Source organism: Bradyrhizobium australiense (genome assembly GCF_013114825.1).
Lineage (GTDB): Bacteria > Pseudomonadota > Alphaproteobacteria > Rhizobiales > Xanthobacteraceae > Bradyrhizobium > Bradyrhizobium australiense.
Genome location: NZ_JAAVLX010000013.1, coordinates 1 through 54,966, shown reverse-complemented (window position 1 = coordinate 54,966; position 54,966 = coordinate 1). Strand labels below are relative to the sequence as shown.

Genomic DNA, 54,966 nt, shown 5'->3' with positions numbered 1-54,966 from the left:
CCTGGTGTATACGCACACCTCGATCGTTCGGGTGTTCTTCATCACCGCGGCCACCTTCGGTGCGCTCAGCCTTTATGGCTACACCACCAAGCGTGACATGAGCGGCATGGGATCGTTCCTGTTCATGGGTCTGATCGGCGTCATCATCGCGAGCCTGGTCAACCTGTTCCTGGCGAGCTCGATGCTGCAGTTCATCGTCTCGGTGGTCGGCGTGCTGGTGTTCGCGGGCCTCACCGCCTGGGATACCCAGCGGCTGAAGAACGAGTACATCTACGGCTACGCCTCGGGAGGTGCTGACGTTGAAGAGCGTGCGGCGATTACCGGCGCACTATCGCTCTACCTGAACTTTATCAACCTGTTCACGCTGCTCCTGCAGCTCCTCGGCCAGCGCGATTAGCACTGCCGATCAGGTTCAAGAGTTGAAGCCCCGGCCTCGCGCCGGGGCTTTTCTTTTGCTCAGTGATCGTCACGCCCGGGTTTGACCCGGGCATCCCGCCTTAACTATGCCGCGGCGACAAAGACGTGGGTGGCCGGGACCCGACTACGCCAAGGCTGCGCCGGGCACTTTAGTTATCAGGCCGGCGTAGCTTCACCGAAGCCGGCAAGCCCGGCCATGACGGAAAGAGCGTTGATCCAGATTTATCTGCTGATATCTTTTTGCCATGTCCGCTCCCGAAATCCGGCCCGCCACCGAGGCCGACCTCCCCGCCATCACCGAAATCTACGAGCACGCCGTGCGCTACGGTACCGCCACGTTCGAACTCGTCCCGCCCGACCTCGCTGAGATGACCCGGCGATTCAGGACGCTGTCGGATGGCGGCTTTCCCTATTTCGTCGCCGCAATCGAAGGCCGGGTGATCGGATACGCCTATGCCGGCCCCTACCGGCCACGGCCGGCCTATCGCTTCACGGTGGAGAATTCGGTCTATTTGAAGCCTTCGACCCACCGCCGCGGCATCGGCCTGCAGTTGATGCAGCGGCTGATCGCCGAGTGCGAGACGCGCGGCTACCGGCAAATGATCGCCGTGATCGGCGATTCCGCCAACGCCGGCTCGATCGGCGTTCACACCAAATGCGGTTTCCAGATGATCGGGACGCATCCCGGCGTCGGCTTCAAGTTCGGCCGCTGGCTCGACACGGTGATGATGCAGCGCGCGCTGGGTGAAGGCGCGACGACGTTGCCGAAGGATTGAAAAGTCTCGTAGCCGGATGGAGCGAAGCGCAATCCGGGACAGTTTCGCGGGCGATGTGGTGTTCCCCGGATTTCGCTTCGCTCCATCCCGGCTACAAGGGCTATACCACCGCCAGCTTGCGATCGATCACCAGCAGCACGCGCTCGAGCTCATGGCCGCGGCGTAGGATCAGTCCGGTCGCCGAGATCACGCTGTACATGCCCTGCTTGCGCGCGAGCCGCGGATCTTTCTCGATGCGATAGATCGGAACTTCGGAAGCGCGGCGAAAGACGGAGAACACCGCGCGGTCTTTCAGAAAGTCGATGGCATAGTCGCGCCACTCGCCGTCGGCGACCATGCGCCCATACAGATTGAGGATACGGTTGAGTTCGAGACGATTGAATGTGACGCGATTCGGCGGCGGGCTCGCAGTGGCGACGCGCGCCACTGCGCGGCTATCGCTTGGATCGGTGTCCTCCGATATCAGAGTCATGGAGCGCCTCCTGTCATCCAATTTACATGATCGCGCTAACCGCAGGACGCCGCAAGGGGGTTGTAAATACGAGGGAAACCGGGCGGATGGCCCGATATCCCGGAAACGTCGATTCACGGGATCGTTAGCGGAATCTTATTGCTGCCCTACTTCCGCCCATCGCCCGCCCCGCTAAATTGCGAAAAGAAAATCCTGCGTTGGCCCGGTCCTTTCGGTTCCGGATTCCTCAGCCCCCAGCCCCCCGGGGCCGTCGGGATCGGGCCTGTTCGCAGAGGGAGTTAATCCCGATACTGGGCCAACGAAAGTTGGTCCTTTTTCGTTTTGGGGACTGCTCTCGCAAATATCACGCGCGGCGCTGACTTCGCCGACTGTCCGACGCTTCAAGATGAGACAAAACTTAGACCTCGTAGCCCGGAGCTAATCAGCGCAGCGCGGTATAGGCGGCGCCGAGCATTGCGCCCGGCTTGTCGCGACTGCCGTCCTGGACATAGACGACTGCGGCGTCGACGCCGTCGCGGGAAATATTTTCAAGCGGAACGGTCCAGCTTCCCGAACCGCCGTTCCAGTCGCCGACCTTCACGAGATTGCGCACCACGTTGTAGTAGGTGATTTGTTGGCCGCGATTCTCGCCGCGCCCAATCGAGATCGGCACCGCCTTTGAGATCGAGCAGATCCAGACTTCGCCGCGGCCCGCCGTCGGCACCTTGCTCGCCTCTACCGAGACGTTGAGCAGCTTACCCGACAACGTCATCGTCACCGGCACCGACATCACACCTTCGGTCTTGCTGGTATTCTTGATGGCCCCTTCGATGGCGGCGCGATCACTGCCGATCACCTGCACCGAGCCATTGACGATCATCTGCGGCGTGTAGAGGTTACGATCGCCACGTACATGCGAGTAGGCCTTCTGACGCGCGCTGAACCGCGAGTCCGCCAGGGTGTCCTTCCAGCCAAGATAGTCCCAGTAGTCGATCGGCATGCTCAGCGCGATGACGGACGGATCCTTGGCGAGTTCGCCGACGATCTGGTCGGCCGGCGGACACGACGAACAGCCCTGCGAGGTGAACAGTTCGACTACGGCGCGGGGATCGGCATGAGCCGGGCGGATGATGGCGATGATCGCGCAGACGCCAAGCGCACCGGACCATCGCGATATGCAATTGTAGGCCATCATCGCTGTCATCGTGCGAACCGGGCGTAGCGTTTTCCATCCGTATTTGTACGGGGCATGATTTGATATCCCAAAGGCGTGCCCCAGACGCGCGAAAGCGGCCTTGTCATAGGCCGCCTTCCTCCTGCTCGCTACTCACTTCGAAGTGAGGCACCGATCACAAATCCGCGTTAAGCCGCGAGTTTGCGCAGCACATAATGCAGAATGCCGCCGTTTCGGTAGTACTCAAGCTCATCGAGGGTATCGATGCGGCAGAGCAGCGGCACGCGCTGCAGCGAACCATCACCGGATACGATCTCTGCCGTCAGGGTCTGGCGCGGCTTCAGATCGCCTTGGAGCCCCCGGATCGTCACCGTCTCGTCACCCTTGAGGCCGAGCGACGTCCAAGACGTGCCATCTTCGAAGGTGAGCGGCAACACGCCCATGCCGACCAGGTTAGAGCGATGAATGCGCTCAAAGCTCTGGCAGATCACGGCGCGAACGCCGAGCAGGCGGGTGCCCTTTGCTGCCCAGTCGCGCGAGGAGCCGTTGCCGTATTCGGCGCCGGCGAACACCACCAGCGGCACGCTCTCCGCCTGGTACTTCATTGCCGCGTCGTAGATCGACATCTGCTCGCCGTCGGGCCAGTGCTTGGTTAGTCCGCCTTCCGGAATATTGCCATCGGCGCCCTTCAGCATGAAGTTCTTGATGCGGATGTTGGCGAAGGTGCCGCGCATCATGATCTCGTGATTGCCGCGCCGCGTGCCGTACTGGTTGAAGTCGGCTGGGCGCACCTGGTGCTCGCTGAGGAATTTACCGGCCGGCGAAGTCAGCTTGATCGAACCGGCCGGCGAGATGTGGTCGGTGGTGATCTTGTCGCCGAACAGTGCCAGAATCCGCGCATCGACGACGTCCGAGATCGGGTCCGGCTGCTTCTTCATGCCTTCGAAATAGGGCGGGTTCTGCACATAGGTCGAGCTCATATTCCAGCGGTAGGTCTCGCTCTCGACCGTTTTGATCTTGCGCCAGTTGGTATCGCCCTTGAAGACGTCGGCGTAGCGCTTCTTGAAGATCGTCGCGGTGACGAACTTCTTCATGAAGGCGTTGATCTCCTTCGTGGTCGGCCAGATGTCCTTCAGGTACACCGGCTTGCCGTCCTTGCCGGCGCCGATCGGATCGACCGCGAGATCCTTGGTCACGGTGCCGGCCAGCGCGTACGCCACGACCAGCGGCGGCGAGGCCAGATAGTTCGCCTGCACGTCCGGCGAGACGCGGCCTTCAAAATTGCGGTTACCCGAGAGCACGGCGGCGGCGACGATGCCGTTGTCGTTGATCGACTTCGAAATGTCCTCCGGCAGCGGGCCGGAGTTGCCGATGCAGGTGGTGCAGCCGAAGCCGACCAGGTTGAAGCCGACTTTGTCGAGATCCTTCTGCAGGCCGGAATTGGCCAGATATTCCGCAACCACCTGACTTCCCGGCGCGAGCGAGGTCTTCACCCACGGCTTGGCCGTCAGGCCCTTGGCAGCGGCGTTGCGCGCCAAGAGGCCCGCGCCGATTAAAACGCTCGGGTTCGAAGTGTTGGTGCAGGAGGTGATCGCAGCGATCACCACGTCGCCATGGCCGAGATCAAAGTCGCGGCCCTCGACCGGATAGCGCGTCGAAGCGGCTTCCGGCTTCTTGTATTCGCTGGCGAGCGCGGCCGCAAAGCCGGTGGAAACGGCAGGCAGTGCGACTCGGCCCTCGGGACGTTTCGGGCCGGCCATCGACGGCACGACATCCTTGAGGTCGAGCGTCAGCGTTTCCGTGAACACCGGGTCAGTTGATTTCGCCGTGCGGAACAGGCCCTGCGCCTTGGCGTAGGCCGCGACGAGCGCGACGCGGTCGGCCTTGCGGCCTGAGGTCTTGAGATAATCGATGGTTGCGGCGTCGACCGGGAAGAAGCCGCACGTTGCGCCGTATTCCGGCGCCATATTGCCGATGGTCGCCTTGTCCGCCACCGAGAGGTAATCGAGACCGGGGCCGAAGAACTCGACGAACTTGCCGACCACGCCCTGCTTGCGCAGCATCTGCGTCACGGTCAGCACCAGGTCAGTCGCGGTGACGCCTTCCTTCAGCTGGCCTTTGAGCTTGAAGCCGACGACTTCCGGCAACAGCATCGACAGCGGTTGGCCGAGCATGCAGGCTTCCGCCTCGATGCCGCCGACGCCCCAGCCGAGCACGGCAAGGCCGTTGACCATGGTGGTGTGCGAGTCAGTACCGACCAGCGAATCCGGATAGGCGACCTCGAAGGTGCCGGTCTTCTTGCCGACCGTCATCTTCTCCTTCTTGGTCCACACCGTCTGCGCGAGGTATTCGAGATTGACCTGATGGCAGATGCCGGTGCCGGGCGGCACCACGGAAAAATTCGAGAACGCCTTCTGGCCCCACTTCAGGAATTCGTAGCGTTCCTGGTTCTGCTTGTATTCCTCGACGACGTTCTTGCCGAACGCCTTGTTGTCACCGAAAAAGTTGACGATGACCGAGTGGTCGATGACGAGATCGACCGGCACCAGCGGGTTGATCTTCTCGGCATCGCCGCCGAGCGCCTGCATCGCGTTGCGCATCGCAGCGAGATCGACCACCGCCGGCACGCCAGTGAAGTCCTGCATCAGGACGCGCGCCGGGCGGAACGCCACTTCATGCTCAAGCTTGCGCTTGCGGAGCCACTTTGACACCGCGACGATGTCCTCTTTCTTGACCGTGCGGCCGTCCTCGTTGCGCAGCAGGTTTTCCAACAGCACCTTCATCGAATAGGGCAGCTTGGCAATTCCCTTCAGACCGTTCTTCTCGGCGGCGGGCAGGCTGTAATACACATAGGTCTTGCTGCCGACCTTGAGGGTCTTGCGGCATTTGAAGCTGTCGAGCGAGGTCATGTCAGGAAATCCCAAATTCTAGTTATACCCGGCAAGGGTATTTTAACACCGTCAGCGGAAGGCTGGCTTCTTGGCTTGCAGCCGCCGATTGTGTGCTGCATCAAGTTCCGGGCTTATAGAATCTTTCTAGAAGCGCCGCCACAGCGACAAACGTGCTGCAGCAATGCGGTACCCACAAATTCTGACACGGTACCCACCAATTTCAGAGGGCTGTTACGAAGCAAAATGCGGCTCTCGGGGCGCCAAATCAGTTGTGTGAGAGGCGGCCGAGCGGTGTTCTCGGGCCTCGATTTCGAGACCGCTTCCGGCGAAGTGCTGGCCGTGGTCGGCCCGAACGGCTCGGGCAAGACCTCGCTGTTGCGCCTGGTCGCGGGTCTGCTGGTGCCGGCGGGCGGATCGATCGGCCTGGAAGGCGGCGAGACCGAGCTGACCTTGCCGGAGCAATCCCACTATCTCGGCCATCGCGATGCGCTGAAACCTGCGCTAAGCGTTGCGGAAAACCTGTCGTTCTGGCGGGATTTTCTGGGCGGTGAGACCGGCGACGTCGGCCCATGCCTCACCGCCGTGGGCCTCGGCCACGCTACCTATCTGCCGGCGGCCTACCTCTCGGCCGGCCAGCGGCGCCGGCTTTCAATCGCGCGGTTGCTGGTGGTGCGACGGCCGGTCTGGCTATTGGACGAGCCGACCTCGGCGCTCGACGCCGCCGGACAGGAGCTATGCGTGGGCGTAATGCGCGACCATCTCGCAAGCGGCGGGATCATTGTTGCTGCGACGCATGCCCCACTCGGGATCGAAGCGAGGGAACTGCGGATGGGAGGTGGGAAGTGAACTTGCTGAATTTCTTACCTCCGAGCGCAGCTCCTTCCGTTCCCTCCCCCCTTGCGGGGTCCGAGGCGAGCGAAGCTCGCTCTCGAGGTCAGGGAGAGGGGTGCCACACGACCTGCTCTCTCCGTTGGGCCACTCGCAACAAGCGCAGCCCTCAAATACCTTTTCCGGGGCTGCCCCTCTCCCCCGCCCTCACTCGCAAGGAGGGAGGGAGGGCACCGTCTGCGCGGCAATGGCCATGGGCTCCAACCGACTGTTCAGAGGGGCGCCTCGCATGACCGCCATCACCGCGCTGATTCGCCGGGACATCAAAATCGCGCTCCGCGTCGGCGGCGGGGCGCTGATCGGAGTGCTGTTTTTCCTTACGGTCACGGTGCTGATGCCGTTCGCGATCGGGCCGGACCTGGCGCTGTTGACCCGATTGGGGCCTGCGATCCTCTGGCTCGGCGCGCTCTTGGCGAGCCTGCTCACGCTCGACCGCCTGTTTACGGCTGACCACGAGGACGGCTCGCTCGACCTGATCGTGATGGGCCAGACGCCGCTGGAGCTTGCCTGTGCGGCGAAGGCGCTGGCCCACTGGCTCGCTGCCGGTGTGCCGCTGATCGTGGCGACGCCCATGCTCGGGCTGTTGCTCAACCTCGACGGCGAGGCGACATCGGCGGTGGCGCTGACGCTCCTGGTGGGAACGCCGGCGCTGACGTTCACGGGCATGATCGGTGCGGCCCTCGCCGTGACCTTGCACCGCGGCGGCCTCCTGCTCGCGGTGCTGGTGCTGCCGCTATCGATCCCCGTGCTGATCTTCGGCGTTTCGGCGTCGCAGGCGGCTATCACGGGTCCGCTGGCGTTTGGAACACCGTTTTCGATCCTCTGCGCGCTGTCGCTGGTCAGTCTGGTGGTTGGACCGTTCGCCGCCGCGGCGAGCCTGCGGCATGGGCTCGACTGACAATGACGTGACGCCGATCAACTCTCGCGGAGGCAATATGAAACAAACTAAGCCGCATTGCCTGCCCCGCCGCTGACGACTATCAGGATGCTATGACGCTGATCGACCTCGCCAATCCCACCAAATTCCTGTCACTGACGGGGCGCGTGCTGCCATGGTTGGCAGGTGCGACCGCAATCCTGCTGCTGGTGGGCCTCTATCAGGCGGCGATAGCGCCCGACGACTACCAGCAAGGCGCCACCGTCAAGATCATGTTCATCCACGTGCCGAATGCGTGGCTTTCGATGTTTGTATGGGGCGTCATGAGCATCGCCGCGCTGGGCACGCTGGTATGGCGGCATCCGCTCGCCGACGTCGCCGCCAAGGCCGCCGCGCCGATCGGCGCCGCCTTCACGTTTCTCGCGCTGGTCACCGGCTCGCTGTGGGGGCGGCCGATGTGGGGCACTTATTGGGAATGGGACGCACGGCTCACCTCGGTGCTGGTCCTGTTCCTGATGTATCTCGGCCTGATGGCGCTATGGCGCGCGGTGGACGATCCGTCGCGGGCGGCGCGGGCCGCCGCCGTCCTGACGCTGGTCGGCGCAATCAATCTGCCGATCATCAAATTCTCGGTCGACTGGTGGAACACACTGCATCAGCCGGCCTCGGTGATGCGGATGGGCGGTCCGTCGCTCGACAAGGCATTCCTGATTCCGCTGCTCGTGATGGCGATCGGATTTTCGCTTTTGTTCGTTACGCTGCACTTGGCGGCGATGCGCAACGAAATCCTGCGCCGGCGCGTGCGCAGCTTGCAGATGATGCAAGCCAGCCAGCAGGCAGCGTGACGCGATGTCGCTCGGACCCTACGCTTCCTATATCGTGACGTCCTACTCGCTGGTGGCGGCGATCGTGTTGATTCTCATTGTCTGGATCGCCATCGACTATCGGCTCCAGAAGGAGCGCCTGCGCGAGTTCGAGGCCGGCGGCGTGACCCGGCGGTCCGGCCGCCAGGCGACGGACGTTTGATGAGCGCGCCCATAACATCCGATCAACCTCGCAGCCGGCGCTGGCTGGTGGCGCTGCCGCTGATCGGCTTCATCGCTATCGCCGGCCTGTTGCTGCTGCGGCTCTACGGCGGCGATCCGTCGAGGATTCCATCCGCCCTGATTGGCCGGCCCGCGCCTCAAACCACGCTGCCGGCGCTGGACGGCCTCGTCCATAACGGAATCCCCGTGCCCGGGCTCGACCCCGCCGTGTTCAAGGGCAAGGTCTCGGTCGTCAATGTCTGGGCTTCATGGTGCGTGCCGTGCCACGACGAGGCGCCGCTGTTGACCGCGCTGGCCAGGGACACACGGCTGCAGATCATCGGCATCAACTACAAGGATTCACCCGACAACGCCCGCCGCTTTCTCGGCCGTTACGGCAATCCGTTTACCGTCGTTGGCGTCGACGGCAACGGCCGCGGCTCGATCGAATGGGGCGTCTACGGCGTACCCGAAACGTTCGTGGTCGGCCGCGACGGCACCATTCGCTACAAGTTGGTCGGGCCGGTGACGCCCGCCAATCTCGACAGCGTGCTGAAGGTCGAGATCGAGAAGGCGTTGCACGGATCGTAACACCGACCTCATCCCTGAGGAGCGGCCACTTGGCCGCGTCTCGAAGGATGTAGCACGGGCCTCATGGTTCGAGACGCGCGAAGACGCGCTCCTCACCACGAGGGTCAAATAATCTTCCGCTTTTATCTGCCGTTCATTTCGCAGCCATGGCGCCGCCACGAATTCGCAGCTAGTTTTGGGGTGTTACTTGAACCGTCCTTGGAGGGACACCCATATGCGTCATTTCACGCTCGCTTCTCTTCTCGCCACCGCGCTCACGCTCGGCATGCTGACGGCAACGCCGTCGATGGCCCAGGGCACGCAGCCCGCGGCCAAATCCGACAGCAAGATGGCGCCTGCGCCAAAGGGCTCAGAATCGAAGATGGCGCCCGCGCCGAAGGCCGAGTTGCTCGACATCAATTCCGCGACCGCCGAGCAGCTCGACGCGCTGCCGGGTGTCGGGAAAGCCTACTCGGCGAAGATCATTGCCGGCCGCCCCTACAAGGGCAAGGACGAGCTGGTGCAGAAGAGCATCGTCCCGCAGGCGACCTACGACAAGATCAAGGACAAGATCATCGCCAAGCAGAAGAGTTGAGGCCGTTTACTTAACCTCTCCCCGTTCTTTACGGGGAGAGGTCGAAATTCGCGCGAAGCGGGAATTTCGGGTGAGGGGCCGGGCAGGCTTTCACCATCACCGACAATCTTTGCGACGAGAGACCCCTCACCCCGACCCTCTCCCCACAAGAGCGGGGCGAGGGAGTAGAGCCACACAAGCGGCCCAATCACCCCTTGCTCACATCCCCCGCTTCCGCCTCGCTCGCCTCGAGCGTGGCCGGCTCCAGATGGTAGCGCTTGATCACCGGCATCTGGGCAATTGCAAAAATCATCGTCAGCGGGATCGCACCGAACGCCTTGAAGCCGACCCAGAAGTCGGTCGACTGCGTGCGCCAGATGATTTCGTTCAGAATCGCCATTCCCAGAAAAAACAGCGCCCAGCGCCTGGTCAGGATGCGCCAGCCTTTGGGGGTCAGGTTGAACATCTGGTCGAACAGGACCGCGATAAAGGAGCGGCCGAACAGAAGACCGCCGCCGAGGATCACCGCAAACAGGCCGTAGACAATGGTCGGCTTGACCTTGATGAAGGTCTCGTCGTGGAGCACCAGCGTCAGCGTACCGAACACCAGCACGATGACGGCGGTGACGATCGCCATCATGGGCACATGCCGCACCACCACATAGGACGCGATCATCGCAGCCACGATCGCCACCATGAAGGCGCCGGTCGCGACAAACAGATTGAACTTCGCATTGGCGACGAAGAACACGATCAGCGGACCGAGTTCGGTCGCAAGCTTGAACAGCGGATGCGGCTGGTTCTTGTCCATTTCATATCCTGTGTAGCCGTCATCACTTGCGAAGGCGGGTGATCCAGTACTCCGGGGCGTCTCGGTCCCGATCAGCGGCGCGGCGTACTGGATGCCCCGCCTTCGCGGGGCATGACAAAGAAAACCTAACTTTCAATTCCCGCAATCGCGTTAGCAAAATCCCGCGCGGTGAACGGCGCGAGATCCTCGATGCCTTCGCCGACACCGATGAAGTGCACCGGCAGTTTGAACTTCTCCGCCAGCGCCACCAGAATCCCGCCGCGCGCGGTGCCGTCGAGTTTCGTCATCACAAGCCCTGTGACGCCAGCGGTACGATGAAACGCCTCGACCTGCGACAACGCATTTTGTCCCACCGTCGCATCGAGCACGAGCAGCACCGCATGCGGGGCCGACGCATCGACCTTCTTGATGACGCGAACCACTTTTTCCAGCTCGTTCATCAACTCGGCCTTGTTTTGCAATCGCCCGGCGGTATCGACCAGCAGCACGTCGAGCTTTTGCTCTCTCGCCGCGCTCAGCGCGTTGAATGCAAGGCTCGCCGAATCCGAACCCTGCGCGCCCGCAACGACCGGCGATTTGGTGCGTTCGCCCCAGATCTTGAGCTGTTCGATTGCGGCGGCACGAAACGTATCGCCCGCCGCCAGCATCACCTTGCGGCCCTCGGCACTCAATTTCGCGGCAAGCTTGCCAATGGTCGTAGTCTTGCCGGAGCCGTTGACGCCGACCACAAGAATAACAAAAGGCTTCTGCCCCGCGTCGATCTCCAGCGGCATCGCCACCGGCGCCAGCACCTTTTCGACTTCGGTCGCGACGACCGTCTTCACCTCGTCGGCCGAGATCGCCTTGTCGTAGCGGCCGGCTCCGACGGCGTCCGCAATTCTGACCGCAACCGTGGTGCCGAGGTCGGCGCGCAGCAGCACATCCTCGATATCGTCGAGCATGGCGCGGTCGAGCTTGCGCTTGGTGACGAGGTCAGCGACGGCCGCGCCGAGCGAACTCGAAGTCCGCTTCAGGCCGCTCGACAGCCGCCGCCACCAGCTCAGTTTGGGGGTTCCAGGAGTGGTATCGCTCATGTCGGGGACGTGTTAGCGGTTTCGCGCCATGAGCGGAAGTCACAACAAATCCTTTGATGTTCCCGGGCCATCCCTTGATGTGCCCGGGACATCCTTTGATGTTCCAGGACTAACGGCAGACGAAATCCTGGCCCGCGTGCTCCATCGCGACGGGCTGATGCTGGTGATCGACAAGCCGGCCGGCCTGCCGGTGCATCGCGGCCCCAAGGGCGGCGCCAATCTGGAAGCTTCCTTCGATGCCTTGCGATTTGGCCTGCCGCGGCCGCCGGTGCTGGCCCACCGGCTCGACAAGGACACATCAGGCTGTCTCGTGCTGGGACGCCACCGCAAGGCCACTGCTTCGCTCGGCCTGTTGTTCAAGCACGGCAAGGTCGGAAAGACCTATTGGGCCGTGGTCGAGGCCGGACCTGCCGAGGATGAAGGCATCATCGATATGCCGCTGGGGCGGCTGAACGCCGAGCGCGGCTGGTGGCAAAAGCCGGACCCGGAGGGCCAGAAGGCCGTCACCACTTGGAAGGTCTGTGGTCGCGGCGACGGCCTAGCCTGGCTTGCGCTGGAACCGGTGACCGGCCGCACCCACCAATTGCGCGTGCACATGTCAGCGATGGGCTGGCCCATCGTCGGCGACAACATCTACGGCAACGGCCCGCGGTTCGGCGAGCCGATCCTGCATCTGCACTCCCGCGAGATCGTGGTTCCGATCTCGAAGAACAAGGAGCCGGTGCGCGTGGTGGCACCGGCGCCGACGCATATGCGCGAGCGGTTGCGGAAGTGTGGGTGGAATGGGAAGTAGTGGTTCGTGGCGCGACTGGCGCCCCAACCACTGCTGTCATCATCCGAAGGCGGATGATCCAGTATTCCAGAGAAGCCAGAGATCAACCGAGGAGCCGCGGCGTTCTGGGTCGCCCGGCCAAGCCGGACGACCACAGCGGAGCTTGCGGCTCACACTATTAGCCGCGCACCATCGTGGCCCTTTATTGTCAGCGTCATCACGGCACCCGGCGTCTCGCCACTGATATCAACCGGCAGGAAATGCTCGGTGCGCCCCTGCGTCGCGCTTTCGATCAAAACCTGACGCGTCGCGCCGACCTCCGACGCCAACCGCCGCTGCAATCCGGCTTCACCCACGGCGCGCAACCGCTTCGCTCGCGCTCTAATGGTTTCGCCCGGGACTTGCGGCATCCGCGCAGCCGGGGTCCGCGGTCGCTTCGAGTAAGGAAACACGTGCAGGAAAGTGAGGTCGCATTCCCCCACCAGATCCTCCGAACGCGCGAACATTTCCTCGGTCTCGGTCGGAAAGCCCGCGATGATATCGGCGCCGAGCGTGATGCCCGGGCGCAGCCGCCGCACCTGGGCGCAAAATTCGATCGCGTCTCGTCGCGAATGCCTGCGCTTCATCCGCTTCAGGATCATGTCGTCGCCGGATTGCAGCGACAGGTGTAGATGCGGCATAAGCCGTTCATCGTCCGCAATGACATCGATCAGATCGCGATCAGCCTCGATAGAATCGATTGACGAAATCCGCAACCGCTTCAGTTCCGGCACGTGGCGCAAAATCTGCTTTGTAAGTTGCCCCAGCTTCGGCGCACCCGGCAAATTGGCGCCGTAACTCGTCAGATCGACACCGGTCAGCACGATCTCGGCATGGCCGCGTTCGGTGAGCGCGCGGACCTGATCAACCACCGCGCCCATCGGCACCGAGCGCGAGTTGCCGCGGCCGTAGGGAATGATGCAGAAGGTGCAGCGGTGGTCGCAGCCGTTCTGCACCTGCACGAACACCCGCGGCAGGCCGGTTTTGAACCCGTCAAGCAGATGCGGCGCCATCTCGCGGACCGCCATGATGTCGGCGACCGCGATCTTTTCGCTTGTCCCGACGTCAAAGCCAAAATCGAACGCCGCGCGCGCATCGCGCCAGGCTTCGCCCCGCATCTTGTCTTCATTGCCAACGACGCGATCGACCTCGGCCATTTCGGCGAACATTTCTGCTTGCGTCTGTGCCGCGCAGCCGGTGACGACGATGCGCACATCCGGCCGCTCGCGCTTCAGCCGGCGGATCGATTGCCGCGCCTGCGCCACCGCCTCGTTGGTGACCGCGCAGCTATTGATGACGACGGTATCGCAAAGCCCGGCGCGTTCCGCCTCGCGGGCGATCACCTCGGATTCGAACGCGTTGAGACGGCAGCCGAAAGTAAGGACGTCGACGCTCATGGCTCTCAGGCAACGTTGGCGAACAGCGCGGGATCGAAGCGGTCTTCGTACTCGAAATCGGCCGTGCCGGTCATCAGCACATGGTCGTCGCGCTCGCGCCATTCGATTGCGAGCTTGCCGCCGGGCAGCGTGATCTCGACCGAGCGATTGGCGCGCTTCAGCCGGGCGGCGGCGACCGCGGTAGCGCAAGCGGCCGAGCCGCAGGCCTTGGTCAAGCCGGCGCCGCGCTCCCAGGTGCGGATCGTGATGTGATCGCGATCGACGATATGGGCGAGCGTGATGTTGGCGCGCTCGGGGAAGATCGGATGGTTTTCCAGAAGCGGACCGAAGCGTTCGAGGTCATGCGCATTCACATCGTCAACCCAGAAGATCGCGTGCGGATTGCCCATCGAGACCACCGACGGCGAATGCAGCACCGGCGCATCGATCGGCCCGACCTGCAGTTCGATATAGCGGGTGTCGCGAAATTCTTCGGCCAGCGGAATATCCTGCCAGTCGAACTTCGGCGCCCCCATGTCGACGGTGTAGAGGTCGGGCGCCGGGCCCTGCCAGCAATTCAACAGCCCGGCGCGGGTCTCGAACGTCACCGCGGTCTGGCCGGTCTGCTCGAACAGGCGGCGCACCACGCAGCGCATGCCGTTGCCACAGGCGCCGGCTTCCGAGCCGTCATTGTTGTAGATGCGAATGAAGGCTTCGGTGCCCTGTAGCCGCGGCGGCTGCAATACCATCAGCTGGTCATAGGGCACGCCAGCGGGGGAAGCCACGGCGCGGGCATCTTCCGGCGTCACGGCGGCCTTGGAATCGCGCAGGTCCACGACGACGATCTCGTTGCCGATGCCGTTCATTTTGGCAAATGCGTGGTTGGCCAGCGCGCTCATGGAATTTCCCAATTTATGCCTGCCTTATATGGCGGATGATGCCGCGTTGACCAGTGCGCAAGCACATATGACGCATCTGTCATGGGACGAAAGCGAGCCTTGCGTGTTAGGAATAACGCCATCGGGGCGGGCGCGAGGGGACACGCGGCGGCCACTCGGGGTGGATGGAGAATACCTGAAATGAACCGAATTAGCACTTTCCGCGCGGCAGTGTTCGCGCTGGCCCCGATGGTGGCAATCGCGTTGGGTGGGGCAGTGCTGGCGCAATCGCCGGCGCCCTCAGCCTCCCCGGCCGCGAGCCCGTCGGCAACGCCCAGCCCCGCACCATCGGCGGCGCCGGTCCCGCCGCCGGCCGAAACCAAGTCCCCGGCGGATGCCCCGACTGCGGAGAAAGCTCCGACGCCTGCGCCGCCGCCTCCCGCCGCTAGCGTCCAGAACGCCGACCCGTTCGGCGAGGAGTTCACGCTCGAGCCCAAGAAGGTCGTGGTGATGAAGGGCACCGCCAACTGGGATTCGGCGTTCGATACCCTGATCGATTCCTTCAAGGCGCTGACCGCGCTGCTTGACAAGCAGGGCATCAAGGCCACGGGCAATTCCATGATCGTCTACACCTCGACCGACGATACCGGCTTCACGTATCTCGCCCAGATTCCGGTCGATCAGGATGTGAAAAACCTGACCAAGGACATGAGCATGGGCAAATCGCCCGAGGGCAAGGCGCTAAAATTCGTCCATCGCGGCTCGTACGACAACATGGACAACACCTATGAGGCGATCACCAACCATCTCGACGACAAGAAACTGGAAGCCAAAGACACCTTCATCGAGGAATACATCACCGATCCCCTGAAGACGGCGGAGGACAAGCTGGTAATCAACGTTTATGTGCCGCTGAGGTGATCGGGATGAAACGTGCGCTTGCCCTTGCCGTCGTTACCGCTAAGTGGCTCGCCGCGCCGGCATTGGCAGAGACGATGCCGCCACCTGCGATCTCCGTGACCGGCGAGGCGAACGTATCGGTGGCGCCCGACCAGGCCCAGATCGACGGCGGCGTGACCTCGGACGCCAAGACCGCGCGCGAGGCGTCGGACGCCAACAATGCGGCGATGGGCAAGGTGCTGTTGGCGCTCAAGGGCGCTGGCATCGAAGAGAAGGATTACCAGACGTCGCGGCTATCGCTGCAGCCGCAATATGCGCCAAATCGCGCCGGTCCCTCGCCCGTCGCCGGCTATCGCGGCAGCAACCGCGTCACCGTCAAGGTCCGCGACGTGACCAAGGTGGCGAACGTGATCGATGTGCTGGTCGGCGCCGGCGCCACCGACATCGGCGGCATCCACTTCAGCGTGACGCAGGCGTCCAAGTACCTCGACGAGGCCCGCGAGAAGGCGATCGCAGATGCCCGCCGCAAGGCCGAGATTTACGCCAAGGCCGCCGGCGTGACGCTCGGCGAGGCCATCAGCATTACCGAGGAAGGTGCACCCACGCCGGTCTTCCGCGGCAAGATGGCAGCCCCGATGGCCACCGGCGCGCCGGTGGCGCAAGGCGAGGAAACGCTTTCGGTGACCGTCAGCGTATCGTGGGTGATCAAGGGCAAGGAATAAAGACGCTTGCGCTCGCCGCGTGTCCCGGACGCGGTGCGCGGCGTGCTCCCGGCGATGCGAAGCACCGTCCGGTACGCTGCTCCGCAGAGCGGGACCCATTCCTTTCGCGCCTTTTTGTGGCAAGAAAGGCCCAGGTTCTGCAGCGCATCGTCGACGCGCTGCGCTGGGTCGGGGCACGAAGGAGCGGCGCAGGCACGACGGGCGGTTAGATCTCGCAAACCTGCCCCGGCTTCAGCGCCGCGAACCGCTCCGGCGGAATGTTCGCTTCCTTGAGCGCTTCGGCCAATGCATTCACCGGCGCGTCGATCGCTTCATCGGTGAGCTGGAACGTGCCGTGGTGATGCGCCAGCGCCTCTTGCGCGCCGCAGTCGGTGAAAGCCCTCACCGCATCAGCCGGATTCATGTGCTGATCCTTCATGAACCAGCGCGGCTCATAGGCGCCGATCGGCAATATCGCCAGCCGCAGCGGGCCGTGCTGCTCGGCCACGCGTCGAAAATGCTTGCCCTCGCCGTAACCGGAATCGCAGACGATGTAGAGTTTGCCGGCCGGCGTCTCCAGCACAAAACTCGCCCACAGCGCCTTGTTGCGGTCGAACAGACCGCGCGCCGACCAGTGCCGAGTCGCCACCAGCGTCACCGCGATGCCGTTGCCGAGCTCGACGCGATCCTGCCAGTCGAACGCCTCGGCTTTGATCGCCGCATCCGCATCGCGCATGGTGACATCGTTGCCAAGCGGCGTGATCACGCGCGGCGAAAATTTTTCGGCGAGTTTTGACAGCGTTGCGGCGTCGAGGTGGTCGTAATGACCATGCGACACCAGCACGACATCGATCTTCGGCAGCGCGTCGAAGCCGATGCCGGGATCGTTGTGCCGCTTCGGCCCGGCGAAACTGACCGGCGATGCCCGCAGCGACCACACGGGATCGATGAGAATGTTGAGATCGCGCGTCTGGATCAGCCAGGAGACATGGCCGACAAAGGACAGCCGCACCTTGTCGCCGGAAACGCGCGGCGGCGGCGTGTCGCTGTGCGCGTTGGGTATCCAGTCCGGCCAGCTCGCGCGCTTGCGGTCGCTGCCGAACTGCCAGCGTAGCACCTCCGCCAATGATTTTGGCGGCACGCCGTCGGGATCGTAGAAGCGCATGCCATCGAAATGATCGGAGACGGGACCATCATAGGTTTTCATATTGCTGATCCAGACAGACGGCACGCCGATGGCCGTGGCGGCTCCGGCGAGCATTGCTAAGACGCGGCGGCGGGTGATGGGCACGGTGGATCACGAGGGCGGGAGAGAGCTGACGAACACGGGACGTTATATGGGTGTGCCGGCTCAACTTGGAACCTGCGGCACGATTGCAGTGTGGCGCTCTAAGCGGTCCCAAGAAATGGAACATTTCCAATGGCTTATGCGGATAACCGATTCATTTCGACCCAGTTTCTCCTTGACTTTCGTCCCTTCCAGGCGTTTAACCCCCGCACTTTCTCGGAAAGACGTTCTTTTCGACCCGCCGCCCGGCCCTTGAGACCGGAGGCCAACGCCCGACAGCGCGATGCGCCCTCGGGCGCGAAAGTGTTTGGAACATCGTCCTGGCGTTTGGTGCCGGGGCACTTAAGTGGTCGTCATCACCCGCCTTGTGCGCAACGCGCACTGGGGCGGGTGATCCAGTATCCCAGAGCAGCTCGTTTGAACCGAGAGGCTGCGGCGTGCTGGATCCCCCGCTTTCGCGGGCTATGACGGCGGTTAGATAGGGCAGCGGACCTGCAACCGCAGGACAGAGGACAAACGGCATTGTTCGACAATCTGTCGGAAAAGCTTGGTGGGATACTCGATCGGCTGACGGGCCGCGGTTCGCTGTCGGAAGCCGATGTCGACGCCGCGATGCGCGAGGTGCGCCGCGCGCTGCTCGAAGCCGACGTTGCGCTCGAGGTCGTCCGAAGCTTCACCGAGCGCGTCCGCGAGCAGGCGGTCGGCGCTACCGTCGTCAAGTCGGTCACCCCCGGCCAGATGGTGGTCAAGATCGTCCATGATGAACTGGTTGCGACCCTTGGCGCGGATGGCCAGACCATCGACCTCAACGCCGTGCCGCCGGTTCCGATCATGATGGTCGGCCTGCAGGGCTCCGGCAAAACCACCACCACCGCAAAGCTCGCCCGCCGGATGACCCAGCGCGACAAGCGCAAGGTGCTGATGGCCTCGCTCGACATCTATCGCCCGGCGGCAATGGAGCAACTGGCGGTGCTCGGTCGCGACCTCGACATCGCGACGCTGCCGATCGTCGCTGGCCAGAAGCCGGCGCAAATTGCAAAACGCGCCCTGGAAGCCGGCAAGCTCGGCGGCTACGACGTGGTGCTGCTCGACACTGCCGGCCGCACCACGCTCGACGAAGAGATGATGAACGAGGCGGCCGAGATCAAAACCGCGGCCAACCCGCATGAGGTATTGCTGGTCGCGGATTCGCTGACCGGCCAGGACGCGGTCAATCTCGCCCGCGCCTTCGACCAGCGCGTTGGCCTGACCGGCATCGTGCTGACGCGCGTCGACGGCGACGGCCGCGGCGGCGCGGCACTATCGATGCGCGCGGTGACGGGAAAGCCGATCAAGCTGATCGGCACCGGCGAAAAGACCGACGCGCTGGAAGATTTTCACCCGAGCCGTATCGCCGGCCGCATCCTCGGCATGGGCGACGTGGTGTCGCTGGTCGAACGGGCGGCGGCGAATATCGACGCCGAAAAGGCCGCGCGCACCGCGGAGCGGATGCGCAGGGGCCAGTTCGACCTGACCGACATGCGCGAGCAATTGCTGCAGATGGCGAACATGGGCGGCATCAGCGGCCTGATGGGCATGATGCCCGGCATCGCCAAGATGAAGAACCAGATCGCGGCAGCAGGGATCGACGACAAGATCATCAAGCGCCAGGTCGCGATCATCGATTCGATGACGCGGCAGGAGCGCAAGAACCCCGACATCCTCAAAGCCAGCCGCAAGAAGCGCATCGCCGCCGGCGCCGGCCAGAATGTCGAACAAGTCAACAAGCTCTTGAAGATGCACCGGAACATGGCCGACATGATGAAGGCCATGGGTTCGGGCAAGCGCGGCCCGCTGGCCGGCATCGCGCAGGCGATGGGCTTCGGCGGCGGCATGAAACCGCCCTCGCCGGACGAGATGAAGGCGCTGGCCGAAAAGATGCAGGGCGGCGCCGGCGGTCTGCCGAATTTGCCGAAGGATCTCCCCACCGGCCTGCGCCAGGGATTGCCCAATGTGCCGGGCCTTACGGGCCTCAGCGGCAAGCCGACGCTGCCGGGCCTCGGTGGCTTTCCGGGGAAGAAGAAGTGACGCCTCGCCAACACGCGCCGTCATCGTCCGCCTTGTGCGCAATTGTGCACTGGGGCGGACGATCCAGTACGCCGCGTTCTCTCGGTTCTATCGCTTATGCGAGCGATTACTGGATGCCCCGCCTTCGCGGGGCATGACAGGTGCAAGGGAAAAGCAGCTCGCAATGACTCGAATTCACATCGTTCCCATCACTGAGTTTCGTATTCAACAGGAGAACTAAATGTCAGTCGTTATCCGCCTCGCTCGCGCAGGCACCAAGAAGCGTCCCGTCTATCACGTCGTCGTCGCCGACTCGCGCTTTCCGCGCGATGGCCGCTTCATCGAGCGCCTCGGTTATTTCAATCCGCTGCTGCCGAAGGACAATGAGGCGCGGCTGAAGCTCGACATGGACAAGGTGAAGTCCTGGCTCGCCAAGGGCGCGCAGCCGTCCGATCGCGTCACCCGCTTCCTGGATGCCGCTGGTGTCGTCAAGCGTGCGCCGCGCAACAACCCGGAAAAGGCCGTGCCGCGCAAGGAGCGCAAGGCCGCCGAAGCCGCCGCGAAGGCGTAGACGATGATGCGGACCTCGTGCTTCGAGACGCATGGCTTTCGCCGTGCTCCTCAGCATGAGGAACTAGCTCCTCATCCTGAGGAGAGGCCACCGGGTCCGCGCGAAGCGCGGCCCGATGACAGGCTCCGCGCCGTCTCGAAGGATGAGGCCCGCTGATGGCCTCGACCATTTGCGTCGCCCGTATCGGCGCCGCGCATGGCGTGCGCGGCGCGGTGAAGCTGTGGACGTTCACCGAGGATCCGCTGGCCGTGAAGCACTATGGCCCGCTGACGACCAAAGACGGCGCGCGCCAGTTCGAGGTGACGCATGTCCGCGAGGCAAAGGACCATCTGGTGGCGACGCTGAAGGGCATTGCCACCCGCGAGGATGCCGAGCGGCTCAACGGGCTCGAGCTCTATGTCGCACGCGACAAATTACCTGGGACCGACGAGGACGAATATTACCACGCCGACCTGATCGGGCTTGCGGCTGTCAACGCTGCGAACGAGCCGCTCGGCCGCATCATCGCCATCCATAATTTCGGCGCCGGCGATATTATCGAGATCGCGCCGGCCAAAGGCGCCACTATGCTGCTGCCGTTCACCAATGCGGTCGTACCGACGGTCGACCTCGCCGGCGGTCGCGTGGTGATCGAACTGCCGCAGGAAATCGAAGGCGACGACGCCCCGACGCTCACGTGATGGGTTTTAGATGACCTGGCGCGCCACGGTTCTCACACTCTTCCCCGAGATGTTTCCCGGGCCGCTCGGCGTCAGCCTGGCAGGCAGGGCCCTGGCCTCCGGCCTGTGGGAGTTGGAGGCGCGCGATATCAGGAATTCCGCGACCGATCGCCACCGCAGCGTCGATGACACCCCCGCCGGTGGCGGTCCCGGCATGGTGCTGCGCGCCGATGTGCTGGCGGCTGCGATCGATGCCGCGGATGCAGACCAGGACCGACCGCGCCTTTTGATGAGCCCGCGGGGTCGGCCACTGACCCAGTCGCAGGTGGCGAACCTCGCCGCCGGACCGGGGCCCCTGATCGTTTGCGGCCGGTTCGAAGGGATCGATCAGCGGGTGATCGAGGCGCGGAACCTGGAAGAGGTCTCGGTCGGCGACTACGTGCTATCGGGGGGCGAAATCGCCGCGATGGCCCTGATGGATGCCTGCGTGCGTCTGTTGCCGGGGGTGATGGGCAAGCAGGCCTCCGGCGATGACGAAAGCTTTTCCGAGGGATTACTGGAATACCCCCAATACACCCGCCCGCAGGAGTTCGAGGGCCGCAGCATCCCGGAAGTCCTCATCTCCGGCGACCACGCCAGAGTGGCGGCCTGGCGAAAAGCCGAAGCCGAGGCCCTGACCCGGGCGCGGCGGCCGGATTTATGGGCCGCGAGGGGCGGCCAAAAAGGCACAAAAAGCACGACAGACGGGTGACAAGCGCGGTCCGATGCCTTATACGGGCGCCAAATCCGCACACGCGCAGGATAGATGGACGTTTGCGCAGCCCCCGAAAGGCTGGGCGCGCCGCCGATGGAGATTTCAATGAACCTCATTCAACAGCTCGAAAAAGAGCAATTCGAAAAACTGTCGGCGACCAAGTCGATCCCGGAATTCGGCCCCGGCGATACCGTGATCGTCAACGTCAAGGTGGTCGAAGGCGAGCGCACCCGCGTGCAGGCCTATGAAGGCGTCTGCATCGGCCGTTCCGGCGGCGGGCTCAACGAGAGCTTCACCGTCCGCAAGATTTCCTACGGCGAAGGCGTGGAGCGCGTGTTCCCGGTGATGTCGCCGATGATCGATTCGATTAAGGTGGTGCGCCGCGGCAAAGTGCGTCGCGCCAAGCTCTATTACCTGCGCAATCTGCGCGGCAAGTCGGCCCGCATCGTCGAGAAGCAGGACCGCGCCGCCGCCGTCGGCGAGTAACTTTTCCCAAAAGGGATCTGACGAAAAGCGCGGGGGTTTGTCCCGCGCTTTTTTGTTGCGCCTCCCCGTCATTGCGAGCGAAGCGAAGCAATCATCTATCCCCGGGCGGAGACGTGAATTGCTTCGCTTCGCTCGCAATGACGGTGGCAACAAACGCATATCGCGCTTAGATATCTCGTGTGCTATGAGGCTGGAATGGTTCTAGATCGGACGAATTCTGAGGGCTCGCGCGTCGCACCCATCGTCATCGACGATCGCTCGCGGCTGCCCGGCCGCTTCTTCGGACGGTTCGCGACCTCGGCAACGTCTGAGCTTACGCGCGCAGCTTGACGCTGCGCTGACGTCTCTTGCTTGCGCCTTCGCGCTCAACCGCTCACACAGAATTTCCTTTGGAGCTTACGCTCATGTCCAAACCGACCACGCTGTACGACAAGATCTGGAACGACCATCTGGTGCACGAAGCCGAGGACGGCACCTGCCTGCTCTATATCGACCGCCATCTGGTGCATGAAGTGACCTCGCCGCAGGCATTCGAAGGCCTGCGCGCGACGGGGCGCAAGGTGCGCGCGCCGGAGAAGACGCTCGCCGTCGTCGACCACAATGTTCCGACCACCGACCGTTCAAAACCCAATCCCGACCCTGAGAGCGCCGAGCAGATCAAGGCGCTGGCTGAAAACGCCAAGGAATTCGGCATCGAATATTACAACGAGTTCGACAAGCGCCAGGGCATCGTCCACGTGATCGGCCCCGAGCAGGGCTTTACCCTGCCGGGCACCACCATCGTCTGCGGCGACAGCCACACCTCTACCCATGGCGCGTTCGGTGCGCTGGCGCACGGCATCGGCACCTCCGAAGTCGAGCATGTGCTGGCGACGCAGACGCTGATCCAGAAGAAAGCGAAGAACATGCGCGCGGTGGTCGACGGCAAATTGCCCGACGGCGTCACCGGCAAGGACATCATCCTCGCGATCATCGGCGAGATCGGCACCGCCGGCGGCACCGGCTACGTGCTGGAATATGCCGGCGACGCGATCCGTGCGCTGACGATGGAAGGCCGCATGACCGTCTGCAACATGTCGATCGAAGGCGGCGCGCGCGCCGGTCTGGTCGCGCCCGACGAGAAGGCGTTCGAATTCCTCAAAGACCGCCCGAAATCGCCGAAGGGCGCCGACTGGGATGCCGCGATGCGCTACTGGGAAAAGCTGCGCTCCGACGAGGGCGCGCATTTCGATCACGAGATCCGGCTGGATGCAGCAAAGCTGCCGCCGATCGTGACCTGGGGCACCTCGCCCGAGGACGTGGTTTCGATCTCGGGCTTCGTGCCGGACCCCGACAAGATCGAGGACGAGGCCAAGCGGCTCTCAAAACATCGCGCGCTGAAATACATGGGCCTGACGGCGGGAACGAAGATCACCGAGATCAAGCTCGACCGCGTCTTCATCGGCTCCTGCACCAATGGCCGCATCGAGGATCTGCGTGCGGCGGCGAAGATCGCCGAGGGCAAGACGGTCAACGCCAACGTCAACGCGATGATTGTGCCGGGCTCGGGCATCGTGAAGGAGCAGGCGGAAGCCGAAGGCCTCGACAAGATCTTCATCAAGGCCGGATTCGAGTGGCGCGAGCCGGGCTGCTCGATGTGCCTTGCCATGAACCCCGACAAGCTGGCGCCGGAAGAGCGCTGCGCCTCGACCTCGAACCGCAATTTCGAGGGCCGGCAGGGCTTCAAGGGCCGCACCCACCTGGTGTCGCCGGCGATGGCCGCGGCCGCGGCAATCGCGGGGCATTTCGTCGATGTCCGGGAATGGCGTTAACGCTTCCTTTGTCTAGATAGCGAGACGTTCCGGAAACGGCCCGTTAACAGGCAAAGCGCACACTGGTCCCTTGCGAAGCGCTTTCGCGAGGGACTTTTGGCCGTGACCGACAAGTCTGAATTTGTCGATATGATCAGCGAGGCGACGCGGCAGGTGCGGCGCCGTACGACACCGCGCATCGTCGACCTCCAGCCCATCGCCACCAAGGAAGCCTCACGCCTCAGTCACTGGCCGCCGGAGCACTGGCAGCAGTGGCGGATGGAGACGCTGACACCTTGGAAGCTCAAGCCCTGGCGCGGCAAGGATTGGGATTGAGCAGCGAGGTTATCCGCCCCAGATGAAAACAGGCGCCCCTCCGGGCGCCTGTTTCGTTTCAACGCATCTCACCAGTAGCCGTACGGCAATCCGTAATAGTGGTGCCGCCACCACGGGCGATATCTGCAGATCTTGCGTGGCCCGTAATAGGTCCAGATCACGCGGCAGCGGCGCGGATAATAGTAGGCCGGGTACGTGTAGTAGGCCGGCGCGTAGTAGAATCTACGATGAAAGAAGCGCCGGTGGGCGAAGTGGGGCCGAAAGAAAAAGTGAGGCCGGTGGAACGCATGACGATGTACGAATCCGCCGCCATGGAAAACGGGCGCCGCACGAAAACCGCCGCCATGGAAGGCGGGGCCTGCGCGAAAGCCTCCACCGCGGTGAATTGCCATGCCGCCGCCTCTGAAACCGCCGCCGTGAAACGCCGCGCCGCCTCCACGGAAGCCGCCACCATGAAATGCCGCGCCGCCGCCGCGGAAGCCGCCGCCATGGAAACCGCCGCCTCCACCGCCGCGAAAGCCGCCGCCATGGAAACCGCCGCCTCCACCACCGCGAAAGCCGCCGCCGCCCATCCCACCGCGGTGTTGAACCTGGGTCGTTAGCCCGTCGGTTGCAAACTTCGCCGAGGGCGCGGTCGCGGGACTCCCAAGCGAGAGCGCCTCAGCTCGCTGGTGTGATGCGGCTGCGAGCGCAAATGCAGCCGCAGCCGTAACGCCCAGACAGCGGACAAGGCCGCGTCCAGGATTTGATATTGCCATGGATGAACCTCCCTAACCGGCGACGGCGCCTTGGGCCGCTTGCGGCTGGCCCGTCGCGTTCATTTGCGGTCGTCCCCAAACGTGACGTTAGAGACAACCACGTGAACGCCTCATGAATGCGCTGACCTCAAGGACAAACGCGCCGGCACAATCATCGCCCGGATTTGCGACCTAACGCCTCACCACCAGAACGGCCCAAACCCAACGCCGAATGTGAACGGCGCCGGCGCATCATAGGGATACGGCCGGTAGTAAGCGGGCCGTCCGTAATAATAATAATAAGACCCGTAGTAGGGACGATAATGCGGCCGATAGACATGGTGGCGATAATGGCGCCGCTGGTAACGGCGCGCGCTGAAATCGGTTGCTTCCGATGTGCCGACGGCTTGCGTCTTCGCCTGAGGCGCCGCGGCGGCCGGATGGATTGCTGCAGCGCCGGCGAACACAAGCGCAGTTCCGACAAAGGCTGGCCCGATCAAGGTCTTCATGACGGATTCCTTCTCCTGATCCAGTTGATCAGATACGCGCAGCAATCTCGCCGGTTCATGGCGCGGCTCAAACGAACCAGGCCCGCAATGAACGGGCCTGTCGGATATCTGCGCTAACCTGTCGCACTCACCAGCGGTGCCAGTGACGATGATGGTGATGGTGGCGGTGCCAGCGATGCCAACGATGGTGGTGGTAGCGGTGGTATCGCCAGTGCACTTCGGTCGTCGCCAGCCGGGCATCCTCCTGAACCGCCGCGGCAGCGCCGGGGTTGCTGAGCGACAGCGCATTGGCTGGCGCGGCGAGAGCGAGCAATGCGCCAACGGCTGCAAGCCCCAGAACCTTTGTCATCTGCATATCCAGTCTCCTTAGGTGGTCGGATGCGCGTCTGCGCCGAATGGCTTGCATCAACTGAACGGCATACCGCGACACGCGTACAGACTGAAGCAAGTGACTTGAATGAGGTGTGAATGAATGCGCCACGAACATGAACCGGTCACGGCCGTTGTCCGCCGCAATGTTCGCGCAGGCAAATCGGCGCCGACCGTCGTCGCAACTCTAGCGCGGCATCTGCCGCAGAGTCGGGCCCCGTTGCGTCGACGAAATTGGATGCGGCGAATCTAGCCCGGCCGCCACCAGCAGTTCATGCGCGGGGTAATCACCGTGCCGCTCGGCCGGTACTCCTGCACGTAATGCGCGGTGCAATCGCGCACGGCATTGGGGCCGGGGTTGTAGCGCGGGTAGACATCAGGCGCCCATTCCTGCCGATAGATCGGCACACGCCGCAACGGACGCCGGCGTTGGGCGGACAGATCCGTGACGACCGGCTTCGACGACGTCGCGACCCGCAGTTCCGGTGATGCCATCTGTGCGTGCGCCATCGTACTGGGGACCAAGAACCCGGCAAAAGCAGCCCAAATGGCGACCGTCACAATCTGCTTCATCTTAAGTCCACCCACGCCTGATAGCGCCCGTACGGTCTCCGATTGGAACGCCGAGGTCAACTCGCAAAACCAGTATGCGCCCAGGCACAACACACGCTAAATACGTCCTGATGTGGACCGAAGCAAAAGCCCCCTCGCTCGCCGAAATGGAAGCCATGGCGCATGAGGTGTTCGAGCGCCTGCCAAAGACGTTTCGAACCCTGTGCCAGGGAGTCATCATCCGCGTCGACGACTTTCCGACCGACGAAGTGCTCGACGAAATGCAGGCGCAAAGCGAATTCGACCTGCTCGGCCTGTTCCAGGGCGTCGGCCTGCCGCACCAGAGCCATGACGACATCGCCCGCCTGCCCAACATGATCTGGCTCTACCGCCGGCCGATCCTCGATTACTGGGCCGAGCATGACGAGACGCTCGGCCACATCGTCCGCCACGTCCTGATTCATGAGATCGGGCATCATTTCGGGCTGTCGGATGCCGATATGGAGGCGATCGAGGCTGCCGCAGACTAGGCCGGTTCGCGCCAAAACAGGCGGCCTATGCGCAAATTGGCCTTTTACCGCGACCATATTCGCGATAAATCAGCGGCCCGTCCTACCTTTCAACCGGGAAGTGCGATCGATGGAAAAGTTCACCACACTGGAAGGCGTAGCTGCCCCCCTGAAGATCATCAATGTCGACACCGACATGATCATCCCGAAGCAGTACCTGAAGACCATCAAACGCACCGGCCTTGGCAAGGGCCTTTTCTCGGAACAGCGCTACAAGGATGACGGCAGCGAGAATCCGGACTTCGTCCTCAACCAGCCGGCCTATCGCAACGCCAAGGTGCTGGTCGCCGGCGATAATTTCGGCTGCGGCTCGAGCCGCGAGCACGCGCCGTGGGCGCTGCTCGACTTCGGCATCCGCTGCGTGATCTCGACCTCGTTCGGCGACATCTTCTACAACAACTGCTTCAAGAACGGCATTCTGCCGATCCGCGTCTCTCAGGAAGACCTCGACAAATTGTTCGACGACGCCGAACGCGGCGCCAACGCCACGCTGACCATCGATCTTCCCAACCAGGAAATCCGCGGCCCCGACGGGGGCAAGGTGAAGTTCGAGATCGACCCGTTCCGCAAGCATTGCCTGATGAACGGCCTCGACGACATCGGGCTGACCATGGAAAAGAAATCCTCGATCGACGATTACGAGGCGAAGCTGAAGAAAGAGCGCGCCTGGGCCTGATTGTGCTACGAGAGCCCCGACGAAAATCGGGGCTCTTTTGTTAAGGAGGCGGCGCGGATGCGGCCTGACGTCGTCACCTTCTGGCACGGCCCGCTCGACGGGCTGCGGCTGACCTGCCTCAGGTCGCAGGTTGCCGCCGGCCACAAGGTCACCGTCTACAGTTTCGATCCATTGCCCGGCCTGCCCGACGGCGTCGGCAACGCCGAAGCCGAAGCGATCCTGCCGCATTCCTTTTCCGAACGGCTGCGCGCACCCGAGCCGGATGGCAGCTGGCGCGACTGGACCATTTTGCAGTTCAGCGATTTCTTCCGCATGCGACTGATGGCAGAAAACGCCGGATTGTGGCTCGACGCCGACGTTCTCCTGCTGAAGCCGGTCGAGATCGATCCGGCAAAGCCTTACTTCGCGTGGGAGCGTCGGCGCCAGCTCGGCAACTCGGTTTTGTATTTGTCTGCGAACGATCCGATCGTGCAGGCGTTCGAGGAACTGATGGAGCAGGAGGATCTGACGCCGGACTGGCTGGCGCTGCGCCATCGCCTCAGCTTCATGCTGCGCCAGCTGCGCCGCCGATCGAGCCGCCTCTCCGATATCCGCGTCGCCATCTACGGCCCCGCCGCGCTCACCGCACTCGCGCGCCGCGCGAACGAATTGCATCACGCGCTGCCGAAGCAGTCGTTCTACGCGGTCCATGCCGAACCAAAGCTGTTCTTTGAGCCGATGGATTTTTCGGCCCTGCTCGACGATCCCCAGACCATCGGCCTGCACATCTCGCCAAAGGGCCGCGGCGGTGAAAAGCCAATTCCAGGCAGCCTGTATGCCTGGGCGGCGGAGAAGTTTGGTGCTCGTTAACGAACAGCTCCGCCCGTAATCATCCGCGAAAGCGGATGATCCGGTACGCCGCACTGCTTGCATGAAGATCGGCTGTCACGGAATACTGGATGCCCCGCCTCGCGGGGCATGACGAAAATGGATCACGCTGAAGTGATTCAATGCCCCATGGCCGCGATTGCGTCCGCAATCGCAATCGTCCGCCGCGCCATGTCGGCGTGCAGCCGCTCCACCATTCGCCCATCGAGCTGGATTGCGCCGCGCGAGGCGTTTTCCGGCTTTTCGAACGCCGCGATGATCTTGCGGGCCTGTTCGACCTCCTCGGCCGGCGGCGTGAAGATGGCGTTGCAAGCCTCGATGTGGCTCGGATGGATTAGCGTCTTGCCGTCGAAGCCGAGGTCGCGGCCTTGCGCGCATTCAGTCGCAAAGCCGTCAATGTTGCTGATGTCGCTGTAGGGGCCGTCGAGAATTTCCAGCCCGTGCGCGCGCGTCGCCAGGATGCAATGCGTGATCATTGGGATCATCGCCGCGCGGCCCGGCTGCATGCGGATCCGCGTTTCCCGCGAAATGTCATTCGGGCCGAACACAAATCCCGCAAGCCTCGTTTCCGAATCCCTCGCCGCCGCGGCGAGCTTGTCGGCATCGAGCACCGCACGAGCGGTTTCGATCATCGCCCAGACCCGGATGGACATATCGGCGTTGATGTCGCTCAGGCGGTTGGCGATGGCGTTGAGATCGGCGACGGTGGAAACCTTGGGAACCAAGATGCCGTCGGGCCGGGCCTTGCCGGCCATGGTGACGTCCTCGACCCACCATGACGTATCGAGGCTGTTGACCCGGATCAGCACCTCCCGCTTACCGAACCCGCCGGCCGCAATTGCCTTGGCGATCTGGTCACGGGCCATCGCCTTGGCATCCGGCGCCACCGAATCCTCGAGGTCGAGAATGATGCCGTCGGCCGGCAGATTGCGCGCCTTTTCCAGCGCCCGCGCGTTCGATCCCGGCATGAACAACAGGCTGCGGCGCGGACGGATCATGGCAAATTTCCTCGGAGGTCCTCGTGAACCCACGCGATATCACCTCGCGCGGCCGCCTGAAAGCCTTGTTCCTGCCGCCGGCTTATGGTTAGGCATGGCCGAGGACCGGCACGGAAACATGGCATCGTCATTCCCACAACATCTGCTCGACGGCTACCGGGCGTTTGCCTCGCAGCGGCTGCCGACCGAACAGACGCGCTACCGGGAACTCTCCGAGCGCGGCCAGTCGCCCGCCGTGATGGTGATCGGCTGCTGCGATTCCCGCGTCTCGCCCGAGGTGATTTTCGACGCCGGCCCCGGCGAGCTGTTCGTGGTGCGCAACGTCGCCAACCTGGTGCCGGTCTATCAGCCCGACGGCGGCGCCCATGGCGTCTCCGCGGCACTGGAATATGCCGTCAGCGTGCTCCGCATCAAACATATCGTGGTGCTCGGCCATGCCCAGTGTGGCGGCATCCGCGCCTTCATCGACAAGATCGACCCGTTGTCGCCGGGCGATTTCATCGGCCGCTGGATGGCGATGTTCATCAAGCCGGGCGAAGTGGTCGAACAGCGCGAGCGCGAGACCATGCAGGAGTTCACGATCAGGATCGAGAAAGCTGCGATCTTCCGCTCCCTGGAAAACCTGATGACGTTCCCGTTCGTGCGCGCCCGCGTCGAGCGCGGCGAAATGGAATTGCACGGCGCCTATTTCGGCGTTGCCGAAGGCTCGCTGTTCGTGCTCGATCAAGCTGCGAAGGAATTTCGCAGCGTCAGGGAAACATTGCCCTCGTCCTGACGCGACCGGCTCAGCGCCCCGGGCCGCCATGATCGCCGCCGCTCCAGCGGTCCGACAGGGCGAGAAGCAAGGTCGAGAGCACGAATACCAGGTGAATGCCGACCAGCCAGCCCAGCTTCTGGGCATCGAACACAACGTCAATGTTCATAAAGGCCTTCAACACCTGGATCGCCGAAATCGCAACGATCGAAGAGAGCAGCTTTTGCTTCAGTCCGCCGAAGTCAACCTTGGTCATCCATTCCGGCCAGTCCGGATGGCCGGCAGGATCGATCCGCGAGACGAAGTTTTCGTAGCCTGAAAACACCACGATCAGGATCAGGTTGCCGGTGAGACAGACGTCGATCAGGCTGAGCACGCCCAGGATGATGTCCGCCTCTTTCGCATGTGGCACATGCAGGACGAATTCGGCGAGCAGCACAACGAACTTGTAGAGCAGCACGGCGAGGCTGACGACCAGGCCGAAATAGAACGGCGCCATCAGCCAACGGCTGTTGAAGATAAGGCCTTCGAAGCCTCTCTCAACCCGCTTCAGGTTCGGATCGGGACGACCGGGAGCCGGCTGTTCAGTCATGTGATCCAGCTCCTCCGATACTAGGGTCGTGTAGGGGCAAAGCGAAGCGTGCCCACCATCTCTCCAAGAGCTATGCAGGGATTTGGTGGGCACGGCGCAAGCGCGCCTGCCGACCCTACGAATTGTTCGCTACGCCGCCTTTTTCTTTGCGGTGATCAGCTTTCGGTTGATCAGGCATTCGGCGATCTGGACGGCGTTCAGGGCTGCGCCCTTGCGCAGATTATCCGACACGCACCACAGCACGAGACCGTTCTCTACCGTCGCGTCCTCGCGGATGCGGCTGATATAGGTGGCGTCCTCGCCGGCCGCCTCGTAGGGCGTGACATAGCCGCCGGGCTCCTGCTTGTCGATCACGAGGCAACCCGGCGCGTTGCGCAGGATGTTGCGCGCCTCGTCGGCCGAGATCGGGTTTTCGAACTCGATGTTGACGGCCTCCGAATGACCGACGAACACCGGCACGCGCACGCAGGTGGCGGTCAGCCTGATCTTGGGATCAAGAATCTTCTTGGTCTCCGCCATCATCTTCCACTCTTCCTTGGTGTAGCCGTCCTCCATGAACACGTCGATCTCGGGGATGACGTTAAAGGCGATACGCTTGGGGAATTTCTTGTTGATCAGCTCGTCATTGGTGTAGACGGCCTTGGTCTGCGAGAACAATTCGTCCATCGCATCCTTGCCGGCGCCCGAGACCGATTGATAGGTCGAGACCACCACGCGCTTGATGGTGGCCTTGTCATGCAGCGGCTTCAGCGCCACCACGAGTTGCGCGGTCGAGCAGTTCGGGTTGGCGATGATGTTCTTCTTGGCAAAACCGGCGGCCGCATCGGCGTTCACTTCCGGCACGATCAGCGGCACGTCCGGGTCCATCCGCCAGGCCGACGAATTGTCGATCACGACCGCACCGGCGGCGCCGATCTTGGGCGACCATTCCTTCGATACCGAGCCGCCTGCCGACATCAGGCAGATATCGACATCGGAGAAGTCATAGTGCTCGAGCGCTTTCACCTTCAGGATGCGGTCACCATAGGACACCTCGACGCCGACGCTGCGGCGCGAGGCCAGCACCACGACCTCGTCGGCGGGGAATTTGCGCTCGTCGAGAATGTTGAGCATTTCGCGCCCGACATTGCCGGTCGCACCGACGACAGCGACTTTGTAACCCATCGTTCACTCTCCGAGGAAAAATGCCGCCCCGCCGCCTCAAGCGGAAAGGGAGAAGGCAGCGCTTCTATGCGAGAAACGGCGATATGACAACGTTTGGCGGTTGCGTTTGGGCGTTTGATGCATTCGTTTCCGGCCAGTTCGGCCGATTCCCATAATAGGACGAGAATTCATCCGGTGCTGGCAAGCTTCGTGGACGAGGTCTGCGGCACACTGGCCCGGCTCTGCGCCTATCTGATGACGCTGGCGCTGATGGCCCTTGGCGGTATCGCGCTATGGCAGCACTTGCCCGATGTCACGACGATGGAGACGTCTCCCAAAGCCTGGAGCGAGGCAGCACGCACGGTGCCCGCGTTCGCCGTAAGCCAGCTCATTTTTCCAGGTAAGACAGAGACTTACGAGATTTTTCGGCATTCCGAGGGCGGCCGCAAGGACGTGTTCCACTGGAGCGGCACCGGAGGTGTGCCGGTCGCGCAGCTTGAAATCTATCGTCCAGGCGAAGAGGTCGATCAGGTCGGCTCGGCGGCCGGCTACCTCGCCGCACGGATGGATCCGGCTGGCGCACGCGAGCTGGAGGCTGCAGGGATCATCGACAGCAAATTCGGGACCGTGATCCTGTTTCGCCGGATCGGCATTACGGAGGCCGCCCACGCGTGCCTGCGATTTTTCAAGCACGTCGATGAGCCGAAATTCCGGCTCTCCGGCTGGTCATGCCTGGGCGAGGATATGCCAGCCCGCCGCGCCGCGATCGGGTGCATACTGAATCGGCCGGTCCTGCTTTCAGCCGGCAACGATACCAAATTTACGGAATTGTTCGCCCGTACCGAAGTCAGGCGCAGCAATTGCGCGATAGCCGGCACACCGGCCTTATCAGCGGATTGGGTGATGGGCGCAGATAATCCGCGGCTGCGCGGCACTTTTTGAGCCCGGCGGCGGCGCGGTCGTTTTCGCCGCCCCTCACAATTGTGGCAACAAGCGGCCAAGACACTGGTTTTCATGAAACTTTTTCGCTTCGCACCGCATTATTGCGGCACGGTGTGGCTCAATTGACCTAGCGACGGCGATCCCACCCTGGCTAGAATGCGCGCAACCAGCTTTGGCGATCCGCCAGCCCGTCACGGGCGGACAATGACGAGGATGCAATGACCCGAAAATTCCCTGCTGCGAGCAAGCTCGCGATGTTGCTTGCCGCGGCCGCCCTCGTCGCCGTTGGCACGACCTCCGCCGGCGCTCAGTCCCGGCAGCAACATGATCGCGACGGCCGCCCCTATTACGGCCCGAACGGTCCCAACCGGTCCTACCAGCAGGGCCCGCGCACTCGCGTCTACGTCACCACGCGCTCCTGGCTCGATGCCGGCACGGAAGTGCTGCCGGGCGACCGCAAGTTCCAGGATTACGCCTTCCCGCCGGATCTGGGATATCCGTCGTTCGGACGCGAAAACCTCAACCGCCCGATCGACCGCCAGCCGCTCAACCCACCTTCGGACATGGGTGGCTATCCGCAGCGCTTCCCGCTGTATTGATTGCGATTGCATAAACGCACGGCGTCGTCCTGCGAAAGCAGGGTTACGCGTGCGCGCGTAGCCCGGATGGAGCGCAAGCGCGATCCGGGCTCTCTCTCGCAAGTGGCTGGATCCCCGGATTTCGCTTTCGCTCCATCCGGGCTACGAGCCTATCGCTTACGCGTGCAGCTTCTGCAATTCCTTCAGAATCGCCTCGCCCATTTGCGTGGTTGAGGCAGCCGTCGTGTCCTCGGACTTGATGTCCGCCGTGCGCAAGCCGCTGGCCAGCACCGCCGCGATCGCCGCATCGACCTTGTCGGCCAGCGCGCCCATGTCGAAGGAATAGCGCAGCGCCATTCCGAACGAGGAGATCATCGCGATTGGATTGGCGAGGCCCTTGCCCGCGATGTCGGGCGCGGAGCCATGCACCGGCTCGAACAACGAGCGGCGCTTCTTGGTCTTGGAGTCGATCTCGCCGAGGGAAGCCGAAGGCAGCATGCCGAGCGATCCGGTCAGCATCGCCGCGATATCGGACAGCATGTCGCCGAACAGATTGTCGGTCACGATGACGTCGAACTGTTTCGGCGCCTTCACCAGCATCATGCCGCCGGAATCGGCGAGCTGGTGCTCCAGCGTCACGTCCTTGTATTCGCGCGCGTGCACCTGAGTCATGACCTCGTTCCAGAGCACGCCCGACTTCATGACGTTGCGCTTCTCCATCGACGTCACCTTGTTGCGACGCTTGCGCGCCAGATCGAAGGCGACGCGGCCGATGCGCTCGATCTCATAGGTGTCGTAGACTTGCGTATCGATGGCGCGCTTCTGGCCATTGCCGAGATCGGTAATGGTCTTCGGCTCGCCGAAATAGACGCCGCCGGTGAGTTCGCGCACGATCATGATGTCGAGGCCTTCGACCGCCTCGCGCTTCAGGCTGGAGGCATCGGCGAGCGCCGGGTAGCACACGGCGGGGCGCAGATTGGCGAACAGACCGAGATCCTTGCGCAGGCGCAGGAGACCTGCCTCGGGGCGCACCTCGTAGGGCACGCTGTCCCACTTCGGGCCGCCGACCGCACCGAAGATGATGGCGTCCGCAGCCGTTGCCTTGGCCATGTCGCCTTCGCTGATAGAGACCTTGTGCGCGTCATAGGCCGACCCGCCGACCAGGCCCTGCTCGGTCTCGAATGACGCGATTCCTTGCGCGTTCAGCCAATCGATCAGGCGCTGCACCTCGCCCATCACTTCGGGGCCGATACCGTCGCCGGGAAGAAGCAGCAATTTATGGGTCGCCATGGTTCGTTTACCTCGAGATTACGTTTTGTTCGTCATTGCCGGGCTTGACCCGGCAATCCATCCCGCTTCGCAATATCTTCTGAAGTTGGATGGATGCCCGGGCCCGGACATGACAAGCGAAGGAAATTCCGCGGGAGTGCTAGAGCGGCATTGCACGATTGGCAAGACACCATTGCGGTCTCACCGCCTGTGCAATCCTCCGCTGGCCTGCCACAATAGCGGCGCGCCGGAGAAATTCCTTGCACGCCCCCGACCGTCCCGCGAGTTACGCGCATCCCGCGCGGCTGATCCTGATCCTGTCGCTGGCACCGACCGTCGGTCTCGGCATCGGCCGCTTTGCCTATGCGCTGGTGCTGCCTGATATGCGCGACACGCTGGCCTGGAGCTATTCCGCGGCCGGTTTCATGAACACCATCAACGCGGCCGGCTATCTCGCGGGCGCCCTGTTCGCTTCGCGCATGATCCGCCGGTTCGGACTGGCGGCTTCGGTGCGATGGGGAACGCTGGCCTGCGTGCTATCGCTGGCGCTCTGCGCCATCACAGGCAATTTTTACGTTCTAAGTTTTGCGCGGCTTCTGGCGGGCGTCGGCGCCGCGGCCGGATTCATCGGCGGCGGCGCGCTGGCGGCAACGATCGCGCAGTCGCGCCCTGAACGGGCGAACTTTTTGCTGAGCCTGTTCTATGCCGGCCCCGGAATCGGCATCCTGGCGTCGGGACTGGTGGCGCCCTTCGTGCTGCAGGGTTTTGGGCCGGGATCATGGTGGATTGTCTGGTGGGCGATGACGGCGCTCGCGCTGGTCATGGCCATCCCGGTCCTGCTCGCACCGTTTCATGCCGGTGCAGCGCTGGCGGAAACGACGGCCGCCAAATTCTCCGTCGGACCGGTCGTAATCTACCTCGCCGGCTACTTCCTGTTCGGCGCCGGCTACATCTCCTACATGACCTTCATGATCGCCTATGTGCGCGACGCCGGCGGCGGGGCTGTGGCACAGAGCGCGTTCTGGAGCCTAATCGGCCTCAGCGCTTTTATCACGCCCTGGGTATGGCGACGCGTGCTGGCGCTCGACCGCGGCGGCCTCGCCACCATGATCATTCTCGGCGTCAACGCGATCGGCGCGGCGATGCCGATCTTCGGGCATTCGGTGTGGCTGCTCGCAACATCGGCGCTGGTGTTCGGCGTGGCGTTCTTCGCCGTAGTCGGCTCCACCACTGCCTTCGTGCGCTTCAACTACCCGCCACAGGCCTGGCCAACCGCGATTGCGGCGATGACGATTTCATTCGGCATCGGCCAAACGCTGGGCCCGATCGTGGTCGGCGCAATTACGGATGCGCTGGGCAGCCTGTCGTTTGCGCTGAACGTTTCCGCGGCGATGCTGGCGATAGGTGCGGTGCTGTCGGCGTTTCAGAAGAGGCTGGTGCAGAAATCTTTGCCGTGACGCATTATCTATCCGCATCGTCGTCCATGCGAACGCAGGGACCCATAACCACAGGCTTCAGTTGGAGAGCAGCAGCTAGCTCCAGCATGAAATAGCGAGATCACGCGGTATGGGTTCCTGCGTTCGCATGGACGACGAGGCGGATCAACTCCCACTGAACGAATTGTATCCCTGATCTTCCCAGAAGCCGCCCTTGTATTCGTTGGTGACTTCCATCGACATCACGTATTTCGGATTCTTGAAGCCGAGTTTTGTAGGCACCCTGATCTTCATCGGAAAACCATAGGCGCGCGGCAGGATCTCGTCGCCGAATTTGAACGTCATCTGGGTCTGTGCATGCAGCGCGGTCGCCATGTCGAGCGGCGAATTGTAGCCGTCCTTGTCGGCGCACTGGAACCAGACATATTTCGCGCGCGTATCCGCGCCGACCAGTTTGAGGAAATCGCGCAACGGCGTGCCGGTCCAACTTCCGATCGCGCTCCAGCCCTCGACGCAGATGTGGCGTGTAACCTGCTTGACCTGCGGCAATTGGTAGAGCTCGTCCAGCGTCCAGGACTTCTTGTTTTCAACGAGGCCACGCACCTCGAGTTTCCAGGTCTTGCCGTCGACTTCGGGCGCCTCATCGAGATCGTAATAGGCATTGAACGGGAACGGCTTTGTAATGGCGCTTTCCGGGAAGGTCGGCGCCATCGCGTTTGGATTAAATATCAATGCCTGCACGCCATCATTGAATTTCGAGACCTGCTTCAGCATCTCTTCGGCCGAAAAGCTGTCGGTCACATCACAGCCGGTCAGAAGGGTCAGCGCGCCAAGGCTGGCGCCGCCCGAGATGAAGCGCCGGCGGGTGAGATCCGGCATGGTCTTGACGGCGTCTCTGACCAGAAGCGCCTTGTCGACGCCGGGGATCAGAAGCTTGCGCATGCGGCCCATGGTGGAGCTCCCTTGAATTAGCGGCCGATGATCATGGCGCGCAGGCTCTTCGGCACCAGAAGCGCGAGCGCGACATGAACCACCATGAAGGCGACAATCGCCGCCATGCAGAAAAAATGGACGTAACGGGCGGCATCGTAGCCGCCAAATAACGCGGTCAGGTATTGTAGTTGCACCGGTTTCCAGATCGCCAGACCTGACAGCACGATCAGGATGCCGACGACGATGATGCCGGCGTAGAGCAGCTTCTGCACGTAATTGTACTTGGTGAGATCGTCATGCGACAGCTTGCCGGTCAGTGCCGCCTTGGTGTCTGAGATCACGCCCTCCGGCGTGATCGGCAGCAGCTTCTTGCGGAATCGGCCGGTGACAAAGCCCAGCACCAGGTAGATCAGGCCGTTGACCATCAACAGCCACATCGCGGCGAAATGCCAGAGCAACGCGCCGGCGAGCCAGCCGCCCAGCGTGATCGAGCGGGGGAACGCAAAGCCGAATAGCGGGGAGGCGTTGTAGATCTGCCATCCTGACATGATCATCAGGACCATCGCGACGGCATTGGTCCAATGCAGCGCCCGCACCCAGGCCGGCTGAAGGACCTTTGTCTTGTCTGACGCGGCGTGTTCGTCGCTGACTGTTACGGCCGACATGGCTCTCATCCTCGCTTGCAATTCGCTATCGAATATACGCCCGGAACTGGATTTTCGTTACTGCCATGACGCTATCAGATCGATGCCTGGCGCGTATCGAATTCACGAAAAAGCGAGCCGGGTTGCCCCGGCTCGCCCAATCCACGCGCCCTGTTGGGACCAGTCAGGGGCGCGCGGGAATTCAGGACGCCGGCATCAGCACGGTGTCGACCACATGGATCACGCCGTTCGACTGATTGACGTTCGAGATCGTGACCATCGAGGTTCCGCCCTTGGCGTCGACGATCCAGACCTTGCCATCCTGGTGCTTGACCGACAGCTGTTCGCCTTCGGCGGTCTTCAGCTTCATGCCGTCCTTCAGGTCGGACGCGGCGAGCTTGCCCGGCACGACGTGGTAGGTCAGGATCTTGGTCAGGGTCGCCTTGTTCTCAGGCTTCACCAGCGTCTCCACGGTGCCGGCCGGCAGCTTGCCGAAGGCGGTGTTGGTCGGCGCGAACACCGTGAACGGGCCCTTGCCTTCCAGCGTCTCGACCAGGCCGGCCGCCTTCACAGCGGCGACCAGCGTGGTGTGGTCCTTCGAATTGACGGCGTTCTGGATGATGTTCTTGGAGGGGAACATCGCCGCACCTCCGACCATCACGGTCTTTTCCTCCGCGCTCGCGGGCGCGGTGATGGTGGCGGTGAAAGCCAGCGCGCTGAACACGGCGGCGGACAGCAGTGCAGTACGTTTGGACATGGAATTTTCTCCCGAGGATTGCGATGGCCGGCGGGGCCTCCGCCGGTGATGAAAACAACGACGCTGGTCGAGGGACCGGTTGATTTCGTCGTCGTTGGGCCGAGCTACGGGAGGTTTTTGCGCCGGTTTCGGCGAATAATTTATCGTGATGGCTGAAACTTTTGGGGTGGCGAATCGTGTGGGCGGCCGACGCGTGGCCCGGATGGAGCGAAGTTCAATCCCTGCTGTGCAGCGTCTGGATGAGGCCGCGATTATGTGTCGGGCTGATCAGGATCTCGTTCGTACCCAGGTCGGCGAGGAAATCCAGTGCCTAAGACGTCTCGGTGATCTTTCTCTTGCGCCGGACGGGCCATTCTACGGGATTGCACATTCCGCCCAGTTGGCCCTGAAGATGCGATATCCAGCAGTGAATAATTGTATTGCATCGCGTGAGGAAGCTGACGGAGTTTCGCGACTGCTTCTTTCGTGGTCGAACACTGATCCAGGATCATCCGCACGATTAGATCGGCTGACAATCCGGGAGAGCGGGGGCTCTTCTTGACCTGATGCAGGCCAAGCGTCAGGCCGTGCTCATTCATTCCATCCAGCCGTCCTGTCAACTGATGACTGGAGCCGATGCTTGCATAGCATCCGCTGGCTTGCATGAGAACGAACTGGGCGCCGTAATATCGCGGCATGTAATCATAATTGCGACCGTAGATATCGGCAGTCATCACCGCGGAGCAGGCTCCGATCGGAGGTCGCATACCGTCATTACCGAACCAAAAAGCGGCTCGTTCCATTGAAATGCCGAGTTCATCGGCAAGTCCGGTAAGCTCTTCCCATAGCGCGGGTGCAAATTTGGCAAAGACCCTTTGCTCAGTGTGAAGATTGAACCACCATGGAAATCTGGTCGTCTTCTTGCGTAGAAAGGCTCGCCCTTTCAGGGTCGTAGCAAATAATCGCGCCTGCGCACGGCCGACCTGATATGGCGTACCCCTGCACTGAACAATACTAACGCGAAACAGCTTTACCGGCACCTTCATCAGCGCGCCCAATGCTAAGAGTGCGTTTGCTCAGCTTGACCCCTTCCGCCGTCGCTCAGCGAGCGAAGGCGTAACCCGCCACCACATGCAACGAAGAACGGCGGATTATGCTAACGCTAATCCGCCCTACACACTCAATCCCTGTTCGCCGGCGTCTGGATGAAGCCGCGATTATGCGTCGGGCTGATCAGGATCTCGTTGACGCAGACCCGCGGCGGCAGGCTGGCGACGAAGGCGATGGTGCGGCCGCAATCTTCCGGCTGCAGCATTTTCGCCTGCTCCTCCTCCGATGGCACCACCGGGCGCGATTTCAGGATCGGGGTTGCGACCTCGCCGGGCGAGAGGCAGCAGGCGCGAAGCCCGTTGACGCATTCGTCCATGTTGAAGGAATGGGTCAGCGCCAGCACCGCATGTTTTGTGGTGGTGTAGGCCGGGCCCGGCATTTTCGAGACGTGACGGCCGGCCCAGGACGCGACGTTGATGATGCAGCCGTCCTGCTGTTTGCGCATCGCCGGCAGCACAGCGCGCATGCAGTAGAGCACGCCATTGAGGTTGATATCGACGACCTTGTCCCAGCCTTCCAGTTCCATGTCGGCCCAGCTTCGCTTCGGCACGTTAATGCCGGCGCTGTTGACCAGAAGATCGATCCGGCCGTGCTTGGCGAGAATCTCGCCGGCCGCCTTATCCACGTCGGCCTTGCTGCTGACATCCAGTGCGATCGCCTCGGCCTTGCCGCCCTTTTTGCTGATGTTGGCGACGATCTTGTCCAGCGCGTCCTTCCGCCGTCCCGAAACCACCACGGTCCAGCCATCCGCCGCCAGGAATTCCGCCCCTGACGCCCCGATTCCGCTGCCGCCGCCCGTTACCCAGGCCACGCGTTTCCCGCTATTTGTCATGCAAACTGTCTCCGTTGCTTTTTGAAGGGCGTTCTTGCTATTCCAGCCGACGAAATTCCGCCCGGGCCAGCGCCCTTCAAGGAATGTTGCATGAACACGACCGCCAACGCCAACCTGTTTTCCCGCTTGTTCGATACGCTGGACGATCCAAACCGGCTCGCGATCGAGATGCTCGACGGCACGCGCATCAGCTATGGCGAGTTGATCGCCCGCACCGGCCAGATGGCGAACGTGCTGGTTGCGCGCGGCGTCAAGCCGGGCGACCGAGTCGCAGCCCAGACCGAAAAATCCGTGCCGGCGCTGGTGCTGTACCTTGCGACCGTGCGCGCAGGTGCGGTCTACCTGCCGCTCAATACCGCCTATACGCTCAACGAACTCGACTACTTCATCTCCGACGCCGAGCCGTCGCTGGTCGTCTGCGACCCCTCAAAGGCCGAAGGCATCGGCGCGATCGCGGCAAAGGTGAAGGCCAAGGTCGAAACGCTCGGCGCCGACGGCAAGGGATCGCTGACGGATGCCGCCGCCAAGGCGGATGCTGCGTTTGCGACGGTCGCCCGCGCCAATGACGACCTCGCCGCGATTCTCTACACCTCGGGCACCACCGGCCGCTCCAAGGGCGCGATGCTGACGCACGACAATCTGGCGTCAAACTCCTACAGTCTGGTCGATTACTGGCGCTTCACGGATAAGGACGTCCTGATCCACGCACTGCCGATCTATCACACCCACGGCCTGTTCGTGGCGAGCAACGTCACTTTGTTCGCCCGCGCCTCGATGATCTTCCTGCCAAAATTCGATCCCGAGCCGATCATCAAGCTGATGGCGCGCGCCACCGTGCTGATGGGCGTGCCGACCTTCTATACGCGGCTGCTGCAGAGCCCGGCGCTTTCGAAGGAAACGACCAGCCACATGCGGCTGTTCATTTCGGGCTCCGCGCCGCTGCTCGCTGACACCCATCGCGAATGGGCCGCGCGCACCGGCCATGCCGTGCTGGAGCGCTACGGCATGACCGAAACCAACATGAACACCTCCAACCCCTATGACGGCGAGCGCGTGCCCGGCGCGGTCGGCCATCCCCTGCCCGGCGTTTCCGTGCGCGTCACCGATCCCGAGACCGGCAAGGAGCTCGCGCGCGAGGAAATCGGGATGATCGAGGTCAAGGGCCCCAACGTGTTCAAGGGCTATTGGCGGATGCCGGAAAAAACAAAAGCCGAATTCCGCGACGACGGCTTCTTCATCACCGGCGACCTCGGCAAGATCGACGCCGAGGGCTATGTCCACATCCTCGGCCGCGGCAAGGATCTCGTGATCTCGGGTGGCTTCAACGTCTATCCCAAGGAAATCGAGAGCGAGATCGATGCCATGCCGGGCGTGATCGAGTCTGCCGTGATCGGCGTGCCGCATGCCGATTTCGGCGAAGGCGTCACCGCGGTCCTGGTCTGCAACAAAGGTGCAGACGTCACCGAAGTCGGCGTGCTGAAGGCGCTCGAAGGAAGGCTCGCCAAATTCAAGATGCCCAAGCGCGTCTTCGTCGTCGACGAACTGCCGCGCAACGCCATGGGCAAGGTGCAGAAGAACATTTTGCGGGATACGTACAAGGAAATCTATACGAAGAATTAGGAGCGCACGGCCGCTCGGGGGCAGAAGTCATGAACGGACACCAAGCGACCGAGATTCTTGATCACTTGCTCGAGGCAGCGCGCGAACTCGATGAAGCGAGGGCAACCGCGAATATTGTTGCAGACCATGACAAGTAGGCTGCATCGGTCAGGGACCTCGTCATCAAGCTTGATTCGGAGTTACTGGAGGCGATTTTTAAGCGATTTCCCGAGGCGCAGGTCGATCAGATCATCCTCTCGGTCGTTGCGCCTCGCTGGCATAAAATGGCGCGCATGATCTGCGATGCTGTACAACAAGGCCAAGAGCGCGGCTTCGGCGTTACCGACGAAATGTTCGCTGCCCGCATTCAGGCCTTGGTTGAAGCCGGACGCCTCGAACATCAGGCCGATGTCCGCAAATGGCGACATAGCGAGGTGCGATTAAAGGGCGGTGGGACGGCAACCCGACCCAACTGATCTGCAGCTGCTAGTGCCCATTCAGGAGGCTGATCACAAACCTCCCGCCGACGATGAATAGATACGCCCCGAACCCCATCTCCAGCGCACGCTTGGACATCGCATGCGCAACGCGAACACCGAGCGGCGCCGTAACAAGCGTGGTCGGCATCACCAGCAGCGCGCCGATCAACGACACGTAGCCGACCGCAAACGGTACCTGCAGCGCAGCGACATCGTGAAAGCGCGCCGCGGCGGGCCAGCCAGCATAGACATAGCCGAGCGCGCCGGGGATCGAGATCAACACCGCCAGCGCCGACGAGGTCGCGACCGCCTGGTGGATCGGCCGGCCGTAGAAGGTCATCAGCAAGTTCGCGAACAGGCCGCCGCCGATCCCCATCAAGGTCGACAATAGCCCAACGAAGAAGCCGTAGATGCGCATCAGAAAACCCTTCGGAACATCGTCGCCGAACTTCCAGGTTTCCCGCGCCAGCAACAGCCGTGTCGCCGCCGACCACGCCACTATCACGAACACGATCTTGAACAGACGCTCCGGTGCGAAACGCGCGGTGACGCTGCCGGCGATTACGCCGAGCACGATCGGCAGCCACCAGCGCTTGAGTATCTCCATGTCGACAGCACCCCTGTTGTAATGGGCGCGAAACGAGGAGAGCGAGGTCGGGATGATGATCGCAAGCGAGGTGCCGATACAGAGCGGCATCCGCACCTCAAGCGGCACGCCGGCCAGCCGGAAGCATTCGTAGAACACCGGCACCAGGATGGCGCCGCCGCCGATGCCGAACAGGCCGGCAAGAAAACCCGAGAGCGCCCCGACCGCGATCAGCAGCAGCGCGAGTTCGATGAGCTCTTTCGGATCGAGGCCGGCGAACATGTCTGGAGTATTCCCACGTTCAGAATCTGCGAGCCGCGCATCGGCACGGCCGCTGGCAGGCCGCGACGGCGGCCGCCAAAGAGACTTAGCTGCTTCTGAAATGCGGGAGTATCTATTATCTTTTGCAGGCACCCTTGCGAAATGCGGAAGAATCGATGGACCATTTGTCCGCCATGGCGACCTTCGTCCGGGCAGTCGATACCGGCAGCCTATCAGCGGCCGCGCGATCGCTGCCGAGTTCATTGACGTCGGTGAGCCGGCAGATCTCCGCGCTGGAGGAGCATTTCGGGACCCGCCTGCTTCTACGCACTACGCGCCAGCTCGCGCTCACCGACGATGGCCGGATTCTGTACGAGCGGGCGAAAGCGATCCTCAGCGAAGTGAAGGAGATCGAGGCGGCGCTGTCGCGCGACCGTCACCAGCCGTCGGGACGGATCCGGGTCAGCTCGCCGAGCCTGATGGGCCGGCTCGTGATCGCGCCGCTGCTCGCGGAATTCCTGCGCCGCTATCCCGCGCTGTCGGTCGATCTTCTCTTGGTCGACCGCGCCGTCGACATGGTGGAGGAAGACATCCATCTCGCCATTCGCGTCGGCCGGTTGCGCGATTCGCAGCTGGTCGCGCGCAAGCTTGCCGATTTGCGGATGATCATCTGCGCTTCGCCCGCCTATCTTGCCGAGCGCGGCGTGCCGCGGACGCCGGGTGATCTCGCGCACCATGACTGCCTGGCGTTCTCGGACGCGCCCGGCAGCGCCGAATGGCGCTTCGCCGACGGCAGCAAAGCAGGCCGCAAAATCCGCATATCCGGTCGGCTCTGGATGAATAGCCTTGATGCGCTGGCAGCCATCGCGAAGGAAGGCGCAGGCATTGTGCGCGTGCCGTCCTGGCAGGCCGAAGCCGATCTGGCCGCCGGCCATTTGGTGCGGCTGCTCGCCGAGTACGAACCGCCGCCGACGCCGCTGCATCTGGTGTTTCAGCCGTCGCGGCTCGCCTCTCCGAAGATCAGGGCTTTCGTCGACTATCTCGTCGAGCGATGGCGCGGCACCGATCCCTTCGGCACGCAGTGCTGAGCCGGTCGATGAACAGAATATATATTCAATTCTTCGTTCATACCAAATGCCCGTGGTATACCAAGCCACTGAACAAATCGCGTTTCGCAGCTCTCTAGCAATGAACAACGATTCTATCCCGAGCGATTTGATCGTTGCGCGGACTGTTTCGACTCCGTAAATAGAATTCGTCTACCGCGTTCCGCAACGGATCGGCCGCGGTCCCACACAACGTAAAGCCGCCGAATGACCGCCAGGATCGAACGACCGCTATCGCCCCATTTGCAGACCTATCGCGTCACCCTGACGATGGCGCTTTCCATCATCCACCGCGCCACCGGTATTGCGCTCTACTTCGGCACCTTGCTGCTGTCCTGGTGGCTGATCGCCGCCGCCTCCGGCCCCGGGGCCTATGCCAACGTCCAGGCCTTCACCGGCAGCATCATCGGCAAGCTGATCGTGTTCGGCTACACTTGGGCGCTGCTGCACCATCTGGTCAGCGGTATCCGCTACTTCTTTTGGGACCTCGGCTACGGCTTCAAGGCCAACGAGCGCGAAGCGCTCACTTGGGGCGCGCTGATCGCGGGCATTTCGCTGACCGTCCTGGTCTGGATCATCGCCTACACGGTCGGAGGCGGACGATGAGCCGTCCCTCCTCGATGCGCACGCCGCTCGGCCGCGTCCGCAATCTCGGTTCCTCGCATTCCGGCACCACCGATTTCTGGCGCCAGCGTCTGACAGCGGTGGCGATGACGCTGCTGATCGTGCCGGTCATAGTGATCGTCTTGATGCTGATCGGCCGCAACCAGGCGGGTGCGGCGCAGATCCTCGGCTCACTTCCGATCGCGATCATCCTGGCGCTCTTCATCATCGCCAGCGCCTGGCACATGAAGATCGGCATGCAGATCATCATCGAGGACTATATCCATAACGAGAAGCTCAAGCTCGCCAGCGTGATGGCGAACAACTTCTTCTGTATCGCGGTGGCGCTCGCCTCGATTTACGCGATCCTCAAATTGTCATCGGGAGTTTAACCCATGGCCGCTGAAGGTAACGGAAAGGCCACCAACGGTAGTGGCCCGGCCAGCAACGGCAAAGCCTATCCGATCGAGGACCACACCTACGACGTCGTGGTCGTCGGCGCCGGCGGCGCGGGCTTGCGCGCCGTAGTCGGCTGCAGCGAGGCTGGCCTGCGCACCGCCTGCATTACAAAAGTGTTCCCGACGCGCTCGCATACGGTCGCGGCCCAAGGCGGCATTTCGGCCTCGCTCGGCAACATGCATCCGGACGACTGGCGCTGGCACATGTACGACACCGTCAAGGGGTCGGACTGGCTCGGTGACCAGGACGCGATCGAATACATGGTGCGCAATGCGCCCGAAGCCGTCTACGAGCTGGAGCATTGGGGCGTGCCGTTCTCGCGCACCGAGGACGGCAAGATCTACCAGCGGCCTTTCGGCGGCATGACCATGGACTATGGCAAGGGCCAGGCGCAGCGCACCTGCGCCGCCGCCGACCGCACCGGGCATGCCATGCTGCACACGATGTATGGTCAGGCGCTGCGCCATTCGGCCGAATTCTACATCGAATTCTTTGCCATCGACCTGATCATGGACGATCAGGGCGTCTGCCGCGGCGTCATCGCGCTCAAGCTCGACGACGGCACGCTGCACCGCTTTCGCGCCCAGACCACGATTCTCGCCACCGGCGGTTATGGCCGCGCCTACGCCTCCTGCACCTCGGCGCATACCTGCACCGGCGACGGTGGCGGCATGGTGCTGCGCGCCGGCCTGCCGCTGCAGGACATGGAGTTCGTCCAGTTCCACCCGACCGGGATTTACGGCGCCGGCTGTCTCGTCACCGAGGGCGCGCGCGGCGAAGGCGGCTATCTCGTCAATTCCGAAGGCGAGCGCTTCATGGAGCGCTATGCGCCCTCCGCCAAGGACCTCGCCTCCCGTGACGTGGTCTCGCGCTCGATGACCATCGAGATCCGCGAAGGCCGCGGCGTCGGCAAGAAGAAAGACCACATCTACCTGCACCTCGATCATCTCGATCCGAAGGTGCTGCAGGAACGGCTGCCCGGCATTTCCGAATCGGCGAAGATCTTCGCCAATGTCGATGTCACCCGCGAGCCGATTCCGATCGTGCCGACCGTGCACTACAACATGGGCGGTATTCCCACCAATTATCATGCCGAAGTCCTGACCAAGAAGGACGGCGACGACAATGCCGTGGTGCCGGGCCTGATGGCGATCGGCGAAGCGGCCTGCGTGTCCGTGCACGGCGCCAACCGGCTCGGCTCCAACTCGCTGATCGACCTCGTGGTGTTCGGCCGCGCCGCCGCACTGCGGCTGGCGGAAAAGCTGACGCCGAACGGCAAGCAGCCCGAACTGCCAAAGGATTCCGCCGACATGGCGCTCGGACGGCTCGATCATTACCGCCATGCTTCCGGCGGCACGCCGACCGCGAAGCTGCGGGACAGCATGCAGCACGTGATGCAGAACAATTGCGCGGTGTTCCGCACCGGCGAAATCCTGCACGAAGGCCAGAACCTGATCCACAAGGTGCATGGCGGCATCGGCGACATCGCAACCACCGACCGCTCGCTGGTCTGGAATTCCGACCTGGTCGAGACGCTCGAGTTCGACAATCTGATCGTGCAGGCGGTGGTCACCATGGATTCGGCGGCAAACCGCACCGAAAGCCGCGGCGCCCATGCGCGCGAGGACTTTGCCGAACGCGACGACAAAAACTGGATGAAGCACACGCTGGCGTGGATCGATCCGAACGGCAAGACGACGATCGACTATCGCCCGGTGCACGACTACACGATGACGAACGACGTTCAGTACATCCCGCCGAAGGCGCGCGTGTATTGAGGAACAACACCGTCATTCCGGGGCGATGCGAAGCATCGAACTATGGTGCGCAATTGCGCACCTGAAAATCTCGAGATTCCGGGTCTTGTCCTTCGGACCATCCCGGAATGACGAAAGGTTAGAATAATGGCTGAATTCACGCTTCCGAAAAATTCGAAGATCACCGGTGGGAAGGCCTGGCCGAAGCCGGCCGGCGCGACGGAAACGCGCGAGTTCCGGGTGTATCGCTGGAATCCGGACGATGGCAAGAACCCGAGCGTCGACACCTATCATGTCGACATCAATGATTGTGGGCCGATGGTGCTGGATGGCCTGATCTGGATCAAGAACCACATTGACCCGACGCTGACCTTCCGCCGCTCCTGCCGCGAAGGCGTCTGCGGCTCCTGCGCCATGAACATCGACGGCCAGAACACGCTGGCTTGCACCAAGTCGATGCACGACGTGGCCTCGGGCGGCGCGGTGAAAGTCAATCCGCTGCCGCATCAGCCTGTCGTGAAGGACCTGGTGCCCGACCTCACGAACTTCTACGCACAATATGCCTCGATCGAACCCTGGCTGAAGACCACGACGCCGACGCCGCAGAAGGAATGGAAGCAGAGCCACGAAGACCGCGAAAAGCTCGACGGTCTTTATGAGTGCATCCTGTGCGCCTGCTGCTCGACTTCCTGCCCGAGCTACTGGTGGAACAGCGAACGCTTCCTCGGGCCCGCCGCGCTCTTGCAGGCGACGCGCTGGGTGAAGGATTCCCGCGATGAAGCCACCGGCGAACGCCTCGACGACCTCGAAGACCCGTTCCGGCTTTACCGCTGCCACACCATCATGAACTGCGCCAAGGCCTGCCCGAAGGGTCTGAACCCGTCGGAAGCCATCGCCGAGCTCAAGCTGAAGATGGTCGAGCGGCAGATATAGATGCTGGGCCGTAGCCCCGATGGAGCGAAGCGCAATCCGGGGTTTTTCCGGCTGTGAGAACCCCGGATTACGCTTCGCTCCATCCGGGCTACAAATCTACGGGGAACGCGAACGGCCGGATTTGAATCGATTATGATCGATCCGGCTTGACCGCCGGACGTGCAAGTTCCCTTCTCGCTCCGCTTTATTCCGTGCGCAACTTTGCGTTAAGCTCGGCGCGGAGCCGGAGCGAGCGTGCAGACCGCGCAACGTAATTCGCTGAGACTGCTGCAATGGATGATGGTCGCCTCATTGGCGCTTCCGTTGGCGCTCTTTGTATTTGCATCTGCCGTCTCCTGGGCCTCGATCCGCGAAACCGCCGACCGTGAAATCGAGCGCACGCTGGATGTCGCGCACGAGCATGCGCTGAAAGTATTCGAGACCATCGACCGCAGCCTGTCGGAGATCGCCGAGATCATCCGCAACGTTCCGGACGCCGACATCATTGCCCGCGAACAAACGCTGCATTTGCGGCTGAAGCAGCTCGTTGCTTCCCTGCCGCAGGTGAAGTCGGCCTGGATCTTCGACGCCAAGGGCCACGCGCTCGTCAACAGCCTGGTCGTCCCGGCGCCCGGGATTGATTTCTCCGACCGGGACTATTTCAAGGCTCACGTCGCCGGCGACATCGGAACCTACATTGGCGAGGAGCTCACGCCGCGGCCGCCCTACCAGGGCGCCGCGTTCTTCGGCGTCAGCCGACGGCGCCCGAGCGAGAACGGCGGCTTCGCCGGTGTGATCCAGGCCTCCGTGCTGCCGGAATATTTCGAAAACTACTACGCCCGCATCGGCCGCGAGCCGGGCAGCTTCTTCGCGGTCGGTCGCGCGGACGGCACCGTGCTGGCTCGTTTTCCCGCCGCAGGCCGTGACATTCGCCTCGACCGCAACAGCCCAATCGGAAAACTGATCGCGGCCGATCCCAAGACCGGGCTCATCACCGTGACCTCGCCGACCGACGGCATCGAACGGCGCCTCGGATACCAGCGGCTCACCGAATACCCGATCTATGTCAGCGCCGGCCTCGAGACGTCGGCGATCCGGGCGCGCTGGTTGTCCACCATGAGCCAGCACCTGATTTTCGGCGCGCCGGCCACCGCGCTGCTGTTTGCCCTGCTGGGGCTAGCCTTGCGCCGGACGCGCCATCTTTATTTCGAAGCCGAGAAGCGCGAAGTGGCCGAAGAAGCGCTGAAACACGGCCAGCGGCTGGAGGCGCTGGGCCAACTTACCGGGGGCGTTGCGCACGACTTCAACAATCTGCTGACGGTGATCCGCGCCTCCGTGGACCTGTTGCGGCGGCCCGACCTGCCGGAACCGCGGCGGCTGCGCTACATCGATGCGATCTCGGATACGGTGACGCGCGCCGCCAAGCTGACCGCCCAGTTGCTGGCTTTCGCGCGGCGGCAGACGTTGAAGCCGGAAGTATTCGACGTCGGGCGGACCGTGCAGATGCTGAGCGAAATGATCGGCACCCTGATCGGTTCGCGCATCGAGGTTGTCATTCTTGGGCCGGAAGAGCCGTGCTTCGTCAACGCCGACGCCGGCCAGTTCGAAACCGCCATCATCAACATGGCCGTGAACGCGCGGGACGCCATGGAGGCCCGCGGACGGCTGACGATTGCGGTCGGAATGGCTGCCAGCCTGCCCAACGCCGCCCCGCTGCCGCAGCATCCATATGGCTATGTGACCGTTTCCGTCGCCGATACCGGCAGCGGCATTCCGCCGGATCAGTTCGAACGTATTTTCGAACCCTTCTTCACGACCAAGCAGGCCGGCCATGGCACCGGGCTCGGCCTGTCGCAGGTATTCGGTTTCGCCAAGCAATCGGGCGGCGAGGTGACTGCGGCGAGCGAAGTGGGCAAGGGCAGCATTTTCACGCTGTATCTGCCGCGCACCGCCGGCAGCGGGAAATCGCGACAGACGCCATCAGCAGATGCCGCGGCGATCGACGGCAGCGGGATGTCGGTGCTCGTGGTCGAGGACAATGCCGAGGTCGGACACTTTGCCACCGATGCGCTGGCCGAACTCGGCTACGCCACCAGGCTCGTCGGCAACGCCGTGCATGCGCTCGAAGAACTCGCAAGCAGCGCCGAGCATTTCGATGCCGTGTTCACCGACGTCGTGATGCCCGGCATGACCGGCATTGAACTCGCCCAGGAAGTCCGCCGCCGGCATCCCGACCTGCCGGTCGTGCTGACCAGCGGCTACAGCCACATGCTGTCGGAACACGGCAGCTACGGTTTCGAGCTGCTGCAAAAGCCATACTCGATCGAGCAGCTTTCCCGTGTGCTGCACCGGGTTGGCCGGCGGCAGGTGGAGCGCGCCAACAAAGTAGGCTGACCGCTCGGTTCTTCCGTCGCGAAAGAAGCGATTTGCCCGCCGAAAATCGAAGAGCCAAGGCGGACAAATCGTCGCGAAGCCTGTCATCGGGCGCGCATTCGCGCGACCCGTTGGCCTCTCGGCAATGCCGAATGACGATGGAAGGATATGAAGCAGACGGAACGTTGCCCGGAACCATCTGATTTCCCTTGCGTTGTCGGCCATGGCCGGATCCGACACAAAGTCAAAGCCACCCCGCAAAAAATCCGGCGCGAAGAATCCCCCTGAATCCGAAGAAAAATCAGAGTTCATAGCCGTCACCTCAGAAGGCAGCGATCTCGTTGAACCGCCGCCGCCGGAAGTGGTCGAGCCCGATCCGCAGATGTCTCCGGAAGAGGCCGAGCAGGCTCGCAAGGATTATCTGCTGACGCGATTCTGGATCAGCGCCCGCGGCTATTGGGGCAGGAAAGGTGACCGGCTGGCGTGGCTGTTCTCGATCGGCCTGCTGCTCCTGATCGTCGGCCATGTCGCCTTTCAATACGGCATCAATGTCTGGAATCGCGCGATCTTCGACGCCATCGAGAAGCGCGACGCCGCCACCGTGTATTATCTCGCAGCAGTGTTCTTTCCGCTCGCCATCGGCAGCGTCTTGCTCGGCGTGGCGCAGGTGTTCGCCCGCATGGGCATTCAACGGCGCTGGCGCGCCTGGCTGACGAATGCGGTGATCTCGCGCTGGCTGGCCAATGGCCGCTACTACCAGCTCAACCTTGTCGGCGGCGATCATCAGAATCCGGAATATCGCATCGCCGAGGATTTGCGGATCGCGACCGACTCGCCGGTGGATTTCGTCGCTGGCGTCACATCGGCATTTCTGTCGGCCGCCACCTTCATCGTCGTGCTCTGGACCATCGGCGGCGCGCTGACGGTCACGCTGGCCGGATGGACGGTCACCATCCCCGGCTTCCTCGTGATCGCGGCGATCGTTTACGCTGCGGTTGCTTCGGGCTCGATCACGGCGATCGGACGAAGCTTCGTGCAGGTATCCGAAGACAAGAACCAGGCCGAGGCCGAATACCGCTACGTCCTGACCCGTGTGCGCGAGAACGGCGAGAGCATCGCCCTGCTCGGCGGCGAGCAGGAAGAGCGCGACGGCATCGACAAGACGTTTTCAAAAGTGCTGCGGCAATGGGCGCGGGTAGCGGGTCAGCATATGCGCACCACGCTGGTGTCGCAGGGATCGGGCCTGATCGCGCCGGTCGTTCCGCTATTGTTATGCGCACCAAAATTCCTCGACGGCAGCATGACGCTCGGACAGGTGATGCAGGCGGCGTCCGCCTTCACCATCGTGCAAACCGCGTTCGGCTGGCTGGTCGACAATTATCCGCGGCTGGCCGAATGGAACGCCGGAGCGCGCCGCATCGCTTCGCTGATGATGTCGCTCGACGGGCTCGAGCGCGCCGAGCAGGGCGACGGAATCGGCCGCATCAAGCGTGGCGAGACCGAAGGCGGCGCCATGCTGAGCCTGAACGATCTCTCGGTGACGCTGGACGACGGCACCGCCGTCGTCGGCGAGACCGAAGTCGTGATCGAACCCGGCGAGCGATTGCTGGTGGCCGGCGAGTCCGGCACCGGCAAGAGCACGCTGGTGCGCGCCCTCGCAGGCCTGTGGCCCTGGGGCGGCGGCAGCGTCAATTTCCATATTGACCGCCGGCTCTTCATGCTGCCGCAAAAGCCGTACATCCCCTCCGGCACGCTGCGGCGCGCGATCGCCTATCCCGGCGCGGCAGATGACTGGCTCGCCGAGCAGATCTGCGACGCGCTGCACAAGGTCGGCCTCGATCACCTCAGGGAGAAGATCGAGGAAGAGGGACCATGGGACCAGACGCTATCTGGCGGCGAGAAGCAGCGGCTCGCGTTTGCGCGGCTGCTGCTGCACAATCCCGACATCGTCGTGTTGGATGAAGCGACGTCGGCGCTCGACGAAAAGAGCCAAGATAAGATGATGGAGCTGGTCATCAGGGAATTGCCGAAGGCCACCATCGTCAGCGTTGCCCATCGCGCCGAGCTGGAGGCGTTCCACAGCCGCAAGATCGTGCTGGAACGACGCAAGGGCGGCGCCAAGCTCGTCAGCGACGTCGATCTGATTCCGCGCAAGAGTAGACAGCGCCTGCTCGGACGTTTCCTGCGCCATCGGAAGGGAACAAGGAAAGCGGCGTAGTCTCTCGGGCGCAGTGCGCCGCGAGAGCGCAAAGTCATGCTCCGTCGTCATCGTCCGCGAAGGCGGACGATCCAGTATTCCAGAGACGACAATGTTTCATATAGAGAGAGACCGCGGCGTACTGGATGCCCCGCCTTCGCAGGGCGTGACAGCCAAACGGGGCGACCGACCTATCCACGCCCAGAGCCTCGTTGGAGTCGGGTGCAAAACCGGTTATGCATGCGCCGCTTCTACCCGAGGACCACCGTTTGAGCCCCGACAACGATCCGTCACCCGCGCCGTTCGGCGCGTTCGCCCCGAATGCCGCACAGGCCGCCATTATCTCGCTGGCCCACCGCTCGCGGCTAAAGCGCGGCGCATTCCGGCCAATGCTGTCGCGGCTGGTGAACCTGTTGCGGACAGGGCCCGTCGACGTGCAATACCAGGGCGCCTCGTTCCGCTTCTATCATCAGGCCAGCGCCACCGAGCGCGGCGCGCTGTTCAATCCCGACTACAATCTCGAAGAGCTGAATTTTCTGCGGGCGCATGTGCCCGCCGGCGGCGTATTCGTCGATGTCGGCGCCAATGTCGGCACTTATGCGCTTGCGCTGGCGCGCCATGTCGGCGCCGGCGGCAAGGTGATCGCGATCGAGCCACATCCGGTCACCCATGCGCGGCTCGCCTTCAACAATGCCGCCTCCGGCTACAGGCAGGTGCGACTGGTCGCGGCCGCCGCCGGTCCCACTGACGGCGAATTGATGATCGAGACCGATGGCGACAATCTCGGCGCCAGTCACATCGTATCGGGCGAGGGCTCCGGCAAGGCGATCAAGGTGCCGTCGCTGCGGCTACAGCGGATCCTGGAGGAGGCCGGTGTCTCGCATATCGACGCGCTCAAGATCGACGTCGAAGGATTTGAGGATCGCGTGCTGACCGGCTTCTTCGCCGAGGCGCCGCGGACGCTGTGGCCGCGCGCGATCGTGATCGAGCACCTGTCTGCCAATGAATGGCTGGAAGATTGCATCGCCGACATGCGCGCGCGCGGTTATGCCGAGACCGGCAAGACTCGCAGCAATACGCTGTTGGTTCGCGGGTGACTTAAACGATGATTTCTCAAACCGCAGGAGAGCTTGATGATCGACCACATCGGATTTCCGGTTTCGGATTATGAACGCTCCAAGGCGTTCTATCTGAAGGCGCTGGCGCCGCTCGACTACGCGCTCGTGATGGAGGTGACGCAGGACCAAAACAGCCACGAACCCGCCGCAGGTTTCGGCGCCAATGGGAAGCCCGATTTCTGGATCGGCGGCGAAGGCGGATTGGACAAGCCGCTGCACGTCGCGATTCTGGCAAAGGACCGCGCCACCGTGGACGCCTTCTACAAGGCAGCGATGGCCGCCGGCGGGCGCGACAACGGCGCGCCGGGAATCCGCGCGCATTACCATCCGAACTATTACGGCGCGTTCGTGCTCGATCCCGATGGTCACAACATCGAGGCCGTCTCCCACGCGCCCGAGTAGCCCGGTTCCATTATTGCGTCGCGCGGGAACTTGCCGCCGACGTCGCCGTTGTTGTTCCCGGAACTTGGAGCCCGGGAGGTGTGATGCCGATTGAACCGCCGGAAGTACCACCGGCGACGCCGGGACAACCGACCGAGCCGCCGCGCGAGGAGCCGCCAGGCCGTCCTCGTCCGGAGGTGCCGCCACCGATGCGTGACCCGGGCCAGCCACCGCAGCCGCGGGAATTGCCGGGCAAGATGCCAGACGAGCTACCGGTGCGCGGGCCGAATGGCCCGCGAACGCCTAACCCAGCCACGGATCCGGGGACCGAATGAAACAAACTTTGAAAGCACCGTCTGAACGCGCAATGAACGAGGGTGCATGCAACCCTTTGCTTTTATGAAATAAAAAGCTACGGGGCGATTTGTAAGCCGCCACAATCCGGCCTAATGATTAGCGGCTGATCGACCAACTGATACCTCAATACGACACTTCCGTTACTGCCAGCCTTTTCCGGGGACCAAGGACATCATGACAAACCTTCGCATCGTGCTGCTTGCCACAACTGCTTTGACGGTGACGCAGCTCGCGATCTCCGCATCGCAGGCGCAGACCGCTCCGCTTGTCGTGGCGCAAGCCAAAGAAGAGGTTGGCCCAGACGGCAGACCGAAGGCGCCGCCGAAGGGCGCGCCGCCCCCGGCCGCTGCCCCCGGTCGACCGGCGCCTACTCCCCCGCCTCCCGCCGCGGCGCCGGTCGACCGGGGGC

At 62.9% G+C, this 54,966-nt stretch carries 59 protein-coding genes and 1 pseudogene (1 of these 60 only partly in view); 39 read left to right on the top strand and 21 right to left on the bottom strand.

All coding sequences use genetic code 11. From position 1 onward, the window contains the following. Both HCN58_RS31355 and HCN58_RS31350 read left to right on the top strand, forming a co-directional pair. Nucleotides 1-397: the 3' portion of a Bax inhibitor-1/YccA family protein gene (locus HCN58_RS31355; RefSeq protein WP_171583218.1), read on the top strand. The gene continues 395 nt to the left of window position 1, outside the view; only the last 397 of its 792 coding nucleotides appear in the window; its start codon lies beyond the left edge, outside the window; it ends in the stop codon at nucleotides 395-397. A gap of 265 nt (nucleotides 398-662) precedes the next feature. Beyond that, nucleotides 663-1,193: a GNAT family N-acetyltransferase gene (locus HCN58_RS31350; protein WP_171583217.1), complete on the top strand. Its 531-nt coding sequence runs from the start codon at nucleotides 663-665 to the stop codon at nucleotides 1,191-1,193. A 100-nt stretch (nucleotides 1,194-1,293) separates the two neighbouring features. On the opposite strand, the gene HCN58_RS31345 is transcribed toward HCN58_RS31350, so the two are convergent. The 3 genes from HCN58_RS31345 to acnA all read right to left on the bottom strand — a co-directional run bounded on the left by HCN58_RS31345 (nucleotide 1,294) and on the right by acnA (nucleotide 5,727). Then, the gene (locus HCN58_RS31345; RefSeq protein ID WP_171583216.1) at nucleotides 1,294-1,665 is read right to left on the bottom strand and encodes a DUF2794 domain-containing protein; all 372 of its coding nucleotides are present in this window, start codon (nucleotides 1,663-1,665) and stop codon (nucleotides 1,294-1,296) included. Nucleotides 1,666-2,086: 421 nt separating this feature from the next. Beyond that, a complete protein-coding gene (locus HCN58_RS31340; protein ID WP_171583215.1) occupies nucleotides 2,087-2,848 on the bottom strand; it encodes a DUF1223 domain-containing protein in 762 nt (253 codons plus the stop codon). Between the two features lie 158 nt (nucleotides 2,849-3,006). Continuing rightward, on the bottom strand, nucleotides 3,007-5,727 hold the full coding sequence (gene acnA / locus HCN58_RS31335; RefSeq protein WP_171583214.1) for an aconitate hydratase AcnA: 2,721 nt from the start codon (nucleotides 5,725-5,727) through the stop codon (nucleotides 3,007-3,009). 225 nt (nucleotides 5,728-5,952) lie between these two features. Here acnA and ccmA point away from each other — a divergent pair, with 225 nt between their 5' ends. The 6 genes from ccmA (at nucleotide 5,953) to HCN58_RS31305 (ending at nucleotide 9,664) form a co-directional block, all read left to right on the top strand. Then, nucleotides 5,953-6,555, top strand: a complete 603-nt coding sequence (ccmA, locus tag HCN58_RS31330) for a heme ABC exporter ATP-binding protein CcmA (protein WP_171583213.1) — start codon at nucleotides 5,953-5,955, stop codon at nucleotides 6,553-6,555. 271 nt (nucleotides 6,556-6,826) lie between these two features. Then, entirely contained in the window at nucleotides 6,827-7,495 is a 669-nt protein-coding gene (gene ccmB, locus HCN58_RS31325) for a heme exporter protein CcmB (RefSeq protein ID WP_171583212.1), read from the top strand. A gap of 92 nt (nucleotides 7,496-7,587) precedes the next feature. Further along, nucleotides 7,588-8,319, top strand: coding sequence for a heme ABC transporter permease (locus HCN58_RS31320; protein ID WP_171583211.1), 732 nt, complete (start codon nucleotides 7,588-7,590; stop codon nucleotides 8,317-8,319). Nucleotides 8,320-8,323: 4 nt separating this feature from the next. Beyond that, complete coding sequence (gene ccmD / locus HCN58_RS31315; protein ID WP_171583210.1) at nucleotides 8,324-8,500, top strand: heme exporter protein CcmD; 177 nt, start codon at nucleotides 8,324-8,326, stop codon at nucleotides 8,498-8,500. Next, nucleotides 8,500-9,090, top strand: coding sequence for a DsbE family thiol:disulfide interchange protein (locus HCN58_RS31310; RefSeq protein WP_171583209.1), 591 nt, complete (start codon nucleotides 8,500-8,502; stop codon nucleotides 9,088-9,090). Before ccmD ends, HCN58_RS31310 begins: the two co-directional genes overlap by 1 nt. Before the next feature lie 214 nt (nucleotides 9,091-9,304). Beyond that, complete coding sequence (locus HCN58_RS31305) at nucleotides 9,305-9,664, top strand: ComEA family DNA-binding protein (RefSeq protein WP_171583208.1); 360 nt, start codon at nucleotides 9,305-9,307, stop codon at nucleotides 9,662-9,664. 187 nt (nucleotides 9,665-9,851) lie between these two features. Here HCN58_RS31305 and HCN58_RS31300 read toward each other — a convergent pair whose 3' ends face one another. After that, entirely contained in the window at nucleotides 9,852-10,454 is a 603-nt protein-coding gene (locus HCN58_RS31300; protein WP_171583207.1) for a septation protein A, read from the bottom strand. A gap of 125 nt (nucleotides 10,455-10,579) precedes the next feature. Next, a complete protein-coding gene (gene ftsY / locus HCN58_RS31295) occupies nucleotides 10,580-11,527 on the bottom strand; it encodes a signal recognition particle-docking protein FtsY (protein ID WP_171583206.1) in 948 nt (315 codons plus the stop codon). A 157-nt stretch (nucleotides 11,528-11,684) separates the two neighbouring features. Here ftsY and HCN58_RS31290 point away from each other — a divergent pair, with 157 nt between their 5' ends. Continuing rightward, nucleotides 11,685-12,320: an RluA family pseudouridine synthase gene (locus HCN58_RS31290; RefSeq protein ID WP_235984069.1), complete on the top strand. Its 636-nt coding sequence runs from the start codon at nucleotides 11,685-11,687 to the stop codon at nucleotides 12,318-12,320. Between the two features lie 149 nt (nucleotides 12,321-12,469). Here the strand turns inward: HCN58_RS31290 and mtaB are convergent, their stop codons facing one another. Together mtaB and dapF are read right to left on the bottom strand one after the other, a co-directional pair. Then, nucleotides 12,470-13,735, bottom strand: coding sequence for a tRNA (N(6)-L-threonylcarbamoyladenosine(37)-C(2))-methylthiotransferase MtaB (mtaB, locus tag HCN58_RS31285; protein WP_171583204.1), 1,266 nt, complete (start codon nucleotides 13,733-13,735; stop codon nucleotides 12,470-12,472). A 5-nt stretch (nucleotides 13,736-13,740) separates the two neighbouring features. Next, nucleotides 13,741-14,613 carry a diaminopimelate epimerase gene (gene dapF / locus HCN58_RS31280; RefSeq protein ID WP_171583203.1) on the bottom strand — a complete coding sequence of 291 codons (873 nt, stop codon included), beginning with the start codon at nucleotides 14,611-14,613 and terminating at the stop codon, nucleotides 13,741-13,743. A gap of 180 nt (nucleotides 14,614-14,793) precedes the next feature. Here dapF and HCN58_RS31275 point away from each other — a divergent pair, with 180 nt between their 5' ends. After that, nucleotides 14,794-15,513 (top strand): GyrI-like domain-containing protein, encoded by a 720-nt coding sequence (locus HCN58_RS31275; protein WP_171583202.1) that lies wholly within the window; start codon nucleotides 14,794-14,796, stop codon nucleotides 15,511-15,513. Between the two features lie 5 nt (nucleotides 15,514-15,518). Continuing rightward, nucleotides 15,519-16,214, top strand: coding sequence for an SIMPL domain-containing protein (locus tag HCN58_RS31270; protein ID WP_171583201.1), 696 nt, complete (start codon nucleotides 15,519-15,521; stop codon nucleotides 16,212-16,214). Nucleotides 16,215-16,419: 205 nt separating this feature from the next. Here HCN58_RS31270 and HCN58_RS31265 read toward each other — a convergent pair whose 3' ends face one another. Continuing rightward, complete coding sequence (locus HCN58_RS31265) at nucleotides 16,420-17,484, bottom strand: MBL fold metallo-hydrolase (protein ID WP_311966920.1); 1,065 nt, start codon at nucleotides 17,482-17,484, stop codon at nucleotides 16,420-16,422. 519 nt (nucleotides 17,485-18,003) lie between these two features. Here HCN58_RS31265 and ffh point away from each other — a divergent pair. From ffh to HCN58_RS37260, 8 genes are all read left to right on the top strand, one after another. Next, nucleotides 18,004-19,548 carry a signal recognition particle protein gene (gene ffh, locus HCN58_RS31260; protein WP_171583199.1) on the top strand — a complete coding sequence of 515 codons (1,545 nt, stop codon included), beginning with the start codon at nucleotides 18,004-18,006 and terminating at the stop codon, nucleotides 19,546-19,548. Between the two features lie 220 nt (nucleotides 19,549-19,768). Further along, nucleotides 19,769-20,098, top strand: coding sequence for a 30S ribosomal protein S16 (rpsP, locus tag HCN58_RS31255; RefSeq protein ID WP_171583198.1), 330 nt, complete (start codon nucleotides 19,769-19,771; stop codon nucleotides 20,096-20,098). Between the two features lie 155 nt (nucleotides 20,099-20,253). After that, on the top strand, nucleotides 20,254-20,778 hold the full coding sequence (gene rimM, locus HCN58_RS31250) for a ribosome maturation factor RimM (RefSeq protein ID WP_171583197.1): 525 nt from the start codon (nucleotides 20,254-20,256) through the stop codon (nucleotides 20,776-20,778). A gap of 10 nt (nucleotides 20,779-20,788) precedes the next feature. Beyond that, a complete protein-coding gene (trmD, locus tag HCN58_RS31245) occupies nucleotides 20,789-21,508 on the top strand; it encodes a tRNA (guanosine(37)-N1)-methyltransferase TrmD (protein WP_171583196.1) in 720 nt (239 codons plus the stop codon). A 108-nt stretch (nucleotides 21,509-21,616) separates the two neighbouring features. Then, nucleotides 21,617-21,997, top strand: coding sequence for a 50S ribosomal protein L19 (rplS, locus tag HCN58_RS31240; RefSeq protein ID WP_057837799.1), 381 nt, complete (start codon nucleotides 21,617-21,619; stop codon nucleotides 21,995-21,997). Between the two features lie 404 nt (nucleotides 21,998-22,401). Beyond that, entirely contained in the window at nucleotides 22,402-23,808 is a 1,407-nt protein-coding gene (gene leuC / locus HCN58_RS31235) for a 3-isopropylmalate dehydratase large subunit (RefSeq protein WP_171583195.1), read from the top strand. A gap of 102 nt (nucleotides 23,809-23,910) precedes the next feature. Continuing rightward, a complete protein-coding gene (locus HCN58_RS31230; RefSeq protein WP_171583301.1) occupies nucleotides 23,911-24,123 on the top strand; it encodes a hypothetical protein in 213 nt (70 codons plus the stop codon). Nucleotides 24,124-24,350: 227 nt separating this feature from the next. After that, nucleotides 24,351-24,725: a hypothetical protein gene (locus HCN58_RS37260; protein ID WP_171583194.1), complete on the top strand. Its 375-nt coding sequence runs from the start codon at nucleotides 24,351-24,353 to the stop codon at nucleotides 24,723-24,725. A 335-nt stretch (nucleotides 24,726-25,060) separates the two neighbouring features. Here the strand turns inward: HCN58_RS37260 and HCN58_RS31220 are convergent, their stop codons facing one another. The 3 genes from HCN58_RS31220 to HCN58_RS31210 all read right to left on the bottom strand — a co-directional run bounded on the left by HCN58_RS31220 (nucleotide 25,061) and on the right by HCN58_RS31210 (nucleotide 26,311). Further along, entirely contained in the window at nucleotides 25,061-25,369 is a 309-nt protein-coding gene (locus tag HCN58_RS31220; RefSeq protein ID WP_171583193.1) for a hypothetical protein, read from the bottom strand. Nucleotides 25,370-25,496: 127 nt separating this feature from the next. Next, nucleotides 25,497-25,718 (bottom strand): hypothetical protein, encoded by a 222-nt coding sequence (locus HCN58_RS31215; protein ID WP_311966919.1) that lies wholly within the window; start codon nucleotides 25,716-25,718, stop codon nucleotides 25,497-25,499. 269 nt (nucleotides 25,719-25,987) lie between these two features. After that, complete coding sequence (locus tag HCN58_RS31210) at nucleotides 25,988-26,311, bottom strand: hypothetical protein (protein WP_171583191.1); 324 nt, start codon at nucleotides 26,309-26,311, stop codon at nucleotides 25,988-25,990. 110 nt (nucleotides 26,312-26,421) lie between these two features. Between HCN58_RS31210 and HCN58_RS31205 the strand changes: the two genes are divergently transcribed. From HCN58_RS31205 to HCN58_RS31195, 3 genes are all read left to right on the top strand, one after another. Then, nucleotides 26,422-26,820, top strand: coding sequence for a metallopeptidase family protein (locus HCN58_RS31205; RefSeq protein WP_171583300.1), 399 nt, complete (start codon nucleotides 26,422-26,424; stop codon nucleotides 26,818-26,820). A 109-nt stretch (nucleotides 26,821-26,929) separates the two neighbouring features. Further along, nucleotides 26,930-27,535, top strand: coding sequence for a 3-isopropylmalate dehydratase small subunit (gene leuD, locus HCN58_RS31200; protein ID WP_028348459.1), 606 nt, complete (start codon nucleotides 26,930-26,932; stop codon nucleotides 27,533-27,535). Between the two features lie 57 nt (nucleotides 27,536-27,592). After that, a complete protein-coding gene (locus HCN58_RS31195; RefSeq protein WP_171583190.1) occupies nucleotides 27,593-28,384 on the top strand; it encodes a hypothetical protein in 792 nt (263 codons plus the stop codon). A gap of 137 nt (nucleotides 28,385-28,521) precedes the next feature. Here the strand turns inward: HCN58_RS31195 and HCN58_RS31190 are convergent, their stop codons facing one another. After that, complete coding sequence (locus HCN58_RS31190) at nucleotides 28,522-29,400, bottom strand: HpcH/HpaI aldolase/citrate lyase family protein (protein ID WP_171583189.1); 879 nt, start codon at nucleotides 29,398-29,400, stop codon at nucleotides 28,522-28,524. 118 nt (nucleotides 29,401-29,518) lie between these two features. Here HCN58_RS31190 and HCN58_RS31185 point away from each other — a divergent pair, with 118 nt between their 5' ends. Next, nucleotides 29,519-30,175, top strand: a complete 657-nt coding sequence (locus HCN58_RS31185; protein WP_171583188.1) for a carbonic anhydrase — start codon at nucleotides 29,519-29,521, stop codon at nucleotides 30,173-30,175. Between the two features lie 10 nt (nucleotides 30,176-30,185). On the opposite strand, the gene HCN58_RS31180 is transcribed toward HCN58_RS31185, so the two are convergent. Continuing rightward, the gene (locus tag HCN58_RS31180) at nucleotides 30,186-30,746 is read right to left on the bottom strand and encodes a TIGR00645 family protein (RefSeq protein WP_171583187.1); all 561 of its coding nucleotides are present in this window, start codon (nucleotides 30,744-30,746) and stop codon (nucleotides 30,186-30,188) included. A 129-nt stretch (nucleotides 30,747-30,875) separates the two neighbouring features. Continuing rightward, a complete protein-coding gene (locus HCN58_RS31175; RefSeq protein ID WP_171583186.1) occupies nucleotides 30,876-31,910 on the bottom strand; it encodes an aspartate-semialdehyde dehydrogenase in 1,035 nt (344 codons plus the stop codon). Between the two features lie 174 nt (nucleotides 31,911-32,084). On the opposite strand from HCN58_RS31175, the gene HCN58_RS31170 reads away from it, so the two are divergent. Together HCN58_RS31170 and HCN58_RS31165 are read left to right on the top strand one after the other, a co-directional pair. Then, nucleotides 32,085-32,831, top strand: coding sequence for a hypothetical protein (locus tag HCN58_RS31170; RefSeq protein ID WP_311966918.1), 747 nt, complete (start codon nucleotides 32,085-32,087; stop codon nucleotides 32,829-32,831). A gap of 218 nt (nucleotides 32,832-33,049) precedes the next feature. After that, nucleotides 33,050-33,430: a hypothetical protein gene (locus HCN58_RS31165; RefSeq protein WP_171583184.1), complete on the top strand. Its 381-nt coding sequence runs from the start codon at nucleotides 33,050-33,052 to the stop codon at nucleotides 33,428-33,430. Nucleotides 33,431-33,586: 156 nt separating this feature from the next. Here the strand turns inward: HCN58_RS31165 and leuB are convergent, their stop codons facing one another. Beyond that, a complete protein-coding gene (gene leuB / locus HCN58_RS31160) occupies nucleotides 33,587-34,699 on the bottom strand; it encodes a 3-isopropylmalate dehydrogenase (RefSeq protein WP_171583183.1) in 1,113 nt (370 codons plus the stop codon). A 239-nt stretch (nucleotides 34,700-34,938) separates the two neighbouring features. On the opposite strand from leuB, the gene HCN58_RS31155 reads away from it, so the two are divergent. Further along, nucleotides 34,939-36,135, top strand: coding sequence for a YbfB/YjiJ family MFS transporter (locus HCN58_RS31155; protein WP_171583182.1), 1,197 nt, complete (start codon nucleotides 34,939-34,941; stop codon nucleotides 36,133-36,135). Nucleotides 36,136-36,279: 144 nt separating this feature from the next. Here the strand turns inward: HCN58_RS31155 and HCN58_RS31150 are convergent, their stop codons facing one another. The 5 genes from HCN58_RS31150 to HCN58_RS31130 all read right to left on the bottom strand — a co-directional run bounded on the left by HCN58_RS31150 (nucleotide 36,280) and on the right by HCN58_RS31130 (nucleotide 40,369). Continuing rightward, nucleotides 36,280-37,065: a molybdopterin-dependent oxidoreductase gene (locus tag HCN58_RS31150; RefSeq protein WP_171583181.1), complete on the bottom strand. Its 786-nt coding sequence runs from the start codon at nucleotides 37,063-37,065 to the stop codon at nucleotides 36,280-36,282. A gap of 17 nt (nucleotides 37,066-37,082) precedes the next feature. Further along, nucleotides 37,083-37,712, bottom strand: a complete 630-nt coding sequence (locus HCN58_RS31145; RefSeq protein ID WP_171583180.1) for a cytochrome b/b6 domain-containing protein — start codon at nucleotides 37,710-37,712, stop codon at nucleotides 37,083-37,085. A 181-nt stretch (nucleotides 37,713-37,893) separates the two neighbouring features. Next, the gene (locus tag HCN58_RS31140; RefSeq protein ID WP_171583179.1) at nucleotides 37,894-38,448 is read right to left on the bottom strand and encodes a fasciclin domain-containing protein; all 555 of its coding nucleotides are present in this window, start codon (nucleotides 38,446-38,448) and stop codon (nucleotides 37,894-37,896) included. A gap of 251 nt (nucleotides 38,449-38,699) precedes the next feature. Further along, on the bottom strand, nucleotides 38,700-39,473 hold the full coding sequence (locus HCN58_RS31135; protein WP_171583178.1) for a C45 family autoproteolytic acyltransferase/hydrolase: 774 nt from the start codon (nucleotides 39,471-39,473) through the stop codon (nucleotides 38,700-38,702). A 134-nt stretch (nucleotides 39,474-39,607) separates the two neighbouring features. Continuing rightward, a complete protein-coding gene (locus HCN58_RS31130; RefSeq protein WP_171583177.1) occupies nucleotides 39,608-40,369 on the bottom strand; it encodes an SDR family oxidoreductase in 762 nt (253 codons plus the stop codon). 90 nt (nucleotides 40,370-40,459) lie between these two features. On the opposite strand from HCN58_RS31130, the gene HCN58_RS31125 reads away from it, so the two are divergent. Both HCN58_RS31125 and HCN58_RS37570 read left to right on the top strand, forming a co-directional pair. Further along, nucleotides 40,460-41,989: a malonate--CoA ligase gene (locus tag HCN58_RS31125; protein ID WP_171583176.1), complete on the top strand. Its 1,530-nt coding sequence runs from the start codon at nucleotides 40,460-40,462 to the stop codon at nucleotides 41,987-41,989. Nucleotides 41,990-42,150: 161 nt separating this feature from the next. Then, on the top strand, nucleotides 42,151-42,444 hold the full coding sequence (locus HCN58_RS37570; protein ID WP_171583299.1) for a DUF3658 domain-containing protein: 294 nt from the start codon (nucleotides 42,151-42,153) through the stop codon (nucleotides 42,442-42,444). Nucleotides 42,445-42,454: 10 nt separating this feature from the next. Here the strand turns inward: HCN58_RS37570 and HCN58_RS31115 are convergent, their stop codons facing one another. Then, nucleotides 42,455-43,315 carry a sulfite exporter TauE/SafE family protein gene (locus HCN58_RS31115; protein ID WP_171583175.1) on the bottom strand — a complete coding sequence of 287 codons (861 nt, stop codon included), beginning with the start codon at nucleotides 43,313-43,315 and terminating at the stop codon, nucleotides 42,455-42,457. A gap of 155 nt (nucleotides 43,316-43,470) precedes the next feature. On the opposite strand from HCN58_RS31115, the gene HCN58_RS31110 reads away from it, so the two are divergent. The 11 genes and pseudogenes from HCN58_RS31110 to HCN58_RS35385 form a co-directional block, all read left to right on the top strand. Continuing rightward, nucleotides 43,471-44,382, top strand: coding sequence for a LysR family transcriptional regulator (locus tag HCN58_RS31110; protein WP_171583174.1), 912 nt, complete (start codon nucleotides 43,471-43,473; stop codon nucleotides 44,380-44,382). A 225-nt stretch (nucleotides 44,383-44,607) separates the two neighbouring features. Beyond that, on the top strand, nucleotides 44,608-45,006 hold the full coding sequence (gene sdhC / locus HCN58_RS31105) for a succinate dehydrogenase, cytochrome b556 subunit (protein WP_171583173.1): 399 nt from the start codon (nucleotides 44,608-44,610) through the stop codon (nucleotides 45,004-45,006). Between the two features lie 14 nt (nucleotides 45,007-45,020). Next, nucleotides 45,021-45,395, top strand: coding sequence for a succinate dehydrogenase, hydrophobic membrane anchor protein (gene sdhD, locus HCN58_RS31100; protein WP_171583298.1), 375 nt, complete (start codon nucleotides 45,021-45,023; stop codon nucleotides 45,393-45,395). 3 nt (nucleotides 45,396-45,398) lie between these two features. After that, entirely contained in the window at nucleotides 45,399-47,240 is a 1,842-nt protein-coding gene (gene sdhA / locus HCN58_RS31095; protein ID WP_171583172.1) for a succinate dehydrogenase flavoprotein subunit, read from the top strand. A 126-nt stretch (nucleotides 47,241-47,366) separates the two neighbouring features. Further along, on the top strand, nucleotides 47,367-48,152 hold the full coding sequence (locus HCN58_RS31090) for a succinate dehydrogenase iron-sulfur subunit (protein ID WP_171583171.1): 786 nt from the start codon (nucleotides 47,367-47,369) through the stop codon (nucleotides 48,150-48,152). 234 nt (nucleotides 48,153-48,386) lie between these two features. Continuing rightward, nucleotides 48,387-50,525, top strand: coding sequence for an ATP-binding protein (locus HCN58_RS31085; RefSeq protein ID WP_171583170.1), 2,139 nt, complete (start codon nucleotides 48,387-48,389; stop codon nucleotides 50,523-50,525). A gap of 202 nt (nucleotides 50,526-50,727) precedes the next feature. Further along, nucleotides 50,728-52,722, top strand: a complete 1,995-nt coding sequence (locus HCN58_RS31080; RefSeq protein WP_171583169.1) for an ABC transporter ATP-binding protein/permease — start codon at nucleotides 50,728-50,730, stop codon at nucleotides 52,720-52,722. A 248-nt stretch (nucleotides 52,723-52,970) separates the two neighbouring features. Beyond that, complete coding sequence (locus tag HCN58_RS31075) at nucleotides 52,971-53,798, top strand: FkbM family methyltransferase (protein WP_171583168.1); 828 nt, start codon at nucleotides 52,971-52,973, stop codon at nucleotides 53,796-53,798. 36 nt (nucleotides 53,799-53,834) lie between these two features. Then, nucleotides 53,835-54,221, top strand: a complete 387-nt coding sequence (locus HCN58_RS31070) for a VOC family protein (protein ID WP_171583167.1) — start codon at nucleotides 53,835-53,837, stop codon at nucleotides 54,219-54,221. A gap of 83 nt (nucleotides 54,222-54,304) precedes the next feature. Beyond that, a complete protein-coding gene (locus HCN58_RS36305; protein ID WP_235984056.1) occupies nucleotides 54,305-54,535 on the top strand; it encodes a hypothetical protein in 231 nt (76 codons plus the stop codon). 196 nt (nucleotides 54,536-54,731) lie between these two features. Further along, nucleotides 54,732-54,966, top strand: a pseudogene (locus tag HCN58_RS35385) (OmpA family protein); the annotation flags it as partial.

What these genes read in the sequence shown, in the direction of transcription:
- HCN58_RS31110 (WP_171583174.1), top strand. Translation starts at nt 43,471, where the DNA reads ATGGACCATTTGTCCGCCATGGCGACCTTCGTCCGGGCAGTCGATACC.
- HCN58_RS31340 (WP_171583215.1), bottom strand. Translation starts at nt 2,848, where the DNA reads ATGACAGCGATGATGGCCTACAATTGCATATCGCGATGGTCCGGTGCG.
- sdhA (WP_171583172.1), top strand. Translation starts at nt 45,399, where the DNA reads ATGGCCGCTGAAGGTAACGGAAAGGCCACCAACGGTAGTGGCCCGGCC.
- sdhC (WP_171583173.1), top strand. Translation starts at nt 44,608, where the DNA reads ATGACCGCCAGGATCGAACGACCGCTATCGCCCCATTTGCAGACCTAT.
- HCN58_RS31115 (WP_171583175.1), bottom strand. Translation starts at nt 43,315, where the DNA reads ATGTTCGCCGGCCTCGATCCGAAAGAGCTCATCGAACTCGCGCTGCTG.
- HCN58_RS31215 (WP_311966919.1), bottom strand. Translation starts at nt 25,718, where the DNA reads ATGACAAAGGTTCTGGGGCTTGCAGCCGTTGGCGCATTGCTCGCTCTC.
- sdhD (WP_171583298.1), top strand. Translation starts at nt 45,021, where the DNA reads ATGCGCACGCCGCTCGGCCGCGTCCGCAATCTCGGTTCCTCGCATTCC.
- HCN58_RS31305 (WP_171583208.1), top strand. Translation starts at nt 9,305, where the DNA reads ATGCGTCATTTCACGCTCGCTTCTCTTCTCGCCACCGCGCTCACGCTC.
- HCN58_RS31165 (WP_171583184.1), top strand. Translation starts at nt 33,050, where the DNA reads ATGACCCGAAAATTCCCTGCTGCGAGCAAGCTCGCGATGTTGCTTGCC.
- HCN58_RS31135 (WP_171583178.1), bottom strand. Translation starts at nt 39,473, where the DNA reads ATGAAGGTGCCGGTAAAGCTGTTTCGCGTTAGTATTGTTCAGTGCAGG.
- HCN58_RS31345 (WP_171583216.1), bottom strand. Translation starts at nt 1,665, where the DNA reads ATGACTCTGATATCGGAGGACACCGATCCAAGCGATAGCCGCGCAGTG.
- HCN58_RS31190 (WP_171583189.1), bottom strand. Translation starts at nt 29,400, where the DNA reads ATGATCCGTCCGCGCCGCAGCCTGTTGTTCATGCCGGGATCGAACGCG.
- HCN58_RS31150 (WP_171583181.1), bottom strand. Translation starts at nt 37,065, where the DNA reads ATGGGCCGCATGCGCAAGCTTCTGATCCCCGGCGTCGACAAGGCGCTT.
- HCN58_RS31090 (WP_171583171.1), top strand. Translation starts at nt 47,367, where the DNA reads ATGGCTGAATTCACGCTTCCGAAAAATTCGAAGATCACCGGTGGGAAG.
- rimM (WP_171583197.1), top strand. Translation starts at nt 20,254, where the DNA reads ATGGCCTCGACCATTTGCGTCGCCCGTATCGGCGCCGCGCATGGCGTG.
- HCN58_RS31210 (WP_171583191.1), bottom strand. Translation starts at nt 26,311, where the DNA reads ATGAAGCAGATTGTGACGGTCGCCATTTGGGCTGCTTTTGCCGGGTTC.
- HCN58_RS31270 (WP_171583201.1), top strand. Translation starts at nt 15,519, where the DNA reads ATGAAACGTGCGCTTGCCCTTGCCGTCGTTACCGCTAAGTGGCTCGCC.
- HCN58_RS31070 (WP_171583167.1), top strand. Translation starts at nt 53,835, where the DNA reads ATGATCGACCACATCGGATTTCCGGTTTCGGATTATGAACGCTCCAAG.
- HCN58_RS31310 (WP_171583209.1), top strand. Translation starts at nt 8,500, where the DNA reads ATGAGCGCGCCCATAACATCCGATCAACCTCGCAGCCGGCGCTGGCTG.
- HCN58_RS31185 (WP_171583188.1), top strand. Translation starts at nt 29,519, where the DNA reads ATGGCATCGTCATTCCCACAACATCTGCTCGACGGCTACCGGGCGTTT.
- HCN58_RS36305 (WP_235984056.1), top strand. Translation starts at nt 54,305, where the DNA reads ATGCCGATTGAACCGCCGGAAGTACCACCGGCGACGCCGGGACAACCG.
- HCN58_RS31145 (WP_171583180.1), bottom strand. Translation starts at nt 37,712, where the DNA reads ATGTCGGCCGTAACAGTCAGCGACGAACACGCCGCGTCAGACAAGACA.
- rplS (WP_057837799.1), top strand. Translation starts at nt 21,617, where the DNA reads ATGAACCTCATTCAACAGCTCGAAAAAGAGCAATTCGAAAAACTGTCG.
- dapF (WP_171583203.1), bottom strand. Translation starts at nt 14,613, where the DNA reads ATGAGCGCGCTGGCCAACCACGCATTTGCCAAAATGAACGGCATCGGC.
- acnA (WP_171583214.1), bottom strand. Translation starts at nt 5,727, where the DNA reads ATGACCTCGCTCGACAGCTTCAAATGCCGCAAGACCCTCAAGGTCGGC.
- trmD (WP_171583196.1), top strand. Translation starts at nt 20,789, where the DNA reads ATGACCTGGCGCGCCACGGTTCTCACACTCTTCCCCGAGATGTTTCCC.
- HCN58_RS31300 (WP_171583207.1), bottom strand. Translation starts at nt 10,454, where the DNA reads ATGGACAAGAACCAGCCGCATCCGCTGTTCAAGCTTGCGACCGAACTC.
- leuC (WP_171583195.1), top strand. Translation starts at nt 22,402, where the DNA reads ATGTCCAAACCGACCACGCTGTACGACAAGATCTGGAACGACCATCTG.
- ftsY (WP_171583206.1), bottom strand. Translation starts at nt 11,527, where the DNA reads ATGAGCGATACCACTCCTGGAACCCCCAAACTGAGCTGGTGGCGGCGG.
- HCN58_RS31130 (WP_171583177.1), bottom strand. Translation starts at nt 40,369, where the DNA reads ATGACAAATAGCGGGAAACGCGTGGCCTGGGTAACGGGCGGCGGCAGC.
- HCN58_RS31195 (WP_171583190.1), top strand. Translation starts at nt 27,593, where the DNA reads ATGCGGCCTGACGTCGTCACCTTCTGGCACGGCCCGCTCGACGGGCTG.
- leuB (WP_171583183.1), bottom strand. Translation starts at nt 34,699, where the DNA reads ATGGCGACCCATAAATTGCTGCTTCTTCCCGGCGACGGTATCGGCCCC.
- HCN58_RS31320 (WP_171583211.1), top strand. Translation starts at nt 7,588, where the DNA reads ATGACGCTGATCGACCTCGCCAATCCCACCAAATTCCTGTCACTGACG.
- HCN58_RS31080 (WP_171583169.1), top strand. Translation starts at nt 50,728, where the DNA reads ATGGCCGGATCCGACACAAAGTCAAAGCCACCCCGCAAAAAATCCGGC.
- HCN58_RS37260 (WP_171583194.1), top strand. Translation starts at nt 24,351, where the DNA reads ATGAAAGAAGCGCCGGTGGGCGAAGTGGGGCCGAAAGAAAAAGTGAGG.
- rpsP (WP_171583198.1), top strand. Translation starts at nt 19,769, where the DNA reads ATGTCAGTCGTTATCCGCCTCGCTCGCGCAGGCACCAAGAAGCGTCCC.
- HCN58_RS31125 (WP_171583176.1), top strand. Translation starts at nt 40,460, where the DNA reads ATGAACACGACCGCCAACGCCAACCTGTTTTCCCGCTTGTTCGATACG.
- leuD (WP_028348459.1), top strand. Translation starts at nt 26,930, where the DNA reads ATGGAAAAGTTCACCACACTGGAAGGCGTAGCTGCCCCCCTGAAGATC.
- HCN58_RS31290 (WP_235984069.1), top strand. Translation starts at nt 11,685, where the DNA reads ATGCTGGTGATCGACAAGCCGGCCGGCCTGCCGGTGCATCGCGGCCCC.
- HCN58_RS31175 (WP_171583186.1), bottom strand. Translation starts at nt 31,910, where the DNA reads ATGGGTTACAAAGTCGCTGTCGTCGGTGCGACCGGCAATGTCGGGCGC.
- HCN58_RS31140 (WP_171583179.1), bottom strand. Translation starts at nt 38,448, where the DNA reads ATGTCCAAACGTACTGCACTGCTGTCCGCCGCCGTGTTCAGCGCGCTG.
- HCN58_RS31220 (WP_171583193.1), bottom strand. Translation starts at nt 25,369, where the DNA reads ATGAAGACCTTGATCGGGCCAGCCTTTGTCGGAACTGCGCTTGTGTTC.
- ccmA (WP_171583213.1), top strand. Translation starts at nt 5,953, where the DNA reads ATGCGGCTCTCGGGGCGCCAAATCAGTTGTGTGAGAGGCGGCCGAGCG.
- HCN58_RS31350 (WP_171583217.1), top strand. Translation starts at nt 663, where the DNA reads ATGTCCGCTCCCGAAATCCGGCCCGCCACCGAGGCCGACCTCCCCGCC.
- ccmB (WP_171583212.1), top strand. Translation starts at nt 6,827, where the DNA reads ATGACCGCCATCACCGCGCTGATTCGCCGGGACATCAAAATCGCGCTC.
- mtaB (WP_171583204.1), bottom strand. Translation starts at nt 13,735, where the DNA reads ATGAGCGTCGACGTCCTTACTTTCGGCTGCCGTCTCAACGCGTTCGAA.
- ccmD (WP_171583210.1), top strand. Translation starts at nt 8,324, where the DNA reads ATGTCGCTCGGACCCTACGCTTCCTATATCGTGACGTCCTACTCGCTG.
- HCN58_RS31275 (WP_171583202.1), top strand. Translation starts at nt 14,794, where the DNA reads ATGAACCGAATTAGCACTTTCCGCGCGGCAGTGTTCGCGCTGGCCCCG.
- HCN58_RS31180 (WP_171583187.1), bottom strand. Translation starts at nt 30,746, where the DNA reads ATGACTGAACAGCCGGCTCCCGGTCGTCCCGATCCGAACCTGAAGCGG.
- HCN58_RS31205 (WP_171583300.1), top strand. Translation starts at nt 26,422, where the DNA reads ATGTGGACCGAAGCAAAAGCCCCCTCGCTCGCCGAAATGGAAGCCATG.